The 57671-nt window shown below is 33.3% G+C and carries 61 protein-coding genes and 2 pseudogenes (2 of these 63 cut by a window edge); 45 read left to right on the top strand and 18 right to left on the bottom strand.

Annotated elements, in window-relative coordinates; translation table 11 throughout:
• The 3 genes from LY01_RS06920 to LY01_RS06930 form a co-directional block, all read left to right on the top strand.
• Window positions 1-444 carry the 3' portion of a hypothetical protein gene (locus LY01_RS06920; RefSeq protein WP_104515095.1) on the top strand. 51 nt of this gene lie to the left of the window's left edge, so 444 of the gene's 495 nt are visible here — the last part of the coding sequence; the start codon falls outside the window, past its left edge; its stop codon occupies window positions 442-444.
• A gap of 4 nt (window positions 445-448) precedes the next feature.
• Complete coding sequence (locus tag LY01_RS06925; protein ID WP_104515096.1) at window positions 449-1030, top strand: toll/interleukin-1 receptor domain-containing protein; 582 nt, start codon at window positions 449-451, stop codon at window positions 1028-1030.
• 173 nt (window positions 1031-1203) lie between these two features.
• A complete protein-coding gene (locus tag LY01_RS06930; protein WP_104515097.1) occupies window positions 1204-1749 on the top strand; it encodes a hypothetical protein in 546 nt (181 codons plus the stop codon).
• 34 nt (window positions 1750-1783) lie between these two features.
• Here the strand turns inward: LY01_RS06930 and LY01_RS15260 are convergent.
• Window positions 1784-2090 (bottom strand): annotated as a pseudogene (locus tag LY01_RS15260) (transposase); the annotation flags it as partial.
• A 156-nt stretch (window positions 2091-2246) separates the two neighbouring features.
• Between LY01_RS15260 and LY01_RS06940 the strand changes: the two are divergent.
• Entirely contained in the window at window positions 2247-2804 is a 558-nt protein-coding gene (locus LY01_RS06940) for a hypothetical protein (protein WP_104515098.1), read from the top strand.
• A gap of 44 nt (window positions 2805-2848) precedes the next feature.
• Here LY01_RS06940 and LY01_RS06945 read toward each other — a convergent pair.
• Window positions 2849-3819: pseudogene (locus LY01_RS06945) on the bottom strand (IS110 family transposase).
• 849 nt (window positions 3820-4668) lie between these two features.
• Between LY01_RS06945 and LY01_RS06955 the strand changes: the two are divergent.
• From LY01_RS06955 to LY01_RS06985, 6 genes are all read left to right on the top strand, one after another.
• A complete protein-coding gene (locus LY01_RS06955; protein ID WP_104515100.1) occupies window positions 4669-5412 on the top strand; it encodes a hypothetical protein in 744 nt (247 codons plus the stop codon).
• Between the two features lie 407 nt (window positions 5413-5819).
• Window positions 5820-6176 carry a hypothetical protein gene (locus LY01_RS06960; RefSeq protein WP_104515101.1) on the top strand — a complete coding sequence of 119 codons (357 nt, stop codon included), beginning with the start codon at window positions 5820-5822 and terminating at the stop codon, window positions 6174-6176.
• A 403-nt stretch (window positions 6177-6579) separates the two neighbouring features.
• The gene (locus tag LY01_RS06965; RefSeq protein ID WP_104515102.1) at window positions 6580-7293 is read left to right on the top strand and encodes a pentapeptide repeat-containing protein; all 714 of its coding nucleotides are present in this window, start codon (window positions 6580-6582) and stop codon (window positions 7291-7293) included.
• A gap of 253 nt (window positions 7294-7546) precedes the next feature.
• Window positions 7547-7798, top strand: a complete 252-nt coding sequence (locus LY01_RS06970; protein WP_104515103.1) for a hypothetical protein — start codon at window positions 7547-7549, stop codon at window positions 7796-7798.
• Window positions 7799-8113: 315 nt separating this feature from the next.
• Entirely contained in the window at window positions 8114-8497 is a 384-nt protein-coding gene (locus tag LY01_RS06980; protein ID WP_104515105.1) for a VOC family protein, read from the top strand.
• A gap of 137 nt (window positions 8498-8634) precedes the next feature.
• The gene (locus LY01_RS06985; protein ID WP_104515106.1) at window positions 8635-8880 is read left to right on the top strand and encodes a hypothetical protein; all 246 of its coding nucleotides are present in this window, start codon (window positions 8635-8637) and stop codon (window positions 8878-8880) included.
• Window positions 8881-9138: 258 nt separating this feature from the next.
• Here the strand turns inward: LY01_RS06985 and LY01_RS06990 are convergent, their stop codons facing one another.
• Entirely contained in the window at window positions 9139-10671 is a 1533-nt protein-coding gene (locus tag LY01_RS06990; protein ID WP_104515107.1) for a succinate CoA transferase, read from the bottom strand.
• A 175-nt stretch (window positions 10672-10846) separates the two neighbouring features.
• On the opposite strand from LY01_RS06990, the gene LY01_RS06995 reads away from it, so the two are divergent.
• From LY01_RS06995 to LY01_RS07055, 13 genes are all read left to right on the top strand, one after another.
• Window positions 10847-11647 carry an AraC family transcriptional regulator gene (locus LY01_RS06995; protein ID WP_104515108.1) on the top strand — a complete coding sequence of 267 codons (801 nt, stop codon included), beginning with the start codon at window positions 10847-10849 and terminating at the stop codon, window positions 11645-11647.
• A gap of 196 nt (window positions 11648-11843) precedes the next feature.
• The gene (locus LY01_RS07000; RefSeq protein WP_146080381.1) at window positions 11844-12782 is read left to right on the top strand and encodes a hypothetical protein; all 939 of its coding nucleotides are present in this window, start codon (window positions 11844-11846) and stop codon (window positions 12780-12782) included.
• A 540-nt stretch (window positions 12783-13322) separates the two neighbouring features.
• Window positions 13323-14033 carry a cupin domain-containing protein gene (locus LY01_RS07005; RefSeq protein ID WP_104515110.1) on the top strand — a complete coding sequence of 237 codons (711 nt, stop codon included), beginning with the start codon at window positions 13323-13325 and terminating at the stop codon, window positions 14031-14033.
• Window positions 14034-14054: 21 nt separating this feature from the next.
• On the top strand, window positions 14055-14648 hold the full coding sequence (locus LY01_RS07010; RefSeq protein ID WP_104515111.1) for a hypothetical protein: 594 nt from the start codon (window positions 14055-14057) through the stop codon (window positions 14646-14648).
• A gap of 330 nt (window positions 14649-14978) precedes the next feature.
• Window positions 14979-15542: a TetR/AcrR family transcriptional regulator gene (locus LY01_RS07015; RefSeq protein ID WP_104515112.1), complete on the top strand. Its 564-nt coding sequence runs from the start codon at window positions 14979-14981 to the stop codon at window positions 15540-15542.
• 70 nt (window positions 15543-15612) lie between these two features.
• The gene (locus tag LY01_RS07020; RefSeq protein ID WP_104515113.1) at window positions 15613-16161 is read left to right on the top strand and encodes a carboxymuconolactone decarboxylase family protein; all 549 of its coding nucleotides are present in this window, start codon (window positions 15613-15615) and stop codon (window positions 16159-16161) included.
• Window positions 16162-16265: 104 nt separating this feature from the next.
• Window positions 16266-16997: an SDR family oxidoreductase gene (locus LY01_RS07025; RefSeq protein ID WP_104515114.1), complete on the top strand. Its 732-nt coding sequence runs from the start codon at window positions 16266-16268 to the stop codon at window positions 16995-16997.
• Window positions 16998-17023: 26 nt separating this feature from the next.
• Window positions 17024-17338: an EthD family reductase gene (locus tag LY01_RS07030; RefSeq protein ID WP_104515115.1), complete on the top strand. Its 315-nt coding sequence runs from the start codon at window positions 17024-17026 to the stop codon at window positions 17336-17338.
• Window positions 17339-17340: 2 nt separating this feature from the next.
• Window positions 17341-17988 carry a DsbA family oxidoreductase gene (locus LY01_RS07035; RefSeq protein ID WP_104515116.1) on the top strand — a complete coding sequence of 216 codons (648 nt, stop codon included), beginning with the start codon at window positions 17341-17343 and terminating at the stop codon, window positions 17986-17988.
• A gap of 127 nt (window positions 17989-18115) precedes the next feature.
• The gene (locus LY01_RS07040; RefSeq protein ID WP_104515117.1) at window positions 18116-18940 is read left to right on the top strand and encodes a hypothetical protein; all 825 of its coding nucleotides are present in this window, start codon (window positions 18116-18118) and stop codon (window positions 18938-18940) included.
• Window positions 18941-19019: 79 nt separating this feature from the next.
• The gene (locus LY01_RS07045) at window positions 19020-19709 is read left to right on the top strand and encodes a haloacid dehalogenase type II (RefSeq protein ID WP_104515118.1); all 690 of its coding nucleotides are present in this window, start codon (window positions 19020-19022) and stop codon (window positions 19707-19709) included.
• Window positions 19710-19810: 101 nt separating this feature from the next.
• Complete coding sequence (locus tag LY01_RS07050) at window positions 19811-20173, top strand: DUF1304 domain-containing protein (RefSeq protein WP_104515119.1); 363 nt, start codon at window positions 19811-19813, stop codon at window positions 20171-20173.
• Between the two features lie 11 nt (window positions 20174-20184).
• Complete coding sequence (locus LY01_RS07055) at window positions 20185-20787, top strand: transglycosylase domain-containing protein (protein ID WP_104515120.1); 603 nt, start codon at window positions 20185-20187, stop codon at window positions 20785-20787.
• A gap of 82 nt (window positions 20788-20869) precedes the next feature.
• Here the strand turns inward: LY01_RS07055 and LY01_RS07060 are convergent, their stop codons facing one another.
• Window positions 20870-21121, bottom strand: coding sequence for a type B 50S ribosomal protein L31 (locus LY01_RS07060; RefSeq protein WP_104515121.1), 252 nt, complete (start codon window positions 21119-21121; stop codon window positions 20870-20872).
• Between the two features lie 150 nt (window positions 21122-21271).
• Between LY01_RS07060 and LY01_RS07065 the strand changes: the two genes are divergently transcribed.
• The 12 genes from LY01_RS07065 to LY01_RS07120 all read left to right on the top strand — a co-directional run bounded on the left by LY01_RS07065 (window position 21272) and on the right by LY01_RS07120 (window position 33291).
• A complete protein-coding gene (locus LY01_RS07065; protein WP_170034547.1) occupies window positions 21272-21769 on the top strand; it encodes a DUF4199 family protein in 498 nt (165 codons plus the stop codon).
• Window positions 21770-21813: 44 nt separating this feature from the next.
• Window positions 21814-22374: a DUF4199 domain-containing protein gene (locus LY01_RS07070; protein WP_104515123.1), complete on the top strand. Its 561-nt coding sequence runs from the start codon at window positions 21814-21816 to the stop codon at window positions 22372-22374.
• 1 nt (window position 22375) lies between these two features.
• Window positions 22376-23344 (top strand): glycosyltransferase family 2 protein, encoded by a 969-nt coding sequence (locus LY01_RS07075; RefSeq protein ID WP_104515124.1) that lies wholly within the window; start codon window positions 22376-22378, stop codon window positions 23342-23344.
• A 189-nt stretch (window positions 23345-23533) separates the two neighbouring features.
• Window positions 23534-25246 (top strand): phospho-sugar mutase, encoded by a 1713-nt coding sequence (locus LY01_RS07080; protein ID WP_104515125.1) that lies wholly within the window; start codon window positions 23534-23536, stop codon window positions 25244-25246.
• A 3-nt stretch (window positions 25247-25249) separates the two neighbouring features.
• The gene (locus tag LY01_RS07085; RefSeq protein ID WP_104515126.1) at window positions 25250-27070 is read left to right on the top strand and encodes an ABC transporter ATP-binding protein; all 1821 of its coding nucleotides are present in this window, start codon (window positions 25250-25252) and stop codon (window positions 27068-27070) included.
• A 15-nt stretch (window positions 27071-27085) separates the two neighbouring features.
• Window positions 27086-27598 (top strand): thioredoxin family protein, encoded by a 513-nt coding sequence (locus LY01_RS07090; protein WP_104515127.1) that lies wholly within the window; start codon window positions 27086-27088, stop codon window positions 27596-27598.
• Between the two features lie 28 nt (window positions 27599-27626).
• Window positions 27627-29303, top strand: a complete 1677-nt coding sequence (locus LY01_RS07095) for an RluA family pseudouridine synthase (RefSeq protein ID WP_104515128.1) — start codon at window positions 27627-27629, stop codon at window positions 29301-29303.
• Between the two features lie 87 nt (window positions 29304-29390).
• The gene (gene rmuC, locus LY01_RS07100) at window positions 29391-30848 is read left to right on the top strand and encodes a DNA recombination protein RmuC (protein ID WP_104515129.1); all 1458 of its coding nucleotides are present in this window, start codon (window positions 29391-29393) and stop codon (window positions 30846-30848) included.
• 150 nt (window positions 30849-30998) lie between these two features.
• A complete protein-coding gene (locus LY01_RS07105; protein ID WP_104515130.1) occupies window positions 30999-31619 on the top strand; it encodes a winged helix-turn-helix transcriptional regulator in 621 nt (206 codons plus the stop codon).
• Complete coding sequence (locus tag LY01_RS07110; protein WP_104515131.1) at window positions 31603-32310, top strand: DUF3307 domain-containing protein; 708 nt, start codon at window positions 31603-31605, stop codon at window positions 32308-32310. Before LY01_RS07105 ends, LY01_RS07110 begins: the two co-directional genes overlap by 17 nt.
• On the top strand, window positions 32307-32675 hold the full coding sequence (locus LY01_RS07115; protein ID WP_104515132.1) for a 6-phosphogluconate dehydrogenase: 369 nt from the start codon (window positions 32307-32309) through the stop codon (window positions 32673-32675). The genes LY01_RS07110 and LY01_RS07115 overlap by 4 nt, the downstream gene beginning before the upstream one ends.
• Window positions 32676-32745: 70 nt before the next feature.
• Window positions 32746-33291, top strand: coding sequence for an acyl-CoA thioesterase (locus LY01_RS07120; RefSeq protein ID WP_104515133.1), 546 nt, complete (start codon window positions 32746-32748; stop codon window positions 33289-33291).
• Window positions 33292-33325: 34 nt separating this feature from the next.
• Here LY01_RS07120 and LY01_RS07125 read toward each other — a convergent pair whose 3' ends face one another.
• Complete coding sequence (locus LY01_RS07125) at window positions 33326-34663, bottom strand: aspartate kinase (protein ID WP_104515134.1); 1338 nt, start codon at window positions 34661-34663, stop codon at window positions 33326-33328.
• A gap of 100 nt (window positions 34664-34763) precedes the next feature.
• Between LY01_RS07125 and LY01_RS07130 the strand changes: the two genes are divergently transcribed.
• Window positions 34764-35417: a hypothetical protein gene (locus LY01_RS07130; protein WP_104515135.1), complete on the top strand. Its 654-nt coding sequence runs from the start codon at window positions 34764-34766 to the stop codon at window positions 35415-35417.
• A gap of 100 nt (window positions 35418-35517) precedes the next feature.
• Here LY01_RS07130 and LY01_RS07135 read toward each other — a convergent pair whose 3' ends face one another.
• Entirely contained in the window at window positions 35518-37044 is a 1527-nt protein-coding gene (locus tag LY01_RS07135) for a serine hydrolase (RefSeq protein ID WP_104515136.1), read from the bottom strand.
• Between the two features lie 343 nt (window positions 37045-37387).
• Here LY01_RS07135 and LY01_RS07140 point away from each other — a divergent pair, with 343 nt between their 5' ends.
• The 4 genes from LY01_RS07140 to LY01_RS07155 all read left to right on the top strand — a co-directional run bounded on the left by LY01_RS07140 (window position 37388) and on the right by LY01_RS07155 (window position 40146).
• Complete coding sequence (locus LY01_RS07140) at window positions 37388-37867, top strand: hypothetical protein (RefSeq protein ID WP_104515137.1); 480 nt, start codon at window positions 37388-37390, stop codon at window positions 37865-37867.
• A gap of 3 nt (window positions 37868-37870) precedes the next feature.
• Entirely contained in the window at window positions 37871-38704 is an 834-nt protein-coding gene (locus LY01_RS07145; protein WP_104515138.1) for a HEAT repeat domain-containing protein, read from the top strand.
• Between the two features lie 127 nt (window positions 38705-38831).
• Window positions 38832-39371 (top strand): hypothetical protein, encoded by a 540-nt coding sequence (locus tag LY01_RS07150; protein ID WP_146080382.1) that lies wholly within the window; start codon window positions 38832-38834, stop codon window positions 39369-39371.
• 103 nt (window positions 39372-39474) lie between these two features.
• Window positions 39475-40146: a hypothetical protein gene (locus LY01_RS07155; protein WP_146080383.1), complete on the top strand. Its 672-nt coding sequence runs from the start codon at window positions 39475-39477 to the stop codon at window positions 40144-40146.
• Window positions 40147-40161: 15 nt separating this feature from the next.
• On the opposite strand, the gene LY01_RS07160 is transcribed toward LY01_RS07155, so the two are convergent.
• The 3 genes from LY01_RS07160 to rpmH all read right to left on the bottom strand — a co-directional run bounded on the left by LY01_RS07160 (window position 40162) and on the right by rpmH (window position 43998).
• A complete protein-coding gene (locus tag LY01_RS07160; RefSeq protein WP_104515141.1) occupies window positions 40162-40518 on the bottom strand; it encodes a hypothetical protein in 357 nt (118 codons plus the stop codon).
• A gap of 358 nt (window positions 40519-40876) precedes the next feature.
• On the bottom strand, window positions 40877-43729 hold the full coding sequence (gene carB, locus LY01_RS07165; RefSeq protein WP_104515142.1) for a carbamoyl-phosphate synthase large subunit: 2853 nt from the start codon (window positions 43727-43729) through the stop codon (window positions 40877-40879).
• Between the two features lie 104 nt (window positions 43730-43833).
• Entirely contained in the window at window positions 43834-43998 is a 165-nt protein-coding gene (rpmH, locus tag LY01_RS07170; RefSeq protein WP_082438615.1) for a 50S ribosomal protein L34, read from the bottom strand.
• A gap of 514 nt (window positions 43999-44512) precedes the next feature.
• Between rpmH and LY01_RS07175 the strand changes: the two genes are divergently transcribed.
• Window positions 44513-45028 carry a tetratricopeptide repeat protein gene (locus tag LY01_RS07175; RefSeq protein WP_104515143.1) on the top strand — a complete coding sequence of 172 codons (516 nt, stop codon included), beginning with the start codon at window positions 44513-44515 and terminating at the stop codon, window positions 45026-45028.
• 63 nt (window positions 45029-45091) lie between these two features.
• On the opposite strand, the gene LY01_RS07180 is transcribed toward LY01_RS07175, so the two are convergent.
• The 6 genes from LY01_RS07180 to rpsA all read right to left on the bottom strand — a co-directional run bounded on the left by LY01_RS07180 (window position 45092) and on the right by rpsA (window position 50718).
• Window positions 45092-45721, bottom strand: a complete 630-nt coding sequence (locus LY01_RS07180; protein ID WP_104515144.1) for a hypothetical protein — start codon at window positions 45719-45721, stop codon at window positions 45092-45094.
• Between the two features lie 12 nt (window positions 45722-45733).
• A complete protein-coding gene (locus LY01_RS07185; protein ID WP_104515145.1) occupies window positions 45734-46654 on the bottom strand; it encodes a ribonuclease Z in 921 nt (306 codons plus the stop codon).
• A 75-nt stretch (window positions 46655-46729) separates the two neighbouring features.
• The gene (locus tag LY01_RS07190) at window positions 46730-47062 is read right to left on the bottom strand and encodes a ribonuclease Z (RefSeq protein ID WP_104515146.1); all 333 of its coding nucleotides are present in this window, start codon (window positions 47060-47062) and stop codon (window positions 46730-46732) included.
• Entirely contained in the window at window positions 47055-47990 is a 936-nt protein-coding gene (locus LY01_RS07195; RefSeq protein WP_104515147.1) for an aspartate carbamoyltransferase catalytic subunit, read from the bottom strand. The genes LY01_RS07190 and LY01_RS07195 overlap by 8 nt, the downstream gene beginning before the upstream one ends.
• On the bottom strand, window positions 47990-48535 hold the full coding sequence (gene pyrR, locus LY01_RS07200; protein ID WP_104515148.1) for a bifunctional pyr operon transcriptional regulator/uracil phosphoribosyltransferase PyrR: 546 nt from the start codon (window positions 48533-48535) through the stop codon (window positions 47990-47992). The genes LY01_RS07195 and pyrR overlap by 1 nt, the downstream gene beginning before the upstream one ends.
• A gap of 338 nt (window positions 48536-48873) precedes the next feature.
• Window positions 48874-50718: a 30S ribosomal protein S1 gene (gene rpsA / locus LY01_RS07205; RefSeq protein ID WP_104515149.1), complete on the bottom strand. Its 1845-nt coding sequence runs from the start codon at window positions 50716-50718 to the stop codon at window positions 48874-48876.
• Window positions 50719-51043: 325 nt separating this feature from the next.
• Here rpsA and LY01_RS07210 point away from each other — a divergent pair, with 325 nt between their 5' ends.
• From LY01_RS07210 to LY01_RS07225, 4 genes are all read left to right on the top strand, one after another.
• Window positions 51044-53173, top strand: a complete 2130-nt coding sequence (locus LY01_RS07210) for a vWA domain-containing protein (RefSeq protein WP_104515150.1) — start codon at window positions 51044-51046, stop codon at window positions 53171-53173.
• A 96-nt stretch (window positions 53174-53269) separates the two neighbouring features.
• Complete coding sequence (locus LY01_RS07215) at window positions 53270-53914, top strand: carboxypeptidase-like regulatory domain-containing protein (RefSeq protein WP_170034549.1); 645 nt, start codon at window positions 53270-53272, stop codon at window positions 53912-53914.
• Window positions 53915-53949: 35 nt separating this feature from the next.
• Window positions 53950-54408, top strand: coding sequence for a DUF1801 domain-containing protein (locus LY01_RS07220; RefSeq protein ID WP_104515152.1), 459 nt, complete (start codon window positions 53950-53952; stop codon window positions 54406-54408).
• A gap of 2 nt (window positions 54409-54410) precedes the next feature.
• Window positions 54411-54863 carry a hypothetical protein gene (locus LY01_RS07225; RefSeq protein ID WP_104515153.1) on the top strand — a complete coding sequence of 151 codons (453 nt, stop codon included), beginning with the start codon at window positions 54411-54413 and terminating at the stop codon, window positions 54861-54863.
• A 103-nt stretch (window positions 54864-54966) separates the two neighbouring features.
• On the opposite strand, the gene cmk is transcribed toward LY01_RS07225, so the two are convergent.
• From cmk to mtaB, 3 genes are all read right to left on the bottom strand, one after another.
• Window positions 54967-55662, bottom strand: coding sequence for a (d)CMP kinase (gene cmk / locus LY01_RS07230; protein WP_104515154.1), 696 nt, complete (start codon window positions 55660-55662; stop codon window positions 54967-54969).
• Window positions 55663-56676, bottom strand: coding sequence for a type IX secretion system protein PorQ (porQ, locus tag LY01_RS07235; protein ID WP_104515155.1), 1014 nt, complete (start codon window positions 56674-56676; stop codon window positions 55663-55665). It abuts the gene before it with no gap.
• Between the two features lie 79 nt (window positions 56677-56755).
• Window positions 56756-57671, bottom strand: the 3' portion of a protein-coding gene (gene mtaB / locus LY01_RS07240; RefSeq protein ID WP_104515156.1) for a tRNA (N(6)-L-threonylcarbamoyladenosine(37)-C(2))-methylthiotransferase MtaB. Its footprint extends 413 nt past the window's final position; 916 of the gene's 1329 nt are visible here — the last part of the coding sequence; its start codon lies off the right edge, out of view; the stop codon is at window positions 56756-56758.

Below are 57671 nucleotides of genomic sequence, written 5' to 3' on the forward strand. Positions count from 1 at the left end.
AATTTTCTATCATTGATCAATCTTGAATTAGATAAGCATGAGTTAAACCCAACCAATCTAGGGAAAAATAATTGGAATTTTCAAAGTCCATTAAAACCGATTAAAGAAATAATGGATACTTGTAAAGCAGCTATAGTAATTGGTTTAGAAAGACATCATAGTTTTATTGGTTATGAAAAGGAGTTTTCTGAAGACTCTAAAGAATTTATTCATAAATATAGTTCCTCTCCTTGGATTCAAATAGAGGCAGGAATGGCTTATCAAGCAGATTTACCTATTTTAATATTGAAAGAAAGTAAAGTTTATGGTGAAGGAATATTAGACCCTCAAACAAGTGGTTCCTTCGTTTTTGAATTTGATTTAAAAAAATTACAAAAAGAACTAACTCCAGAATTGCAAGAATTAATTCTAAGTTGGGTTAAGCATATTAAAAATTTAAAATAGAATTATGCCTTTATACACAAGTCGATATTTAAAAAATTTATCTGAAAGAAAGACTGTGCTTTTCAGTAGACAGGTTCTGAATGAAAGTAAAAAAATCCACACAAGTTTTGATATATTTCTTTCTCATAGCTTTCTTGATAAAAATGAAGTAGAAGGACTGTATATTGAATTAACTAACCAAGGCTATTCTGTTTATGTAGATTGGATAATTGATCCTCATTTAGATAGAACAAATGTGACGAAATCGTCTGCAAAATTAATTCAGAATAGATTGAAAATTTCCAAAACATTATTACTTGCAATTTCAACTAATGCAACTGTTTCAAAATGGATGCCATGGGAATTAGGATATGTTGATGGAAACACAAACAAATGTGCAATTATACCTATATCTAAAAGTGAGTATGCTCCAGACTCATATGTTGGTCTGGAATACCTATCAATTTATCCTTTTATTAAAAAAGTTCCAACAAAAGGTTCAGGAGAAAAACTATTTGTAATTGAAGAAGCATTGAAATATATAATTTTTGATAATTGGTTAAAACTTGGAGAAAAACCAAAATTACAAACAATAAATATTTTCTAAGTATAATAAGTAATAAAGCACGAAACGCTAACGCCGTATATAATTTATTGCTAGTTCTAGCGTACTTACGAAAATTCTCGCGGATTTTCTATTCGGTTTTTATTTGCTAAATTAGGTGTTTAAACCACGCAACAAACCATATACAATCACGTTATGTACAAGCTGAGAACTAAATGAAAAATAGAATTACATTAGAAAATTTAGATACTTTTTCCGTTCCTTTATCAAGTCATCCACTTAATTGGAAATTTAAATCTGAAAATCTAACCAAAGAGCATAAGGATCAAATAATTGCTTTGAATTCTAAAGCATCTCGCTTTTTAAGGGAATTCAAACAAACTCAAAAGTATTTACGGTCTACTAGCGCCATTGAAAAGTATTTTGAGCAAGTTGAGGAATTACCTTTAAATAATATTGACTTCAAAAAAATGAAAAAATGGCTATACAACAGAGGTATACCCTTTGATCAAAAAGTTTTTCTACTTAGTGAATCTAATTGGGGATTTATATTAACTTGGAAAATGCTAATCAAACTTTCTGAAAGTATATTTTATAGTTCTGATGACTTTATTTGGGATAAAACTCTAAATTGGTGTATGATTTTTGACCATGAAGATGTCTTTGTTTTTGGTAAAAATCGGAATTACAATGTTGAAACACATAGCCGAGAGCTTGAAGAGATTCAAAGAATGATTAATACAAATAATGCCAGTACATAACAAAGAACTGTGGTAAAAAACAAGCGAATTTCACTTAATTTCTAACCAGTACACTTCTATATCCGTCATCATATATTAAATCCTGATTTTGCTATAGCAAAAGCCTGTTTTAAGAGCTTATTACAGACAGCTATTAAAGCTAGTTTTTTACTCTTTCCTTTCGCTACTATCCGATCGTAAATTGCCTTGCATGCTTTGTTGTATTTACAAGCATTAAAACTGCACATAAACAGTAGGTTTCTTAATTTCTGGTTACCTATTTTACTTATTCATGCTCTTCCATTTATGCTCGTTCCGCTTTGCCTTATTATAGGTGTTAATCCAGCATAACTGCATAGCTCATCACTTACATCGTGCATAATTAATTGCTGGCTTCTCGCCCACTTACGAAAATCCTCGCGGACTTTCTATCTGTGATTTATTTGCTAACTTTAGTGCTTAAACACGCAACTAATCTTATACAAACACGTTGTAGGTAATTAAAACAAAAATCACGAATGAAACTAACATTTACTTTTTTAACATTAATAATTTGTCTTCCATTATTCTCACAAACCGAAGGTCAAAGTTTCTGCTCTGAATTTAAAAATGAAGACTATTTTCCCTTGACTGTAGAAAAAAAGAAAATACTATGGCTTGATTCTTATTATTTTGAAGAAATCGTCGGAACAAAAAAAATTAAGAATAAAGAGTACATTGAATATGCTCAAAATTGGAAAGCTGGTAACACAGAAAGTCTTCTTTTAAGAGAAGAAAACGGAGTGATTTATCAGTATGAAAAATGTTGTGATTCTGAAACCATTAGATTTGACTCTAAATTTGAAAAAGGAAAATCTTGGCAAACTGCTGACAAAAAGAGCAAATATACTATAGAGTCTTTTAAAGGGAAGTTGAAAACGCCATATTGTGATTATAAAGACCTTTTAGTTATTAAAGGAGAGTTCACTAACATAACATATATGTTTTACTACAAAAAGGGTTATGGATATATTGGAACTACTGACGATAAAAACAATCTGATTTCCTGTGTTTCGCCTGAATGGAATAAAAAATAACTACCTACAACAAAGAACTGTGGTAAAAAACAAGCGAATTTCACTTAATTTCTAACAAGTACACTTCTATATCCGTCATCGTATATTAATCCTGATTTTGCTATGGCAAAAGCCTGTTTTAAGAGCTTATTACAGACAGCTATTAAAGCTAGTTTTTCACTCTTTCCTTTGGCTACTATTCGATCGTAAATTGCCTTGCATGCTTTGTTGTATTTACAAGCATTAAAACTGCACATAAACAGTAGGTTTCTTAACTTCTGGTTACCTATTTTACTTATTCGTGCTCTTCCATTTATACTCGTTCCGCTTTGCCTTATAATAGGTGTTAATCCAGCATAACTGCATAGCTCACTTCCACTTTTAAAACGCTCAAATCCATCGGTTAAAACAACTAACATTAAAGCAGTCTTGTCTCCTATCCTTGGAATGCTTTTTAAACGAGTTAAGACATCATGATGTACCTGTTTTACTAAGGCTAGTAACTTAACCTCTATTAATTTTATTTCCTTCTGTACTTGTTTTAAACTGCGTTTTATTAAACTTACAACTACTTTACTTGGGTTTCCTAAAACGGCCTCTCCATGTAGTTTATTTTTATACATAGTGCTTTGTTTAGTCAGCATGGACAGTAGTCTAGTCATTTGAAGGCATTCTATTTGATGTTTTGAATTACCTTGCCACAGCTTTAATTCTACCTGTTTTGCATAAGCACAAATCAATTTAGAATCACTTTTGTCTGTCTTTATTTTAGACAGTTTCATCTGTATAAATCGCTTTACAGATAAAGGATTCTCTACCGACACTTTCTTACCTGATTCTAATAGATAATAAGCCAGTTGGTAATGATAATATCCGGTAGCTTCCATCACACAATGACTGTTATCATCTAACAACTTTACCAACTTTTTAAAGCCTGATACGTTATTCTTAAACTGATAGTATTTACCATCAGAATCGGTAACATCAAATACAAATGACTGATGTCTATTCCGAAATATTTAATATCTTTATTCATTATAATATGTTTTTGGAAAGGACAACCTACGCGAGTTTCAACAACTTAAAATCGAGGTCTTAAAAGCCTCATAGAACTGTACGAAATCTGTGTAGAAAAGAGAGGGGATTTTCAATGTTGACGAGATCTGAAGTCTCTACGTATATAATAACCTTATTCCTCTCTTTTGTTCTTTCTATTTATTAAGTCTTTAATTTAGTGATTTCAAACTTAAGCTGTATATAGCAAATTGGGCGTTCAGTGTTTTACATAAGTTCAGTCCTATTTACCAACTCCGCCAAATCGTTGATTTGGCTTTTAAGAATGAATAAATTAAAAACAAAATACAACGATTTGGCTCGGTGCAAACTTGAAAGTTTATCGCTTTCTACTGCCCTACTTGCCATATACTAAACGTTGTAGCACATTTGAAAACACTATATAGATTGAAGAATTGGTTACTAAAACAATTAAGTATATGAAGAATTGGAATATTTCATTATCTATTTGCATATTCATTTTTATTTCTTGTACTAATACAATCTCAACTAAAAAGTTGAATTTAAAGACTGTTGAAAATGAAGAAATTAAAATTGAGCATTATACTGTGAGTGAATTTTCTAATAGCTACACACATATTGACTTGACGAATAAAAGATGGAACAAAACAGAATTAATCTTGAGAGCGAATAGTGAAGTAATAGACAGTGTCTATATAAAACAAGATTCAATCATAATAATGTCGAAATATGAAAATTCGAAGTCTTTAATTTACGATTTGACGGCAATAAAATATGGATACAATATTTTATTAAAAATAAAGGAAGACATGTAAAAGGCAGTTAGAAATATACTGAATAATTCAAGAAAATGAAGCTATTAATTTGGACATTATTACTATTTACCAACGTTGCGATTGCTCAATCGAATGAAAAATTCTTGACTGATTTTATGTTTGAAAGTGGACTAAAACCTGAAAATGTTTTAGACAATTACAATGGTTTTGACTTTTCCGAAATTTGGACTCAAACGGAAAATTACAATATTTTAGGAATTATTGGAAAAGAACATCAGCGAATAAAAATTAAACTGATTTCAATAAAAAAAGACCAAACAAATCCGAATGAATATTTTGTATTTGGAAAGTCTTGTGTTAAAGGAACAATCTGTGATTTTAACGGAAAAATAACTCTGACTGAAATAAAAGAAGTTAAAGAATTACACTATGGAGTTGACGATGAATATTTCGAAAAAGGAATTAAATCTCAAGGAGTTCTAATTGCGAGTTATGAATTTGCAGAAAATAAAGAACAAAAGCATAGTGGAATTTTCAAAGGTCAATTATATACAAAATGGTATTTGACTTCCGACAAAAAAATTGAATACGACAATATCGAATCCATAGCAGATGGATATACAAATAATGCGTTTATCGGAATTTGGAAAAGCTATTCGACTGGAAAGGAAAAAGTATGTAATTGGGCAGACTTTAGAGTACCAAATGCCAATCGAGATTTTGACATTGGTGCTGGAGAATTTTCACCAAGCGAAAAATATTTTGACAAAGGTTGGGCAAACTATAAACCATTAGAAATAGACGAGTGGTGGAAATAAAAACTACTTACAACAAAGAACTGTGGTAAAAAACAAGCGAATTTCACTTAATTTCTAACCAGTACACTTCTATATCCGTCATCATATATTAATCCTGATTTTACCATGGCAAAAGCCTGTTTTAAGACTCCAAAATTACAAATCGGCCTGAACGGGCAAAGGTGTAAAACGCCTTGTCTTAAATCCGGTGCATACTTGCTTTTGTCATGCTGCCACAAATAACTGGCGTGAACAAAGCATAAAGCGTATCAGGCGTTTTAAACGCTACCTGTGAGGCTGTATAATTCATAATTAGTCTATCTTTAAAATCCTAAATTAACATCTCTAACATTGGGATACAAAGCAAAACGCCTCACACGCTTTATGCTTTGCCCGTTATGTGCAATTTGAGAAACCAAATCTAAAAAATGATTATATTCGAAGTTATTGGCGAAATATTTGTTGAAGTTATATTCAATGAAATTTTAATCAAAGTTTGGAAATTCATTGGAAAAGTGTTTAATAAGATTGGAGATTTATTTTCTGGAACTAAAAAAGTAATTGACCCAATTAAAGTATTGGAGAAAAAGTATCTCTACAAAAAAATTGAACTGACTGACAATCTGAATGAAGTATTAAAATCTGGAGTGAAAGGTTCGATTTTGGAAATTATAGACAGAAACAAACTGTTTGCGAAATTTTATGACGGAAATGGAAATCAAATTGAATGGAATAATAAATTAGTTTTTGAAATAAAAATGAATCAATTCAAACTGAAAAAATAAAAACTGTAAACAACAAAGAACTGTGGTAAAAAACAAGCGAATTTCACTTAATTTCTAACCAGTACACTTCTATATCCGTCATCGTATATTAATCCTGATTTTGCTATAGCAAAAGCCTGTTTTAAGACTCCAAAATTACTAATCGGCCTGAACGGGCAAAGGTGTAAAACGCCTTGTCTTAAATCCGGTGCATACTTGCTTTTGTCATGCTGCCACAAATAACTGGCGTGAACAAAGCATAAAGCGTATCAGGCGTTTTAAACGCTACCTGTGAGGCTGTATAATTCATAATTAGTCTATCTTTAAAATCCTAAATTAACATCTCTAACATTGGGATTCAAAGTAAAACGCCTCACACGCCTTATACCTTTGCCCGTTACCTGCCAGCTGAAAAAAACCGAGATTGAAAACAAAAAACAAAATATTAGAACATTATCAAAAAGGACAAAGATTCTACCGAAACGTGGATTTTGACAATGGAGAAACCTATCTCGAATGCAATTTTCAAGATGCAATGTTTGAAAACTGTTATTTTGGAGTAGATTTTTCAAATTCAAATTTTAGAAACGCAAGATTTTCCGATTGTAATCTTAAATCGACAAATTTCAATAATTGTGATTTAATAAAAACTGAATTCATAAATTGCCTTGTAGATGGAATTGAATTTGGAAAATCGGATACTTCGAGTTTGATTTTTGAAGATAATACATGCTTTGGAACTGAAGTTAAAATAAATACGGAATTAAATAAATTGGAGGCCTATATGCATCCATTAGTTGCGGAATTATATAAAAATGTACCTGATTTTGATAGAATAAGTGACCATCTTTCTGACGACTTACATTATTCCGTCTATGGAGATTTAAGCTTAAGAATTTCGGAGCAGATTACGGAATTAGAAAAACCGAATAAACTGATTACAGACTCGTTTACTTTCTTCAATCATTTGGGAAACAAGAACGATGAAGAAATAGACAATTTATTAGTTGTTGGAATTTACGAAGGTCTTTATTGGAGTAAAAAATGTAATGATTTGAGCAGAGTATTGTTAAAAGGAAGAAACAAAGAAGTATACGAACATTGGATGATTAATGGAACTATTCAATCTGAATACTGAAAAAAAGCCTGCAGGTAACAAAGAACTGTGGTAAAAAACAAGTGAATTTCACTTCATTTCTAACAACTACACTTCTATCCATTATTATATAGTAACTTACTCCTGCTCTACCGTTCATGCTACCGGTAAGGCCTATAAATTCTAAATTTGTTTTGTACTTTCACATCTACAACCTAAACAAAATAACAGCATACCAATGAAATCTCTTGCTAGTAAAAATAGTGCTTTTGGTTGTTGTAGCTACATTTAAAAAATGACAAAAATAATTCTTATCATAATAGTATTAGTTCTCACAAGTAGTTGCAATCTGCATTTCGGAAAACCTAAAGATTTTGAAAAGAATTCAGAAGAAGCAAACCTAAGACTCAAAACGCAATTAAGGCTCGAAAATGAAGAAAGTATATCTGATTTAAACTATTTTATGGATGAAACTGGGATTGACCCATATTACGTTGCGTCTTTTAAAACAAACTATGAATTGATAAAAAAGTTGTACAACGGTTAAATATGACTATTGATACAACTGGGAAATACATATGGATACCTGAAGAATCACCATCTTGGTTTGCTCCTCCAATAGATTATAAAAATAATGAGTTTCCAACTTATATTTTAGAGAAACCAGGTAAAAAGGAATTTCTATATTTTAATCAAATAACAAAAATTTGTTACTATGGAAACCTTAGTTGGTAGAAAACAAAAATTAATGATAATGGAGCAAATGACTCTATTTTAAACAAATAGAAAAGAGACCATCAAAAATAAAAACACAGCATCTATAGTTCTTAGTTGTCTTTTAAACTAATCATAAAAATATATCATGCCCACTTTTTTCTTTAATCACATAGCTCTTTCTGTAACAGATGTGGATACATCTGTTGCGTTTTATCAAAAAGTACTTCAATTAGAAGAAATTAAGAATACTGCCTCTGACTCAAAAACGAGATGGTTGTCCCTTAATGAAGGCAGACAATTGCATTTGATTCCACGACCTGATTTTCAAATAAAAATTAATAAAGCCGTACATTTTGCTTTAACCACAACTGACCTAGACTCCTTTATAAATACCTTAAAAGAATTGGACGTGGAATACTCAGACTGGTTAAACACACCTAACAAAGATTACATACGCAAGGATGGAATAAGACAGGTTTACTTTCAAGACCCAGATGGGTACTGGATTGAAATTAGCGAGGCTATTTAATTTAGGCTTTTATTTCTATCCATGCTTTAATTAGAATAAAACACTGCTAGAAACTAGTATATTGCACTGCTCCTACTGCTATACTCGAGACGCGTGTATAAAATTCCTTAAAATGACAATATTCTCATAACGACCCAATGATCATAGAACAAGAAGAAAAATTTAAAGAAGTACATTCTAAAATAGAAGGAGAAATAACCGAACAGAGCTTCTTTAATATGTTCTTAAAGTTATATCCTGACGTGTGGAAAAAGCATAAAATTATGTTTTCTAAATTTAATAGGAGTAAACAATTCGGCCAGACTATTCCGTTACCCAAACCTGAAGTTTCGTTGAGAAAAGAAATTAGAACGTATTTATTAAAACTAAAAAAGCAGAGCTAATTCTGTTAAGACACTGATTGCATGGGATAGATAGAATTCTATTAAAACTATCGTATTAATTCTCAATTACAGGCTTTGCCCTACCTACTTAGTTCATTTATCATATAAATATTAAGATTATTCTTGTCTCGCTTTCGCGAAAGCGGAACTTAAATCATTCCCTTTACCACCCTATCTACATTCATGAAACTAATAAAACCCCATAAAAACCAGACGGTAGTTTTTATGGGGTTTCTGTAGAATTTATAAAGGAATCACTTATAACTCATATGCCATAACGATATTCTTCTCGTTCTTAACGGCTGTTTCTATTTTCATGGTTCCTTCCATTTTAAGTTGGGTATGCCAGCTCAATGCTTTGGACAGTATGTGCGGTGTGTGGCCGCCCAGTGCATAGGCTTCTTCAAAATAACTAAGAAGCTGTGTTCTATAATCTGGATGTACACAGTTTTTAATGATTAAAAGCGCTCTTTCTATAGGCGCGAGACCTCTTATGTCTGCCAGGCCTTGTTCTGTAACGAGTATATCTACATCGTGTTCTGTATGGTCTGTGTGCGATACCATAGGTACTATGTGAGATATTTTACCTTCTTTTGATATGGAAGGACAGGCAAAAATACTGAGGTAACCATTTCTAGCAAAATCACCAGAACCGCCTATTCCATTCATCATATTAGTACCTAGAATATGGGTAGAATTTACATTTCCATAGATGTCAAATTCTATGGCGGTGTTGATTCCTATAATTCCTAGACGGCTTATAACCTCTGCAGCGTTGCTTATATTTTGAGGTCTAAGTAGTAGTTTTTCTTTATAATCTTCAAAATTTGCAAAGATTTTATTAGAACATTCTTCGGTCACAGTTATGGAAGAGGCAGATGCAAACAAAAGTTTTCCTGAATCAAAAAGCTCAAAGGTGCTGTCTTGCAATACTTCTGAATACATGGTTAGGTTCTTGAACCTGCTGTTTGTAAAACCAGATAAAATAGCGTTAGCTGTTTTACCTATTCCGGCTTGTAATGGCAATAGAGATTCTGTTAACCTGCCCTCTTCTACTTCTTTATCTAGAAAATCTAGTATATGTTTTGATATAGCCTTAGTCTTATCATCTGGTGCAGAGATTACTGCTGGACTATCTGGTACTTGTGTATAAACTATAGCTACTACTTTATCGGTATCTATTTTAATGAATGGATCTCCTATTCTAGTGTCTGAATTTACTACTGGTATGACCTCTCTATTAGGTTGTTTTTTTAAGGTTTTCACATCGTGAATACCGATTAAACTTTCTGGAAAGGATGTGTTTACTTCTATAATTATTTTATCTGCATTATCTGTAAATGCTGGAGAGTTACCTACAGATGTGGTAGGTATAATGTAACCATCTTCTGTAATGGCGACAGCTTCTATAATAGCAACATCGATTTTAAAGGAGTCTATTTTCTGTAGCATGTCTGCCGTCTGTCCTAGATGTTGATCTACATACAGTACCTCGTGATTATTAATGCTTTTTCTAAGTGTTGGGTCTGCCTGAAAAGGCATTCTTTTATATAGTGCGCCGTTTTTTGCAAGGTCTGCATCGGTGTCATAACCTAATGATGCACCGCTTAAAACGGTTACTTTAATATCTTCGGTAAGTGCTCTTTTTGCCACCATAGGTAAAACAGACTTACTGTCACCGGCTTTTGTAAAACCACTTACTCCTAAAATATCTTTATCATTAATTAAAAAAGCGGCCTTTTCTGGTGTCTGAATTTTATCTAAATAAGGGGCATATTTTATTCTTTCCATAATATGATGATTTTATAATTTTAGGGTTAAATAATTCTGTATTTATATAAAATAAGACTGCAAAATGAGTTTTTAATAAAATACAATCGCAATTTATGTAAGATATTCAATGTCTTTTTATTGATTAAAGACAATGTTTTATTAATTTAGTGCATTCAAGTAAAAAAGTCATTTTATGGATAACAAGTATTATTTAACCGAGGTAGATAAAGTTTCTAAAAGTATATTTTGTTATCACAATCCTATGGACTCTATTTTAATAGAACACCATAGTCATAAAAAAGGACAATTTTTATATACAGAAGGTGGTGTGGTACATGTAAAAACAGATACCAGAATGTATTATTTACCTGCTAGACATTATATGTGGATACCTGCAGGTGTGCGACATTCTATCTACCCTAGTTCTCCTAAGGTGATTATGAGAAATTTATACTTTCCTATTAAGAAAAGTGCTAATGAGTTTTATAAAAAAGAAGGCATCTATCACATTAATAACCTTTTAATGGAACTGTTGCTTTATACTAAAAACTGGAATGGCGATATAAGAAAATCTCAAAAAAATAAATACCCTATAGTAAATGCGTTTAAAACCTTGCTAGAACAAAGTGTTTCTAATTCATTACATCTAGAACTACCACACCCTACTGACACTAAATTAATAGGTATTACCACTTACCTATCTGATAAGATAGACGAAGAACATTTGTTACCTAGCCTGGCATCAAAATTTAGCATGACAGATAAGTCTCTCTATCGTCTTTTTAAGAAAGATCTAGGCATGTCGTTTATTAAGTACTACACGCAGTTGAGAATATTCAAATCTCTAGAATATCTAGTAAACTCTGATTATAATATATCACAAATAGCAAATATGGTAGGTTATAGCAGCTTGCCTACTTTTAGTAACACCTTCAGTAAAGTTATGGGTAAGCGCCCGTCAGAATACAGAAGGTCTAATGAGATTTATATGTAGTTTTAACTTACCAGTTGTGAAACTTATCATTTTCAAGTTGAAACGTTATAAAACTGCCAAAATATGATGCTTGTATTATTTCTGTGATAGTTTGTTTCTATTTTTCGCTTTAAGCACTATAAATCAACAATATACTGTATATAGTATACAACCTTTTTTGATATAAAGTGTTTATATAATGTACAAAAATGAAATTATGAGTCCTACAATTAAAGCGATAAGCATCTTAAGTATCTATTTATTCCTAGCCTGTAAAACCGATAAGGAAACTGCGATAGAAACCAAAACAGAAACGAAGGTTACTGCAACAACTGGTAAGAATGATGTCGTTACTGATAAAGAATTTAACGATTACTGGTATTCTGGCACTGCAGAGTTGAATAGTTATGACCTGAAGCAATCACGTTATGGAGATATACGCGAGGGCGAGGTAGTTCTAGTTTTTGTAACAGAACCTTTTTCTTTAAATAAGCAGGTAAAGTTAGATCACCCACAAGAGGCTGGTGATGATAATGTGTCTGTTATGAAGCTTAACCATGTTAGAAAATTTACTACCGGTGTTTATGATTATTCTATTGTTAGTTCTAGTTTCACACCAGTAAACACAGCAAAATATCCACATACTTTAAAATTAAACACGAGTATACAAGAATGGTGTGGGCATACTTTTACTCAATTAAATCTAGAAGAGGACTCTTATAAATTTAAGCAATTTTCTTATTTTGAAGCAGACGGTGATACAGAGAAAAATATTCCTGCTGCGATGTTAGAAGAAGAATTAATGACACGTTTAAGATTAAATAAAGGACAGTTACCTACTGGAGATATTGATTTAATCTTCTCTACCATTTACAGTCGTTTTGCATACAAGAAATTGCAACCTGCAAAAGCTAAAATAAGTAAAACTGAAACTGCTGGTCTATCTAAATATACTATCGAATATGTAAATTATGATAGAAAAATAACGATAGATGTACAAAAAGAATTCCCTTATAAGATCATGTCATGGACAGAAGATGATGGTGATGGACTGGTTACTGAAGCTACATTAAAGAAAAGTATCAATGAGCCCTACTGGGAACAAAAAAAACTATCTGATGAATCTAAAAGAGAAGAATTACAACTTAAGAATTAGATAAATATATACTTTTAATATATTTATTTTAATCTCTAGTAATCTTATAATAAGAATACTAGAGATTTTTATATAAAAATGTTAATCTATTGATTAAACCTTTAAACATTTTCACAGTCTAAACCTGAATCGAATAAATTGCTTTATGAGCATATAGGATTTATGCATCAATTTTGATGAAAAATATCTTTACTGTTCAAATGCGATTCTCACTTTTCATAAAGAAGAGCAAGCAGTAATAACATTTACTAAAGCAATCGATTACCCAATAAGGACTAGTTATAATAGTATCTCAGCCCAGATAATATTATAAGTAGACAGCCTTTCTTTTCCCTATCCAAAACTAAGTTGTTTACTCTAGCCCATAGTTTCATTTTATGAAACTATGGGCTTTTGATGTGTCCGTTATGAATAAATCCACTGTTAAAGTAACTACAAAGAGACTAATGGAACTATAAAAATGTGGTAATTATGACCTTTGAAAGATTCAAAAAGTGAATTAAAACTATCCTTAACCATCAATTTTAACCCAAAACGACTATGAAAAAGCTCATTTTATTAACCGCAGTATGTACCACGATACTATTTACTAGTTGTAAGAATAAACCTGATGAAACTACGGTTACAACGGCTCAAAAAGAAGTGACCACAGCATCTGTTCAAGAAGAAAAGAACGAATTAAAATTTACCAATAAACAATTTTATGATGCCGATGGAAATTTTCTAGAAGAAAAAGCAAAGGATGCACTAATAGAAATGCTAGAATATCATGATTACCCTATATTTGATGGATTGAGAGAAAAGATATGGTTAACAGATTATAATAAAGGTAACTATCTAGAACTAGGACTAGCGTCTGTCATGTTTGTGAATAATGAAACTGATCAATACATGTTAATGGACATCTTTTTATTACCTGGACAGATGTTAGGAGAACACATGCATTATGCTGCAAAGGGTAATCCAGCAAAAATGGAAGGCTGGTTAATAAGACATGGAAAAAGCTATATAGTAGGTGTAGGAGAAGATAACAGCGATCAATTCCCACAAGTGATAGTACCTAATTCACATTGGGATGGAAAAACGACTACTCATCATATTATAGAAGCCTTTGAAGGTGATTTTGCAAAATTAGCTGAAGTAGAATCGGCACATTGGCAAATGGCTGGACCAGATGGTGCAGTAATTACCGAGGTGGGAAATGTACATACTAATGAAGGAGTGCGTAGGTCTGATCCTGCGATGAATTAATAAAACAAAAAACTAGAATAAATGAACATCCAGAAACAATTGATAACCTTACTTTTTATAACAGTAAGTAGTATTGCGCTAGCTCAAGAAACTAAAAACCAGATTCAGGCAGATTTTACAAATTACCTGAATTCTATCGTGAATATGGAGCTAGAAAAATCTCTAGATTATATGCCTACAGAGTTTTTTGACATTATCCCTAAAGCAAAAATGCTGGAAGTAATGAAGCAAACTTTCAATAATCCAGATATGGAGATAGATATAAAGAACCCTACTATTTTAAAAATAGACGATGCTCAAAAAATAGAAAACAAGTATTATTCCCTTCTCACCTATTCTAGCCAGATGGACATGAAAATTAATGGTGAAGAACATGAAACTGAAGAAGATAAAAAACTACGTATAAGCATGACCAAAACTGCTTTTCAACAAAGCTTTGGAGCAGAAAACGTAGTTTATAATGATACCACTGGATTTTTTGAAATTCAATCTCAAAAAGATGTTTATGGAATATCTGATAATGGTAAAACCGGATGGAAATTCTTAGTATTAGAAAAGAATCAAAAAGTTATTTTAGAAAAATTACTTCCTGCACAGTTAATTCAGGATCTATAATATTGATGATTTATAAAATTTTAAGACCTACAGTCTCTATAACTAGAAGCTGTAGGTTTTTATTTTTAAGGAGCTATACGTTATGAATTTAAAAAACTCACCTAGTGTAGAGCTAAGTAAATTTAGTTTATGAATGGATTTTATTTTTTATGATCCTTGTTTCCATATAAATAAATGTAGACTCAAATAAATTAAATCATCGATAACAAACTCATTATTATACTTATAACTATTTTTATTCCGCTTTCGCGAAAGCGAGATCACTAAAATATTGTTAAACACTTTATAATAACTAAACGATAGGTTAGTTTTGTACCGTAGTTAGAACTAATGGCTAGAAAAAAAGAATATAACGAGAGTGAAGTAGTTGAAAAGGCGATGAACCTATTTTGGCGCAATGGCTATGAAACCACTTCTATGCAGATGCTTGAAAAAGAAATGGGCATCAATAAATTTTCTATATATTCTAGTTTTGGAAGTAAGCATGGATTGTTCTTGGAGAGTTTAAATTGTTACAAAACAAAGGTAAACGAGATTCTAGAGAAGTTTAAAAATGCTGATAATGGTATAGAAGATGTGAAGCAGTTTTTCTATGATTCGGTTGATATTAATTATAAAGGACAGCATCAAAAAGGCTGTCTTGTAACTAATACGTACAATGAATTTTCTGAAAGCGAAGATGAATTAATTAAAGAACAAATGGGTTCTTTTATGGAACATCTCAAATCTTTAATCATTGAAAAGTTAAAAACAGATACTTCTAAAAGTGAAGAACTGGTGCTTAAACAAGCTAACTATCTATTGCTCGCAAAGCATGGCCTAGCTGCCGCTTCTAGAGTAAATAGCAAACAAGAAATTGAAGATTACATAGAAATGACTTTCTATAATTTATAACTATTTTTTTACACTATAACTAAATGATTGTTTAGTTATAATTAACATAAACAACATAAAAATTAAAATTATGACAACTTTAAAAGTTCACAACATCGAGAGTGCTCCAGAGGAGAGTAAACCATTATTAGAAGGATCACAGAAATCGTTTGGAATGATACCAGGTTTACACGGTGTTCTTGCCGCGTCTCCACAATTACTTAAGGCGTATCAGCAACTTCATGAATTATTCATGAATTCATCTTTCAACACAGATGAGTTAACGGTGGTATGGCAAACGATAAATGTAGAGCATGGATGTCATTACTGTGTACCAGCACATACAGGAATCGCAAAAATGATGAAAGTAGATGACGCTATCACAGAAGCATTACGTAATGAAACACCACTAGCAGATTCTAAACTAGAGGCACTACGTACATTTACATTATCTCTAGTACGCAATCGTGGTAACGTTTCTCAAGAAGATCTAGACACATTTTATGCTGCAGGTTATGGAGAGCAACAAGTACTGGATATTATCTTAGGATTATCGCAAAAAGTAATTAGCAATTATACAAATCACATCGCAAACACACCTGTAGATGCTGCATTTGAAAAATTTGCTTGGAAAAAATAAAATGTAAATCCCCTTAAATACATTTTTAAACGGTAGACCTTCCTTGAGCAATTTAGGAAGGTTTGCTATTTAATAGATTTAGTAAACTTAAAAAAAACAAAATTATGAGTATTTCCATCGAGAATAAAGTAGCTTTAGTAACTGGTGCAAATCGAGGAATAGGTAAAGCAATAGTGGAGTCGTTTTTAAAACACGGTGCAAAAAAAGTTTATCTAGCTGTACGAGATATTAATTCTACTAAGGAACTAGAAGATGCTTATGGCGACCAAGTAGTTACCGTACAAGCAGATGTATCTAGTACAGAATCTATTAATGCACTTGCTCAACAAACTAGTGATGTAGAAATAGTAGTGAATAACGCAGGTATAGGAAACCCACAAGGTACTCTAGGTGAAGATGTAGAAAAAGATTTTGAAAATCAACTGCAGGTAAATGCATTTGGTTTACTACGTGTTGCAAATGCTTTTGCTCAAACACTAGAAGATAAAAAAGGCGCATTAGTACAATTAAATTCTATCGCTTCTATGAAGAATTTTTCTCAACTCTCTACCTATTCTGCTTCAAAAGCGGCTTCTTATTCTTTAACACAAGGTTTAAGAACAGAATTAGGTCCTAAAGGTGTGAGCATATTAAGTGTACATCCTGGACCTATAGATACGGACATGGCAGAAACAGCTGGTTTTGAAAATGCATCATCAACAACTGATGTTTCTGAAGGTATCATGAAAGCGTTAGAAGCTGGCGATTTTCACTTATTTCCAGACGAAATGGCAAAACAAGTAGAGAGCGCTTATGAAGGGTTTTCTGAAAATGTAGTCTTAGCAGACTTCTCTTAATATTAATAATCTCAAAAAATAAAATAATGATCAAGGTATCTGTAATGTATCCGAACAGCAAAGATGTTAAGTTTGATACAGAGTATTATAAAAATAACCACTTACCTATGGTTGCTAACAAATTAGGTGACGCATTAAAAGGTCTAGAACTAGATCTAGGAATAGCAAGTAAAAACCCTGGAGAGTTAGCACCGTATGTAGCGATTGCTCATTTAAAATTTGATGATGTAGCTTCGTTTCAAGCGGCATTTGGTCCACACGCGGCAGTTTTTGCAGCAGATGTAGAGAATTACAGTAATGTACAAGCCGATCTACAGATAAGCGAACTGGTAACTTTTTAAAGATGAAAGAAAAATTAAAAATTGACATTGTTTCTGACGTAGTATGCCCATGGTGTACCATAGGTTATAAACGATTAGAAAAAGCTATAAATGAGCTAGGAATTCAAGATCAAGTTACTATAGAATGGCAACCTTTTGAATTAAATCCTAACATGCCTGTTACTGGTCAAGATTTAACAGAGCATATTGCTGAAAAGTACGGTTCTACTCTACAACAACAAAAAGATTCACGACAGCATATGTCTGACGCTGGAGAAGAACTAGGATTTACTTTTGATTATTTTGATGGTATGAGAATGGTAAACACCTTTGACGCTCATATTCTTCTAGAATATGCAAAAGAATTTGATAAACAAACTGAACTAAAAATGCGATTTACAACAGCATTTTTTAGTGAACGTAAAGATGTATCAAAAAGAGATGTACTTAAAGAAGCTCTATCAGATGTAGGTCTAAATGCTGAAGAAGGACTGGCAAGACTAGAAAGTGACGAAGCTCGTAACGAGGTTAGAACCGCTCAAAGCTACTGGCAAAATCTAGGAGTAACATCTGTTCCTACTATAGTTTTTGACAGAAAAAGTGCCGTTACTGGAGCACAACCTGTAGATACTTTTAAACAAGTTCTTAATGAATTAATGAAAGAAGATTAACACACCATGTATCTTCAAACATCTAATCATTTATAAATTAAAAATAGATCTAATTCATTTAAAATGGATTAGATCTATTATAATACTATATCAACTCATTCATAACTCCATAAAAACTATTACCACTATGAAACTTAACTTACTTACTTTATCATTATGCTTTTTACTACTAGCTTGTAATGATAATAAACATGCAACAACAGCTCAAGAAATAGAGCCTGAACCAACTCAAGAATTCCAGAATAAAGGCCATGAACTGGTGTATCAAATGGTTCAAAAAGTAGGTGATTATCAAAAGTTACTGGATAAAAAAGATGTCTCTTACACTTTAACTTACCGCACAGCAGACGGAAAACTTGATGTCACCAACGAGAAATATATTTTTGATGGAGAACTTTCTTATGGATATTACCATAAACATGAAAGAACTCTTCCTGATCTAGACGGTATTATTGAGCAAGGATTTGACGGTAATGATTACTGGTTAAAAAATAATGAAGAGCAAATAATTGAGCAAAAGTATCTGGACAAAGTAAAATTTAACAGACCTACTAATTTCTATTGGTTTGCCATGATGCCTAAATTACTAGATGACAACCTTGTATATGAATATGTAGAATCAAAAACCATAAACGGTAAAGGATATGATGTAGTTAAGATTTCTTTTAACCTAGCCGAAAAGAAAGCTACTGATATTTATCAGGTTTATATCAACAAAGAAACCGGTCTAGTAGATCAGTTTCTATTTACTGTCGCAGATTACAATGTCATAGAGACTCCAGCTTTAATGCAAGTTGAATATGAAAATATAAATGGAGTATTATTACCTACCACTAGAAAATATAAAAAGTCTTCATGGGATGCTATCGTGACAGACGCTCCATGGGTACAAGTAAACTGGACTGATATTAAATTTAATAACGGTCTTACTTTAAGCGATTTTCAATTATAATTTGACAAAAGTCTAACAGTATTATTTAAGAGGTTTAATTAAATTTAAACCTCTTTCTTATTTAAAAAAAACAAGATTTATGCAACCTTTGACAAGACCCAAAGTATTATTCTTTGATGTAAATGAAACTTTATTAGATATAAGCCCTTTAAAAGTTGAAATAGGTAAAACTTTAAATGGCAGAGAAGATCTGCTATCATTATGGTTTACCACTATGTTACAATATTCATTAGTTGCATCAGCAGGTGATCAATATGAGCATTTTAGTTCCATAGGTGCAGCAACGTTACAAATGGTTGCCGCAAATAACGATATAGAGTTATCTCAAGAAGATGCTAGAGATGTAGTAGTAAAGTCATTAAGAAGTTTATCTGCACATCCTGAAGTTAAAGGAGCACTGTCTCAATTAAAGGAAAATGGGTACAAATTAGTTTCATACACTAATTCCTCAAACGAAGGAGTAAAAAAACAGTTTGAACATGCTGGTCTCACTTCGTACTTTGATGAAATGCTTAGTATAGAAGATGCAGGTAAATTCAAGCCATTTAAACAGGCTTATAATTGGGCAGCAAATAAAATGAACGTCTCACCAGAAGAATGTATGCTAGTCGCAGCACATGGTTGGGATGTTGCAGGCGCCATGTGGGCCGGTTGGAGAGCTGCTTTTATAGCCAGACCTGGACAACAACAGTTTCCCCTTGCTGGTAAAACTGAAATACATGCAACCGATTTACAAAAAGCAACCGATATCATAGTAACCTACAAATAGATATTAAGATCTAAAAAACAGTTGTCACCTTAACCTTAATGATCATGAATAGATAAATTAAAGTTTCCACTACCTTTACTTATCTTAATATACCATAAATCATGAATACATTTATTTCTATTTTAATAGGTTTTATAGCTTTTTTACACCTTTACATCATGTATTTTGAGATGTTTGCTTGGGAAACTAAAGGTCGTAAAGTATTTAGTGATTTTCCTAAAGAATTATTCGGACAGACTACTGCGATGGCAGCTAATCAAGGACTGTACAATGGTTTTCTAGCAGCTGGTTTAATATGGACATTCTTCATAGAAAATGAAATATGGAAAGATAACGTGAGTTTGTTCTTTCTAGCTTGTATCGCTATAGCAGGTATTTACGGAGCCCTTACAGTCAGTAAGAAAATTATATTTGTACAAACCGTTCCTGCTGCACTAACTATTATTTTAATTTTAATATTCTAAAAGTATCGTTATTGATTAAAAAGGTTATTAATTTCACTGCAAAAGTTATTCTAGTAAGCTCCATACTTATTAGTCTTCTGTTTTTTTTTTGCGGTTATAAATATGTAGAATACCACCTGAAAAAATCTCTAAGCACACCTTTACATCACATAGAATCAGATATTCATAAAACAAAACCCTTACCAGATAATATTCTCGACACATTTAATGAAATGTATAAAACAAAACATGTAATCAGTTACATTAATGAGTCATTATTTGAAAATCGTAGTGGTAAATATATGAGTGAAGAGACATCACAACTAATAATAGTTCATTATTCTAGTGGGCAAAATAGATATGGATTTCCTAAACTAGTTCTAGCGCATCAATTAGAACAGCAGTTTTCAGATGATCAGCTCCTCGTATTTTACGCAAGTAATTTTGACTTTTTAAATAACAATACAGGCTTTTACAGCGCATCGTTACACTATTTTGATAAGAAGTTAGAAGACTTAAATAAAAGAGAGGCTGCCACATTAATTTTAATGCTGGACAACCCTAGAATGTATCATCCACATAGAGCATCTGCTCTAGAACGACTTAACCAGCGGTTAGAACTATTAGGTTATTAGAAAGATCCTTATGTAAAAATTATATAAACTAAAAACGCCTCGCAAATTGCGAGGCGTTTTGTATAAATAAAAATCGAGAAGATTACTTCTTGAATTTTGCGTATTTGTTTTTGAACTTGTCGATACGTCCTGCAGTATCAATAAGTTTGCTCTCCCCAGTATAGAATGGGTGAGAAGTACGAGAAATTTCCAATTTGATTAATGGATATTCAGTTCCTTCAAACTCAATTGTTTCACTAGTGTTAGCAGTAGACTTAGTTATGAATACGTCTTCGTTAGACATGTCCTTAAATGCTACTAATCTATAATTCTCTGGGTGTATTCCTTTTTGCATGACTTAAATTCTTATTCTTTTGCGGCTGCAAATTTAACTGTTTTTATTTAAATAACAACCTTTTAATCCTAAATTAATTTAAAGCAAATGTAACTCATAAAACCATAGTTCCTAGCTTTATATTTGCAAACTCAATTAAAAATCTTTTTAGTGGACAAAACGATCAAAAGAAATTCCTTTATTTTAGGAACCGTAGGCGCATTAATCACTCTAGCAATTTACATATACATGTGGCAAGCACAGGATTATTTAAATCCTTTGTTAAACACTTCCATATACCTTTACCCTATTCTTATAGGTGTCCTCGCACAAGTATGGGGTAGACTCGCTTTAAAAGGTAATGTTTCTTTTAAACAAGTCGTTCTAGCCTACTTCATTTGTATTCTCATGATTTTTATAACCGAGTCTGTTACATATTACATTTTACTTAATCATGTAGACACAAATGCAAAACAAATATTACTAGACGCATGGCGTGGAATTACCGAAAAAGGACAAAACAGCCTTGCAAAAAGTGATGTATTTAAAGCCCCTACTTATTCTCTATCAGAATTTGCATTAGGTTTTGCTACTAAAACACTCATGTTTACAGTACCAGGTTTAATCACAGGTTTAATAATCAGTAAAATACCACAAACTGGTAAGTAATTATTTGATCGTTATATTTGAAACATACAACATGACACTTTTAAATGAATAATTTAATAAAAGAAATACCGGTTAAGTATGACCTTATAGGTTTTACCTTAATTATCGTCGCTTACTTTGCTATGTGGCAAATAGATCTAGGACTGTTCTTAAATCCATTAATCACTTATCCTATATCTATTATTGTTTTCATATTAGGTGTGGTGTCACAAACACAAGCAAAAAAGCAGCTAGAAGGTTACCTAAGTTTTGGAACTGCCCTACTCTATTTCATATTCACCATTGCCATTGCCCTTTTAGGTTATGTTATTGCTGGTTTATTAATCTTTAACATCATCGATCCTGGTGCAAAAGAAGAACTGGTAGAATTAAGCATAAAAGCAGCCATGGAAATGAGTAGTACCATATTAAGTTGGTTCGGTATGGAAGACATTTCAGGTCAGGTATCAGAAGAGCAAATACGCCAGCAAATGAAATTTAGCCCTACACCATTTGGTTATGCCAGTCTTATAATAGGCTACATAGGTAATATTATTATGTTTACCGTAGGTGGCCTAATTTCTAGTCTTATCATTAAAAAAGAAAAACCTTACGAGTTTGAATAAAATGGACCTTTCCATAGTCATCCCATTACTCAATGAGGCAGACTCCATCCCAGAATTACAATCCTGGATAAACCGTGTAATGCAAACCACGGACTTATCTTATGAAGTAATTTATATAGATGACGGTAGTACAGATAGCAGTTGGAGTATAATAAGTACGCTTTCGCGAAAGCGAGAACAAAACAACTCTCCTAACCCAATAAAAGGTATTAAATTCCAGGCCAATTACGGAAAATCACAAGCCTTACACGCTGGTTTTAAGATGACACAAGGTAACGTAGTCATTACTATGGATGCAGATTTACAGGATTCTCCAGACGAGATTCCTGAACTTTACAAGATGATTACCGTAGGAAATCACGACCTAGTAAGCGGCTGGAAAAAGAAACGCTATGATAGTGTTATTTCAAAAAATCTACCTAGCAAATTATTCAATTGGGCAGCGCGTAAAACTAGCGGTGTACAACTTAATGATTTTAACTGCGGTCTTAAAGCATATAAAAGTGCGGTCGTAAAAAATATCGATGTACATGGTGAGATGCACCGTTACATACCTGTGCTTTCTAAAAACGCTGGTTTTACAGACATTACAGAAAAAGAAGTCATTCATCAGGCACGTAAATATGGTACTACTAAGTTTGGTTATGAGCGATTCATAAACGGTTTTCTAGACCTTATAACTATAGCTTTTATATCTAAATACGGTAAACGACCTATGCACCTTTTTGGCACTCTAGGTGTTATCACGTTTATGATAGGTTTTATAACAGCAGGATATGTAGGTGTTTCAAAATTGTATCGCATGGCTACAGACCTTCCTTATATTCTAGTTACTGATAATCCATGGTTCTTTATTGCACTCACCACTATGGTTTTAGGTACGCTTTTCTTTATAGCTGGTTTTTTAGGCGAGTTAATTTTGAGAAATGGTAATCAAGGCGATCGCTATAAAATTGCTGAAGAAATTTAACACCACCTGTTTACTTAGAACATCGAGATTAAATTTTAAAAGCCTTCTCTATTTAATATGGAGAAGGCTTTTTACTATTCATTTAAATAATAATAAAGCCACAATAGCAGACTATGCAACAACTTAAAACAACAACGAAGACTGCTCAGTAATTCTTATCTTTGTATTTAGAATACAAGCCAACAACACATGAATAAAGAACAGATCTTAAAAACCGCACAATCTTGGACTCAAGCACCTTTTGATGAGTCTACTGTAACACGTACTCTAGCATTAATCACTGCAAATAATGACGAGTTTCAAGAATCTTTCTATAAAGATCTAGAATTTGGTACAGGTGGTATGCGTGGTGTCATGGGTGTTGGGACTAATCGTATCAATAAATATACACTTGGTAAAAACACACAAGGTCTTTCTCAATACTTAAATAAGCAGTTTCCTGACGAGCAAGTAAAAGTAGCTATAGCCTATGATTGCCGTCATAATTCTAAAGAACTGGCACAAGTAGTTGCAAACGTTTTTAGTGCAAACGGCATTCACGTTTATCTGTTTCCAGACTTGCGCCCTACTCCATTGCTTTCTTATACGGTAAAAGCAAAGGACTGTCATGCAGGTATTGTATTAACGGCTAGTCACAATCCGCCAGAGTATAATGGCTATAAAGTGTACTGGCAAGATGGCGGACAACTCGTACCACCACAAGACAAAGAAATATTAGATTTAATCGGTTCATTAGAATTTGCCGATGTGAATTTTAATGGTGATGATCAGTTAATAGAATTACTAACTGATGCAGACGATAATGTATTTATAGACGACAGTATCAAAGCAGGTAAAATAGCAGGAGATGTAGATCGCTCACAATTAAAAATAGTTTTTACTAGTCTACATGGTACTAGTATTACTCTAATTCCAGAAACATTAAAACGTGCTGGATACACAAATGTGCATATCGTAGAAGAACAAGCCGTACCTAATGGTGATTTCCCTACGGTAAAATCTCCTAATCCAGAAGAGCCAGAAGCACTTAAAATGGCAGTAGATCTTGCAAATGAGATCGATGCTGACATGGTCATAGGTACAGATCCAGATTCTGACAGACTAGGTATTGCTGTGCGCGATACAGATGGTAACATGAAATTACTTAACGGTAATCAGACCATGGTTGCCATGACCGATTTTTTATTAAAGCAAAGCGATATAAAAGCGATGAAAGATCCGTTTATAGGATCTACTATCGTTTCTACACCTATGATGCACGATCTAGCGCATGCATATGACGTAGAATGTAAAGAAGGTCTTACTGGTTTTAAGTGGATTGCAAAAATGATTAAAGACCATCCACAACAGCACTTTATAGGTGGTGGCGAGGAAAGCTTTGGTTACATGGTAGGTGATTTTGTACGTGATAAAGATGCTGTTACTGCATGTTTACTAGCTTGTGAGATGTATGCTTTTGCAAAATCAAATTCATCAACCGTTTATCAAGAGTTGATAAAACTATATCTTAAATACGGTGTGTATCAAGAGAAATTAGTCTCTCTAGTTAAGAAAGGAATCTCTGGAGCTGCAGAGATTAAACAAATGATGATAGACCTAAGAGAAAACCCACCTAAACAAATAGGCGGACAAGATGTCATTATAGTAGAAGATTATGCTGCGAGCACTAGAGAAAACAAGCATTTGAATAAAACTGAAACTCTTGATATTCCTAAATCTAATGTTTTAATCTTTTATCTAGCAGATGGCTCAAAGATTGCAGCACGACCTAGCGGTACAGAACCTAAAATAAAGTTCTATATCTCTGTAAAAACAGCGCTGGACAAAGTGGAAAATTACACCCTAATCCAGACACAATTAGAAGATAAAATTAAAGGCATTCTTGCCAGTTTTGATATTTAATAAATGAATTATTTTAAAGAGATTTTACAGTATGCTAAGCCTTATAAGCGTTATGGTATACTGAATATTATTTGTAATATATTTTATGCACTTTTTAGCACATTAACTTTTATAGCGTTAATGCCAGTGATGAAAGTATTATTTCAAAACACAGAACGTGTTGATGAAAAACCAGAATGGCTAGGTTTACTAGATGTAAAAGACTATCTAGAGAATTATGTAAACTGGTATGCCACTACAGTCGTTGATCAAGATCAAGAAAAAGCATTGATAGCAATGATTATTGTTATTGTAGTTCTTGCATTGCTTAAAAATGTTTTTGGATATCTAGGAATGTATTTTATTACATTCTTGAGAAATGGAGTGTTGAGAGATATAAGAAATGAACTTTATGAAAAGATCATGCATTTACCGATCTCCTTCTTTTCAGAAAAGAGAAAAGGTGATGTAATTGTTAGAACCAGCAGTGATGTAGAAAAAATTCAAAATAGTTTTTTATCTATACTAGAATTAATAGTTAAAGAACCACTTAATGTAATCTTTACTCTGGGCGCCATGTTACTTATAAGTCCTGGACTTACAATATTTGTATTGATCTTTATACCTATTTCTGGATTCATAATTTCTAGAATTGGTAAAAAATTAAAAAGTCAATCGACCGATGTGCAAAAAGAACAAGGTTATTTTACATCGTTATTAGAAGAAACATTGAGCGGACTAAAAGTCATTAAAGGCTTTAATGCTGAAGACAGATTAAACAATACATTTCAAAAAAGCACCCAGCGTTTTTACAAATTCTCAAATGTATTACAGTTTAGAAGAAGTATGGCAGGACCTACTAGCGAGTTTTTAGGAATATGTGTCATTTCTGGATTATTTTGGTTTGGTGGAAAAATGGTTTTTGGTGGAGATTTAAATGGTGAGTATTTTGTATCTTATATGGCTTTAGCATACGGAATATTAACACCTGCCAAAGCTATTGCAAAAGCTAGTTATGGTGTTAAAGAAGGTAATGCGAGTGCAGAGCGTGTTCTAGAAATACTGCATACTAAAAATGAGATTGAAGATAAAGAAGGAGCTGTTTCTATTCCCGCTTTCGCGAAAGCGGTAAACGTAAACAACATCACGTTTTCTTATCAAGATGAACCTGTTCTAAAGAATTTCTCGCTTAATATACCTAAAGGAACTAGTGTTGCTCTAGTAGGACAAAGTGGTTCTGGAAAGAGTACGATTGCAAATCTATTGACCAGATTTTACGATGTAGAAAATGGTACTATTACTATAGATGGGCAAAATATTAAGGACGTAACTCTTAAGAGTTTGCGTGATCAAATGGCTATCGTTACTCAAGATTCTATCTTATTTAATGACACTATCGCAACTAATGTAGCACTAAGTGATAAAAATGCTACTGAAGAACAGATTACCGATGCTTTAAAAATTGCCAATGCATGGGAATTTGTCAAAGACTTGCCAGAAGGTATTCATACCAACATAGGTGACAGCGGTAATAAATTAAGTGGTGGACAGAAACAACGACTTTCTATAGCGCGTGCAGTACTTAAAAATGCACCAATCCTAATTCTAGATGAGGCAACCAGCGCACTAGATACAGAGAGTGAACGACTGGTTCAAGATGCTCTTGAAAAAGTTATGAAAAATAGAACTTCTATCGTTATTGCTCACAGACTGTCTACCATTCAAAATGCAGACCATATAGTAGTGATGAAAAAAGGAGAAATAGTAGAACAAGGTACGCACAGTGATTTATTATCTAAAGAAGGTCTATACCATGGTCTTGTAGGTATGCAAAGTCTTGTTTAATTAAAAATTAAAAACATGAAAAATTTAATTCTTTTAGTAACATTTCTAGTTGTCACTATTAATGTAACAACGGCTCAAGAATCTGTAGCATCTTTAATGGACAAAGCTCTTAGTGAAGCAGTAGAATCTGATAAGCATGTGATGGTAAAATTTGAGGCATCTTGGTGTGGCTGGTGTCATCGCATGACTAAGCAGTTAAAAGACCCTGCCATCGCTTCTTATATAGAAGAAAATTATGTATTGCTACCTATTGTTGTTTTTGAAAATGGGGATAACATAAAACTAGAAAACCCTGGATCTAGAGAATTAATTACTAGTTATAAAGGCGCTAGTGCTGGTTTGCCTTTTTGGGTGATACTAGACGCGAGTGGTACAATAATAACGACTTCTTTTAATGAAAAAGGAGATAACCTAGGCTGTCCAGCATCTAAGGACGAAGTGGCTAGTTTTATTAAAAAATTAAAAGCTACATCTAATTTAACTGCTGATAATGAAGCCTTAATAACTAAGATCTTTACAAAGAGTTAATTAACTGATTTTTAAAACATACTCTTTAATGAGTTCTATTTTACGCCGATTTAATTCTGAAGAAGAAAGGATAGATGCACCTCAAAAATTCACATTCCCTTTTCTTTATGAACCACATCCACTTGCTTTAAAAGCAGCGACACAACTAAGAAATTTTTTAGATGGTCTAGATAATTGGTTTTTTGATTTAAATCTAGGTCCAGAAGATTATCAGCATCCCTTAGGGAAAATGTTTGGGGTACTTGTGGTTAGAGATAAAGAAGGTAAATTAGGACATTTATGGGCACATTCTGGGGTTATAAACGGAGAACAAAAAGAGACTGAATTTGCTCCTTTAGTTTTTAATATGTTTCAGGAAGATGGTCTTTATGCCAAAGAAAATGGTATTTTAAGTACGCTCACTTCTACCTTAGAATCACTAGAGAACGACACAGACTACCTTGCAAATAAGAAAAGGCTAGAAAAACTAAAGGTTGAAAATGAACTTTTAATTTATAATCAGCGTAAAAAACATTCAAATCTCAAAGCAGAACGTAAGAAAATAAAGGAAGAAGCAAAATCTATACTAAGTAAAGCAGATTTTCAAAAATTAATAGACAGCCATCAAACAGCTGGTATGCATGCAAAATTCTTACTTAAAGAGTATAAGGTATATCTAGATTCAAAAGTCGTCCCTCTAGAAAAGGCTATTGCTACTGTTCAAAATGAAATAGACCAAATTAAGTTAGATCGTAAAAACCTGTCTAATAAACTGCAGACTTGGATTTTTGAAAATTATAATTTTTTAAATGCAAACGGTGAGCGTAAAAATGCTATTGAGCTTTTTAAAAACATACCTCCTTACTTACCACCATCTGGAACTGGAGATTGTGCCGCGCCTAAATTATTACAATATGCTTATTTAAATGATTTACAGCCGCTCGCCATGGCAGAATTCTGGTACGGTGAGTCTTTAAAATCACAAATACGTAAACATGGTCACTTCTACCCATCTTGCCGTTCTAAATGTGAACCAGTTTTAGGACATATGCTACAAGGTCTAGACGTAGACGATAATCCTATGCTAGAAAACCCTGCTATAGGTAAAGAACTATCCCTTATTTATGAAGACGATTACCTTATGGCTGTTAATAAGCCCGAAGAGTTTCTCTCAGTACGAGGTAAAGTCATAGACGACTCTGTAGAATCTAGAATGAAACAACGTTTTCCAGATGCCACAGGACCATTAATTGTACACAGATTAGACATGAGTACATCAGGAGTTTTATTACTTACTAAGTCCCTAGATATTCATAAAAAGGTCCAAGATCAATTTGAAAGACGTACGGTTAAAAAACGATATGTTGCTTTATTAGACGGTATGGTAAAAGAAGATAGTGGTTATATATCTCTAGCTTTAAGAGTAGATCTGGATAATAGACCTTTTCAAATGGTCGACCCTGAATACGGTAAAAACGCTCGTACAAGATATGAAGTTATAGAACGTAAAGATGGTAAAACTAGAGTGCACTTCTACCCTATTACAGGACGCACCCACCAGTTGCGTGTACATGCATCCCATCCATTAGGATTAAACTGTCCTATTGTAGGTGATGATTTATATGGTTTTAAACAAGACCGCTTATACTTGCATGCCGAGCAGTTAGAATTTATACATCCTGTAACTTTACAGCCTGTCATTTTAAATGTTCCTTCACCATTTTAAATAATTATTCTTCTTGTGAATAACTAGCTGGCATTCCTATTTTAAGACCTATTTAGTCATCGTATTTTTACGGTAAATCTCTATTTTATGTCTCAAGAATTTAATTGGTTGTTATTTTTAATCATCGGTATGGTGATAGGTGCTGTAGTAGCGTGGTTTTTTGCAAAAACTCGCTTTGCCGGAACTCTCAATGTACTAGAGTCAGAAAAAGGGCAATTAAATAGCCAGCTATCTCAATTACAACCTGCGATACAAGAACGTGATCGTTTAAAACATGAGAACAGTCAGTACAGTGCACAATTAGCGCAAAAACTTGAGAGCCAGCAAGAATTAAGTTCGAGACTAGAAAAACTTGATAAAGAATATCGTGAGGTAGCTATCGAGAAGGAGAATCTTAATGTATTACTAGCTGAGCAACGTACCGCTTTTGCGAAAGCGGAAGAAAAACACACAGAAGCACAAGGAGAGATTGAGAAATTAAACGAGAAATTTACCAAGGAATTTGAGAACCTTGCTAACAAAATCTTAGACGAGAAAAGCACCAAATTTACCGATCAAAACAAGAAGAATATCGAACAAATTTTGAGTCCGTTACAGGAGAAGATTCAAAGTTTTGAAAAACGAGTGGAAGATACTCACAAAGACACTATCGATAGACAAAGTTCTTTAAGACAACAAATATTAGGTCTTAAAGAATTGAATCAACAAATGAGTAAAGAAACGAGCAACCTGACCAAAGCTTTAAAAGGAGATGCTAAAATGCGCGGTAACTGGGGAGAATTAGTCCTAGAACGTGTCTTAGAAAAATCTGGCTTAGAAAAAGGATCTGAGTATGAGGTACAACAAACTATTAAAACTGAAGATGGCAGGACCCTGTTTCCTGATGTAGTCGTAAATCTACCTGGCGGTAAGAAAATGGTTATCGATTCTAAGGTATCGCTCAATGCTTATGAACGCTTTATTAATGAAGAAGATGAAGATCTACAACAACGTTATTTAAAAGAACACGTTGCTTCTCTTAAAAAACACGTCGCAGATTTATCTGGAAAAAGCTATCATGATTACCACATCGATAGCCCAGACTTTGTACTTCTTTTTGTACCTATAGAACCAGCATTTGCCATGGCGTTAAATTATGATGGAAATCTATACAGTGAGGCATTTGATAAGAATATAGTTATAGTTACACCTACCACTCTATTAGCGACATTGCGTACTATAGACACGATGTGGCAAAATGAAAAACAGCAAAAAAACGCACTAGACATAGCAACAGCTGCTGGTGCTTTGTACGATAAATTTGTAGGTCTTACAGAAGATTTAATTAAAGTAGGTTCACAACTAGATACGGTTAAAAAATCTTATTCTGCTAGTATGAATAAACTTACTGAAGGTTCTGGAAACCTAGTAGGTCGTATAGAACGTTTAAAAAGATTAGGTGCCAAAGCCAATAAATCTCTGAATGAAAAACTGGTAAATCGTGCTATAGAAAGTGATCCAGATTTTCTAGAAGCTAGTGACGAAGAACAACGACTAAACTTATAATATTACACTATTACGTAATAAGAATCAAATATTACATAATAACGTAATAAAATACAATTATTACACTTTTATGTAATAAATACAAATATTACTTAATAATGTAATATATTTGAATTATTACACTTTTACGTAATAATTTAAAAGTAGTTTATGCAAGTAGTCTTAGCAGGTGATATAATAGGTTCTCAAAAGAACCAGCCAGATGATTATCTCAAGATCATAGAGCCTATTTTAAAAGTACATTCTAAAAATGGAATGTATCAAATATATCGTGGCGATAGTTTTCAAGTATGGATGGACAGTCCAGAGCAAGGTTTATTAACCTGTCTTAAATTAAAAACTGCGTTGAGAAAAACCGGTATGCTAGATGTAAGAATAGCAATAGGTGTAGGCGATGTACAAGTTATAGATAATGATATTGCAAAATCTTCTGGAAATGCTCTAACACAATCTGGAGAGTTATTAGATTCATTAAAGAATAAGGAGCAAAACATTATGGTAAGAAGTGGAAACCCACTGGATTATTATATGAATACTGCATTAAAAATTGCTCTTATTTATATGGATGATTGGACAGAGAATGCAGCTGCCATTTTATATGAAGTTTATAAAAACCCTACTATTACCCAACAAGAAATGGGTGATAAATTAGGTATTAAGCAAGCCACTGCTAGCCGCAGACTAGATCGTGCCCATTATAAAGAGACAGATGCACTTCTACATTTATTTAAACAATACTATAAAGACGTGAGCCATGGAAGTATTAATTAAGTTACTAATAGCACACTTTTTAGGTGATTTCATTCTACAGACCAATAATTTTACTAAACAAAAAGAAAAACACCAGCTACGCTCCTACCACCTCTATGTTCATGCGACAATTCATGCACTGTTGTCCTGGATTCTTCTTTGGGATTTAAAATACTGGTATGTGGCCCTTATCATTTTAGTAACACATTTTTTAATAGATGCAGGTAAACTATATTTCACCACTAAGAAAAACAGCCGCTGGTTATTTACCATAGATCAAATAGCTCATATTTTAATACTCGTAGTTCTAGCAACAAATACATCGGGAATTAACTTTATTATAAACGAACAGTTTTTACAAATACTATGGCCATTAATCTTATGTGTATTATTTCTTACTAGTCCTGTAGCCATCATGCTTAAAATATTTTTTACTAGATGGACTTTAACAGAAGACGACACCGGAATTTATGGACTTAAAAATGCTGGGAAATGGATAGGTATGTTAGAGCGATTGCTTATATTCTTATTTATTATAACAGACCATTTTAGCGCTGTAGGATTATTATTAACTGCAAAATCTGTTTTTAGATTTGGTGATTTAAGTAAGGCAAAAAATATGAAGCTCACAGAGTACGTATTAATAGGTACATTGCTTAGCTTTGGAATCGCAATTCTAACCGGATTGTTATTTAAAAATTACATGATATGAAAAAGATTTTAGGAGTCATACTTACCACAATATTACTACTAGCCGTTATATGGTATGCATTTATATATTTCGCTAGCTATTCTGATGGGTACCGTAGTGGAGAATTAATTAAGTTTACACATAAAGGTTTTGTCGTTAAAACCTGGGAAGGCGAGATCTCGCAAGGTATAAGCGGTGCACAAATTTTCTCTTTCTCTGTAATGGATAATCAACCAGAGATTATCGAAAAACTCAAGGAATATCAAGGTAAATATGTGAAGTTAAAGTATGAAGAGAAATTTGGAACTTTCTTCTTCTGGGGTGATACAAAATACTTTATTACCGAGGTTACTAAAGAAAATAGCCCACATTTTAATCGAGATTAATGATGGGAATTCCGCTTTCGCGAAAGCGGAACACTTATCCAATTAATTCTCTTAACAACAAGCACATTTTATGAAAGATACTTTTAAATCTCCAGAACAATCTAGAGTCATGTTATCCTTATTAATGTTACCATCTAATGCCAATTTTTCTGGTAAAATTCATGGAGGTTATGTTCTTTCTCTAATAGATCAAATTGCATTTGCTTGTGCGTCAAAACACAGTGGTGTCTACTGCGTTACAGCAAGTGTGGATGTTGTAGATTTTTTAGCTCCTATAGAAGTAGGCGAAATGTTAACCTTAAAAGCATCTGTAAACTATGTAGGTAAATCTTCTATGGTAGTAGGTATACGTGTAGATGCAGAGAACATACAAACTGGTGTGACAAAGCACTGTAATTCTTCTTTTTTAACTATGGTTGCCAAAGATGAAAATGGTAAAACCGTACCTGTTCCTGGACTTAAAATAAGTAACGAGACTCATGTACGCAGGTTTGCTAGAGCCATAAAAAGAAAACAAATTAAACAAAAAAGCGCCCAAGAAATCGCTGCTGCAAACTTCTCTGACGCTAGTTATAAGGAAGAATTAAAAAATTACAATGTAGAGATTGTTCTTTAAAAAAAACACCTACTTCTAACTCTGTTTATTATAATTAATAGGCAACAGCTTTTTCCTGTTGGGATTCAAATACATAACCTTGTAATTTTTGTAACGTATTTAATTTTTGATCTGTATTGATCAATAATGATATATTATTATTGCTACCACCATATGAGATCATGCGTACAGGTACATCTTGTAATACTTGAAATAAATGTGGTGTGTCTTCATGATAAATAATATTGTTACCTACCAGACACACGATACTCATACCTTGATCTACATCTACACTAGCTATCTTCTCTAGTTCTTCTACTATAGCATCCAGATGTAATGGATTATCTATGGTAAGAGAAACAGCTATTTCTGATGTGGTAATCATGTCTATAGAGGTCTCGTATTTTTCGAAAATTTCAAATACTTTTTTAAGAAAACCATGCGCTTGTAACATTCTTGCAGATTTTATCTTAATGGCATAGATGCCGTCTTTTGCCGCGATAGCCTTGATTCCTTCTCCATGAACATGATGTGTTATTAAAGTACCATAAGAATCTGGAGACATGGTATTTTTTAAACGTACAGGAATGTTAAGATCTTTTACAGGTATAACCGTTTGAGGATGTAAAATTTTGGCTCCGAAATAAGCAAGCTCTGCCGCTTCATCAAAAGATATGTTTGAAATAGCAGTCGTATTTTCTACAAAACGAGGGTCGTTATTGTGGAAACCATCGATGTCCGTCCATATTTGTACTTCGTCTGCCTCAATGGCTGCTCCTACTATAGAAGCTGTATAATCACTACCACCACGTTGTAAATTAGATACATTACCCTGAACATCTAGACATATAAAGCCTTGAGTAATGTAAATATCTGCCTCACTATTTTCATTTAAAATCCTATCTAGATTTTGTTTGATATAAAAAGAATCTGGCTCGTCATTATTATCAATACGCATAAAATCTAAAGCAGGTAATAATGCAGCGTTAATACCTTCTTGCTTTAAAAATCTACTGAATAGAAAGGTAGATAATAGTTCTCCTTGAGCAACTATTTGATTATAAATCAATGTAGTATGCTCTGAGCCTACAAGCTCTATTAAATTTGTAAAAACATTATTTACATATTCTTGAGATTCCTTAATAAGCACACTATCATTTAATAATTGCTCTATAGTAATTTGATAACTACTAGCCAGTTGTTGTATAAGAATAAGTGCAGATTCTTTTTCATTTAAGCGTATCTGTTCAGATATTTCTACCAAAGCATTTGTAGTACCAGACATAGCAGATAGTACCACCACTTTCTTAGTACCATCATTAATGATGTTTTTTACATGAGTCATGTTTTCTACAGAACCTACTGAAGTACCACCAAATTTTAAAACTAGCATTTTATTAATTTTTAGGTAAAAATACAGCCACTCTTATGGTAAAAGAAAAAATATAACAAAATTAGTTTAATTTTGCACAAGCTGTTAAATAGTTAACAATATGAAAACCATAGCAGATTGTGTTGAAGAGATTTTAGTTACTCAACCATTTCTAGAAGAAGCATTATCTAGACGCATCATTAATTTCTCTGCCCTAGCAGAAGAATTACAAGAGCCCATAAGTGGCATGCTTAGAAAACCTGTTAAAACTGGTGCCATTATGATGGCGTTGAGACGTTACAATCCGCCCAAAGATTTGAGACATTCTAATAACTTAAAATCTATTTTAAATAATCTAGGAGATATAACAGTACGATCTAACCTTATCGATTTTACCTTTAAAAATTCTAGTACCTTATTCTTAAGTCATAGTAAGATTCTAGAGTCCATAAACACAACTATTTTTTATGGATTTTCTAAAGGAATACATGAAAGTAACCTGGTTATATCCATGAGTGAGAAGGAAAAAATACAATCTCAATTTGCCGATGAGATCATGACGAGCACACAAGACAATTTAAGCGCCATAAGTATCGCTTTACCAGAAAATAACACTCAAGTCCCTGGTTTATATTATCAAATATTTAAACGTTTTGCATGGGAAGGCATCTCTTTGCATGAGGTTATTTCTACTACTAACGAGTTCAGTGTACTCGTGGAAAATGATACGGTAGACAAAGCATTTTCGGCTATTAAAAAGTTGGGATACACCTAGTACTTACCATTTAATAAATAAAATATTGACATACAAAAAATAAAAAAAAAGCCTGAATCAAATTGATTCAGGCTTTTTTTTGAGCGCTTTAAATCTACCTTTACTCTACTCTCGTTGCGTTCATTTCGTTGAAAAAGAAGTCATCATTAGGCACGTCAAAGGTGATACCAGTAACTTTACCATAAGCATCACTCTCAAATTTTACAGTTCCAAAACTAAACCATGCCTGCGGCTCGTCCCAATGGATTTCATAAGCATCATAATTAAAATGTGAGAGCGTACTATTTAATAATGGCGTGTGTTCCCATAGTAATTTAAGCTCACCATTCATTTCTTTTACTTCAAAGTTTCCATAAATATCGGCATGATACCTTCCTATAATTGCTGCTTTCTTTAAAGTAGGTTGCGTTCCCTTAACTTGTTTTGCTTTTCTGTCTGCTATTCTAGTATCGCCCGCTTTCCATTTATCATAACCGTCTAGCATTTCTTTACTCCAGTCTTTCTTATCCCGATTTAAGAAACGATCAAAGACGTAATAAGCAATAGCATTAGTCGGTGCTTTTACCCCATTAGTAAGTACTACAACACCTAGGTTCTCATCTGGTAGTATTTGTACCGTAGATATCATACCATCATAACCACCACCGTGACGTACTCTAAAGTTACCTTGATAATCTCCAAGAAACCATCCCAATCCATAACCAGCATATTGAGAACCGGTAGAATTGCGATTTACTTGATTTACCCCAAAGCTATTATGTAAATTCCACATGTTATTGCGATTCTGCTCAGAGAATAACGTGTCGTTTTTCTTAGTAACTCCATGATTCATATTAAGAATCATCCATTTACTCATGTCATGAACACTAGAAATAATACCACCTGTAGACTGCACGTTATCCCAACCTACCCAGGGAATCGTGTAATTCCTATTATTTGCATCCATAGCATGTGGAGTCGCTACATTCTTATTGCTGCCAAAATCTTTGACACTCACCACCGTATCATCCATCTCTAGAGGTTTTAAAATACGCTCTGTAACATTTTCTTTGAAACTCTTATCAGTTACTTTTTCAATTAACGCACCAGCAGTGATAAACATTAAATTAGAATATCCATAACCAGCTCTAAAATCATAAGCCTGCGGTACAAACTTGATGCGCTTTACTACTTCTTCTGTACTCAACTCTGACTTATACCAGATACCATCACCAGAAAACGTTCCTAACCCTACATTATGACTCAATAAATCTTCTACCGTAACCATTCTACTTATTGCAGGGTCGTATACCTCAAAATAAGGCAAGTGATCCTGTACTTTATCCTTCCAGTTCACCTTGCCTTCTTCTACCAGTTGCGCCATAATAGCCGCGGTAAACGCTTTTGTATTACTAGCGATGGCATATAAGGTATGTTCATCTGGTTTTTCATTACCATTCACATCCATCTTTCCATAACCTTTCTCAAAAACGATTTTACCGTCCTTTACAATGGCAACACTTAATCCAGGAATGTTCCAGTTTTGTTGCGTTTGAGAAATGTATTGATCTAGCTTTTTGTAATTGACCTTTTGAGCAAATACCGCTGTAGAAACAAATAGAATAGATAGAAAGAGAATCTTTTTCATGAGTTGAATTTATGGTATGAAGATAAGGGTTGTTTCGCTTTCGCGAAAGCGTGTAAGTTTGAATAATCGTTCAAAGAATTAACAGTAAAGGCAAAATACAATTGGTTAAGTTATCTTTATGAATCGAACGGTCAATTTTAATCTCGACATGAAAAAAGGATATCTTACTCGTTACCAAGGCTATGAAAAGCATCTAAGAAAATATTTAAAACGTAAATTTTGGAAAGGTGAGCGATTTGAAGAGAAGAAGGAGATCAAAAAACATGTCAATTGAGTGTAACAGAATGAAAAACTATTTAGCAAAATATCTATCTAAATCTACATTTTAAAAAAGCTTTTAATTTTGAAAAAAAAACTTTTAATACTAGCCTTAATATTTCAGGCAGGCATTTTAAACGCTCAGAAAACTCAATCTGAATTGATAATAGGAACTTGGAGGTTTGAAAAGAATTGTGATTTAAGAACAAGACAAGAAAAAGTTAAATATTCTGACATTCCCTATTGCCCTCGAGAGACAGATACCAATTCTGGAAATACAGACAGAGTCTTTAAATCAAATAATCAGTTTGAATTTTATGAAACTCAATTTGGTATTTATAAGATAAAAAATAATGTACTAATAATTGAACATAGAATTTTACAAGAACATGCAAATCTAAATCCAGATGCAATAAAACGTTATCTTAAAAGAAAATTAATTGAGAAAAAAGATGATGGATTTTATTATTACAAACCTCAAATGTTAAGTATAAAATCAATTTCAGATGATCAAATCGAATTTGGTTCTGATAAACAATATACTATATGGAAACGCATAGATTAAGTCGTGAATAAATTAACCGAATATCCCACCAATAAGATTTTTGACCGACTTATAGATAATAAGTCAACTAATAATTATTTGAACTATATCAGTGAGCTAAGAAAACGAAAAACTAAAGAAATTTACAAACGTTGCTTATTATTAATAGAAAAAGGCTCAGATAAAGAGAAAATCATAGGGATCGATGTTATATCTCAATTTGGTTTTAATCCAAGGCTGTTTCAAAAAAGAACTCTAAAGATTTATTTTGATCTATTAAAAACAGAGACCAACAAACGTGTTATAGAATCTACCCTATTTGGAATAAGCTGGAACAATGAAAATATAACAGATAAACAACTGTCTATTATTTGCTATTATGTTGAGCATAAAAGTGCATATGTGAGATATGCTTTGACATATGCACTTTGTAGAATAGAGAAAGATAAAGCAATAGATACATTGATTAAATTATCAACTGATCGAGATGTTGACATAAGGGATTACGCCACCTTTGGTTTGGGCAGTCAGAATGAACTAGACAACCATAAAATAAGAGCTGCATTATGGGAAAGAGTTAAAGATAAAGATCAAGGTGTTAGACTTGAAGCTATTTCTGGACTAGCCCAGAGAAAAGATAAAAATATTATTGAGATCCTTAAGAAGGAGTTCTCTAGCATTCCTTATCATAACCTTTCTCATGTATTAGAATGTATAGAACACCTGAATGACAAAAGTTTTATCCCTATTCTAGAAAACAAAAAATACGAAAACAAAGATCAAAGTATATCAGAGATCAAAAAAAAATGGGTTTTAGCAACTTTGGGTAAGTTGAAAAGTAATAAGAATAACATATGAAATACACACTTTTCGTTTTGACTTTTCTGTTCGTGATCATTAGTGTTCCGCAAAAATCAATTAGTAAAAAATCTATAACGATTCAAAAAAATAATACGTTATGATCTATTTTGGAAAACAAAAAATCATGAAATACATTTTTGTAATTCTATTATTAACCTTGACCAGTTCATGTAAACAGCAAGAAGACAACAAGTCTATAAATATTGAGTCAACTAAAAAGGAAGAAACGACACCTCTTAGAATATCAAAAGATTCTATAAACACTTCTTTTCCAATACAAATAGAGAATGAGAAAGGATTTATTAAAATATTTGGACAACGACAATTCAAAAACAATCAATTAATTTCCAGTAACTTCACTATATCTATTGCAGATATACCTAAATATCTTTTAGTACAAAATATAGAGAAAGAAAGTTTTAAAATTTCGGACACCGACTTAAAAAAAACGGATACAATTAATATGAATAACTTCGTTATTAAAAATATCAAATTTGAATTTGTGAGAGCAAACACTCTTTATTTCAACGCTGTTCTTCAAAATCCTTTGAACAAAAGAGAAATAGTTGGAAGATTTAATTTATTCTATCAAACCAATAAAAAAGGGAGAGTTTATGGATGGATTGTAGATGAAATAAGAGCGGCAACTATTACAAATAACTGATTATGTAACTCAAAGTGAAGGAAGCACTCTATAATTTAATTTTACAATTACGTAACCTTTACCATCTCGAAAACATTTAATTAATGAGTTTTAAGAAGTATTAATGAATAACAAACGACATATTTTACTTTTAATACTTTTGACTTTTAATTTGATTAATTCTCAAAATCAATTAGAAAATGATCAAAAAGAATTCAATCTTATAGCAGGTATCGCACCACTATCATTAATTGATGTTTTTGATGGTATATCAATTCGTCCAACAGTTGACATAAAACTTTATAAAAATTATGCGCTTGGATTAGAATACGGACATTATTTAGACATTGATGGCGAATTTAAACGCGGACAAACTGGTTACTTAATCAAATTAACCTTTAAGTATTACTTGAATAAAGAGCGTGTTTTTGGAAATTACATCGCCTTAGAGTATCAATATAAAAACGTCACCTTTGGTTTAGATGATCAAATTTCTTTTCCCGATCAAGAATCATTTGTAAAAAACTATTCATTGAATAGAAAATCAAATGTTTACACAATTAAATTTGGTGAAACAACATCTATAAGTAAACATTTAGTAATTGACTTCTATGTAGGTCTTGGAGTCCGTTTTCTAAACTCAACTGCAAGTGGAATTAGTCCAGAAGAACTTGATAATATTAGTACTACAGAAGATAATGAAGATACTTTAATAGAAGGCCTTTATATTGAACCTGGCAATTTTATAAGACCTAATTTAACTTTAGGTTTCAAGTTAGGATATAAAATATTTTAAACTATTAAATTAAGACTATATATCTTTAAACAGCAAATAATAAATCAAAACGATGATTAAGAAGAAGTAAACTCTATTATTAAAATATTTGTTCCAAGAAATGATTGGAAAAGAAAAACCTTTAGTACTACCTTTCAATTCATGTTCAAAACTTCTTGGTTGCATTAAAATATCCTTAGTAAGGTAAGAAAAGTCTTTATCCTGTCTTGGAGTATTTGATTCAACAAACTGTTCATAGGTTTGTTTTTTTACCTTAAAATAAACGTAAATTAGAAAAAAAGAAATAATCACTAATGTGCCAACTTCATATCTTTGAACTAATGTTGGGTCTAACGTTATACCGCTACTAAATGATCCATCGTATATCTTCATAGTTATTAAAAATTGAACATAAATATAGACAATTAATTAGTCTTTACTCAATAAATTAAACCATCAGGAACTGATTTAGACTATGCAAACACGAATAGTTGCCATGTCAATTCTTACTAACAATACGAAAATTAAAACTTTTTATAATCTCGTGATGATAATATTTATCGACTGTATTCGAACTAGTATATCTTTCGCGAAAGCGAAACCACAACTTAAAACAAAAAGCCCTAAAAGCTTCAAACTTTTAGGGCTTTGATTTATAATACTGTTGTCAGTCTGAGCTTGTCGAAGACGAGTTGAAATCCAAATATTAAATCAACTTCGACAAGCTCAGTTTGACACCTGCATAAGTAAATTACTTACTCAAATACATTCTACGTCTTGCGTACAAGTCATAAAAAGCATCGTCTTTAAGACTGTCTATAAATAAGATACTTTCTCCAGTAGATTTCATTTCTGGTCCTAGACGTTTATCTACGTTAGGAAACTTATTGAAAGAGAATACTGGTTGCTTGATCGCATAACCATCTAATTGTGGATTAAAATCAAAGTCAGTTACCTTATTATGACCTAACATAACCTTTGTAGCATAGTTTACATAAGGCTCTTTGTAGGCTTTGGCAATAAATGGAACTGTACGAGATGCTCTTGGATTTGCTTCAATGATGTATACTTTTTCATCCTTGATCGCAAACTGTATGTTAATCAACCCTACTGTATCTAGCGCAAGTGCTATCTTCTTAGTATGATCTTTAATTTGCTGCATTACCAGGTCACCTAGGTTAAATGGTGGTAACAACGCATTTGAATCTCCAGAATGGACACCACATGGCTCTATATGCTCCATTATACCAATAATGTAAACATTCTCTCCGTCACAAATTGCGTCTGCCTCTGCCTCTATCGCTCCATCCAGATAATGGTCTAATAAAAGTACATTGTTAGGTATCTTTTTTAAGATATCTACAACGTGCTCTTCTAACTCGTCTTTATTGATAACGATTTTCATCCCTTGACCACCTAATACATAAGAAGGTCTAACTAAGATAGGAAAATCTAATTTCTCAGCTACTTGAAGAGCCTCAGCTGGTGTAGTTGCTGTTGCAAATTCAGGGAAAGGAATGTTATTCTTAAGTAACATTTCAGAGAACAACCCACGATCTTCGGCAAGATCTAGAGCTTTATAACTAGTTCCTAAAATCTTAATACCGTAACGTTCTAGTTTTTCAGCTAGCTTTAAAGCCGTCTGTCCACCTAGTTGAACTATTACACCTTCTGGCTTTTCATGACGTATAATGTCATAAATATGTTCCCAAAATACAGGTTCAAAATATAATTTATCTGCCGTATCAAAATCGGTTGAAACCGTTTCTGGATTACAGTTAATCATGATCGTTTCATAACCACATTCTTGAGCTGCATAAACTCCATGCACACAACAGTAGTCAAATTCTATTCCCTGTCCGATACGGTTAGGACCAGAACCTAGAACAATTACTTTCTTTTTGTCAGATACCACGCTTTCATTTTGCACGTAGCGCTCTCCATCTGCAGTTTCTATATCTGCCTCAAATGTGGAGTAATAATATGGTGTATCTGCTTTAAATTCTGCCGCACAAGTATCAACGAGTTTATAAACTCTATTGATTTTCATTTCCTCACGTAAATTATATACCTCTGACTCGAGACATCCTAACATATGCGCGATCTGGCGGTCTGCAAATCCTTTTTGTTTTGCTTCTAGTAGTAGCTTTCGCGAAAGCGTGCCCACATCATACTTCCCTATTTCTTTTTCTAATAAGAAGAGTTCTTCAAACTGCTTTAAGTACCACATGTCTATTTTAGTAATCTCAAAGATTCTATCTAATGAGATTCCCATAGCTACGGCATCATATAGTGCAAAAACACGATCCCAACTTGCGTTAGTTAGTTTTTCAATCACCTGATTATAATCCGTATAACCTTTACCGTCTGCTCCTAAACCATTACGTTTAATTTCTAGTGACTGTGTCGCTTTATGAAGTGCTTCTTGGAAAGAACGACCTATTCCCATTACCTCTCCTACGGCTTTCATCTGAAGACCTAGAGTACGATCAGATCCTTCAAACTTATCAAAGTTCCAACGTGGGATTTTTACAATTACATAATCTAAAGTAGGCTCAAACAATGCCGATGTATTACCGGTAATTTGATTATTTAACTCGTCTAGTGTGTAACCTAGCGCTAGTTTAGTAGCAATTTTTGCAATAGGGTAACCTGTCGCTTTACTTGCTAGTGCAGAAGATCTAGATACACGAGGGTTGATCTCGATAGCGATAATCTCTTCTTTCTCATCTGGACTTACTGCAAACTGTACGTTACATCCACCTTCAAATTCACCTATACTACGCATCATGTGGATAGCCATGTCACGCATTTTCTGGAAAGTGCGGTCTGATAGCGTCATGGCAGGAGCTACTGTAATAGAATCTCCTGTATGGATTCCCATAGGATCCATATTTTCAATAGTACATATAATAACTACGTTATCGTTTTTATCGCGTAGTAATTCTAATTCATATTCTTTCCAGCCCAGTAAGGCTTTATCGATCATTACCTCGTGAATAGGAGAAACCTCTAAACCTACGGTTAATAATTCGTCATAATCTTCTTCATTATGGACAATAGCTGCACCAGCACCGCCTAGAGTAAAAGAAGAACGTATACATAAAGGAAAACCAAATTCTTGAGCAATTTCCTTTCCTTTTAAGAAAGAAGTAGCAGTGGCTTGTGGCGCCATACCTACTCCTATTTCACCCATCAACAATCTGAATTTCTCTCTGTCCTCAGTAATGTTAATTGCATCGATATCTACACCGATCATATCTACGTTATGATCTTCCCAAATACCTTTTTCCTGCGCCTCAATACAAAGATTTAACGCTGTCTGTCCACCCATAGTAGGAAGTACAGCATCAATTTGTGGGTGCTCTTTAAGGATTTGTTTAAGTGAAGTAGTTGTTAATGGTAAAAGGTACACATGATCTGCCATAGAAGGGTCAGTCATGATAGTTGCCGGATTTGAATTAATTAAAATGGTCTCTATTCCTTCTTCTCTTAGAGATCTTAAAGATTGAGAACCTGCATAATCAAACTCACACGCTTGACCTATGATTATAGGCCCGCTACCTATTAATAAAATGGATTTGAGGTCTTTTCTTTTTGGCATTATAAAGTGATTTTATGGGACTTAGGTAATTTGGTAATAGGGTACAAAAAAAGGCGTCAATTCTAATGAATTAACGCCTAAAGTATAATTAAAGATAAATCATATTATCTTTTGTGTCTTCTTTCAGTAGAAACAGATAATTTTTTACGTCCTTTAGCTCGGCGACGAGCAAGAACTTTACGACCGTTTGCAGAAGCCATGCGCTCTCTGAAACCGTGCTTGTTTCTTCTTTTCCTTTTACTTGGTTGGTATGTTCTTTTCTGTGCCATAGCTTGAAATCTGTATCTATATAATAAAAAGGCTTTAAACCTTAGATTTTAATCGGCTGCAAATATAACAACTCTTATTTTACTTACAACAGGAAATTCACTTTTTTTGAAAATATTTTTCTACTAATTCCTAATCAGTTTCATTTTCAGCTTTAAAGATAATGATAAGATCAATACCTATCTAATAGCTAAGTAATAAAATTTTAAAACTACCAGTTCAGTTCTTATCTAGCGACAGCTTTGTATCTATTCCTTGTCTAGACTATTATACTTAAGACTCTTTACTATAGTTTACTATTCTGTCTATCCAATCTTATTGTATATAGTTTAAAACATAATATTACTTCTACCCTTCAAAAACGGTAATTTATATTTGAATTTGCAGTAACCGACAAAAGACTTTAATCACTTTACTTTTAAAGGTTATATCCATTTACAGAATAAAACACTACCCTTTCCTGAAAACAAAAACTCCTTAAATCCTTATCTTTGCAAACTTCAAAACACACCTATAATGTTTAACAAAAACATCAAACTGGTTATCACTGCTATTATTGTAGCATATGCCATATATCAATTTACTAGAAACGAGATCCTTACAGGGATTTTCTTAATCTTATTTTCAGGAATCTTCATATTTCTTTACTTTAAAAACGAGATGATCTTACTTGCATTTAATCGTTTAAGAAAGCAAGATTTTCCAGGTGCAAAAAAATGGTTAGATAAAATAACAGATCCAGAAGCTGCTCTAGTACAAAAGCAACAAGGTTATTATAACTATTTACACGGTCTTATGATTTCTCAAGAAAACATGACCAAAGCTGAGAAATACTTTAAAAAAGCTATCGCATTAGGTCTTAACATGGATCAAGATCTTGCGGTTGCCAAATTAAACCTAGCAGGTATCTCTATGATGAAGCGTCGCAAACGTGAAGCTACTGCCCTACTTAGTGAAGCAAAGAAACTAGATAAACAAGGAATGCTAGCCGATCAGATAAAAATGATGAAGCAGCAAATGAAGAAGATTTAATTCTAGATTTAAGAAACTGGATAAAATAATAAAGCCCGATCTCGCGATCGGGCTTTATTCGTTTTAAAATCTCAGATCACTTGTGTCGAAATAGTCAACACCTAACTCTAATTGCAATTGATAATCATAATACCCCCCTAATACTCCTATTGCTATAAAAAAATTTATATTGGGATTTCTCAAATCTGACCTGTTCAACTCAGTTAAAATATAGTATTCACTAAGCCACCAGTTAATATCTAAAAAACCTGATTCATCAAGCTCTTTTTCCATAGTTTTCACAATTTTCAAATCATTATTCAAATTTGATAAATATGAAGCAAATTTTGTTTCTGGCGAAATACAAGGTGATTGATAATCTTGATTTACTGCGTATAAAGTCGACCTACACTCACTCCAAATAACATTTGGGTGTTTAGAAATAAAATCACCAACTTTATCAGAAACAGTATCATCAAACATCTCAAATAAAACACACATATCTCCATCGATATCTCTTAAAACACCACGATAACAACTTAAATCATTTTGACTTTCACAAACTCTAGAATTAAACAGCTCCACGAGCGTTTGTATATCTGCTAATTCTTCTTGATTGTAGATAGATTTCATTTCCTGACTGGGAATGAATTTTTGTTCCTTTTTTGAACAACTTACTAAGAGAATTAAAAAAAGTAAAACAATAAATCTCATGTTTTTTAGATTTTACAATTTTGGATTACTAAACTCAAACACTTTTCCATCCATCGCTAGCTCACTGTTCTCAAAGACTTCTCTGGCCTCTGACCTGAAGAGCTCATAATCACCATAACGTGATGAATAATGACCTAATATAAGTGTCCCAACCTTTGCCTTTAAAGCGATAGTTGCAGCCTGCTCTGCCGTGCTGTGTTTTGTTCTGTCACAAAGATTTTCATGTGCTTTTAAAAAGGTGCTTTCATGATACAAAGCTGTAACTCCTGTAATTTGCGGTACAATGTCTTCTTTATAAACCGTATCGCTACAAAATGCATAACTTTTAGGCTTATCACCATCCATAGTCAACTCTTCATTTGCGATGACTTCACCGTTATCTAAAGTAACATCATGACCTTGTTTTACTTTACGATAATAGGCCTGATCTACTCCATATTCTTCACAAGCGACTATATCCAGACGCCTGTCACCTGGCTTTTCTTGAAATAAGAAACCGTGTGTAAATACGCGATGCTCCAGTGGTATAGTTGTTACTGTTAGAGAATCATCTTCTAGTAGAAGTTGTGGGATGTTTTCTACGCTTTCGCGAAAGCGTAAATCAAAAGCTGTATATACCTTTGCTAACTTTAATTGAATAAGAATTAACTCTTTAATCCCTTTAGGACCATAAATAGTTAACTCAGAATCACGACTTAATAAACAAAATGTAGAAATTAAACCTATCAATCCATATACATGATCGCCATGTAAATGTGAAATAAAAATATGCTTGATACGAGCAAACTTAATACGATTTTTACGCAACGCCATTTGCGTACCTTCTCCACAATCTATGAGAAATAAATGACCTTTCATCTCTAGAATTTGAGCCGTAGGACGTGCGTTATCTCGAGGTGTTGCGCTGTGACAACCAAGTATTGTTAATTTCAAATTGTGTGTTTTAATACTATAAATAGCGTTTTAGAGCAAATAGAAGGTACCGCTGCAGCGTCATGGTAAATAGATCTAAAAGCCTAGATCGCGTTCAATCTCTTCCATCTCTATCACATCTTGTGCTTCTTGAATAGTAGGCACAATCATTAACTCTTCTGGAATCTCATCTATAGAAATGGCAGTATTTACCATTACAAAAGATTGCTTAGAAGCCCTGTGATTATTACTCAATTCTAAAAAGGAAATTAAATCCATTAAAGATGCTTTATCATACTGTAGTAGATCAACGACTACATTCTTACCAGTAAATTGGTCATTTATTCGGTTTAAAAATGAAGCGAAATCTTTAATATCATCTCGCTCATCTTTTAGTACTATATACTTATCGTGTTCTTCACTAATCATTTCTTCTAATTTTTGCAGCTACTAAATATAAAACTGCCATTCTAATAGCGACACCATTTTCTACCTGATTCAAAATAATAGCTTGATCAGAGTCTGCGACGTCACTTGTAATTTCTACACCTCTATTAATAGGTCCAGGGTGCATGATTACAATATCTTTTTTAAGACTGTCTAACAATTCTCGATTTACACCGTATTGCTGCACATATTCTCTAACACTTGGGAAATAAGAAATATCCATACGCTCGTTTTGAACGCGTAGCATATTTGCTACATCACACCATTCTAGAGCTTTTTTGAGATTAAGCTCTACTTTCACCCCTAGAGATTCAATATGTTTAGGTAAAAGAGTCGCAGGACCACAAACCATAACCTCGGCTCCTAGTTTCTTAAGACAGTAAATGTTTGATAACGCTACACGGCTGTGTAAAATATCTCCCACTATAACTACTTTCTTACCTTTAAGACTACCTAATTTTTCTCTTATGGAATAACTATCCAGTAACGCTTGAGTAGGATGCTCATGAGCGCCATCTCCTGCATTTACTATTCTAGCGTCTACATGCTTAGAAAGAAAGACTCCAGCACCAGGATGAGGATGCCTCATAACGACTAGATCTACCTTCATAGCTAGAATATTATTTACTGTATCAACTAAGGTCTCTCCTTTCTTAACTGAACTTTGTGCCGCACTGAAGTTAATCACATCTGCACTCAATCTTTTTTCAGCAAGTTCAAAAGACAGTTTTGTTCTTGTAGAGTTTTCAAAAAAGAGATTTGCTATGGTAATATCTCTTAAAGAAGGAACCTTTTTAATAGGCCTGTTGATCACTTCTTTAAACTGATCTGCAGTTTTGTGAATTAAATTGATATCCTCAACGGTAAGGTATTTAATCCCTAAAACATTATCAACACTCAACTCACTCATTAGTCTTCATTTTTTAAAAGGTAAACAGCATCTTCTCCTCCATTCTCTTTCCAGAGCACTTTTACTTTTTGATTATTTATTGCATCTACCTGTCTGCCATTATAATCTGGCTGTATAGGTAAATGTCTAGAAAATCTTCTATCGATAAGAGTTAACAACTCTATAGTATCTGGCCTACCAAAAGATTGCAAAGCTGTAAGTGCTGCGCGTATGCTTCTACCAGTATATAACACATCATCCACAATGACTACACGCTTATTTTCTACTAAAAAATTAATCTCTGTAGAATTTGCTTTTAATGGCTCATCATTTCTTCTGAAATCATCTCTATAGAAAGTAATATCTAACAAACCAGTTTTTAAGTTTTTAATCTTATAGTTGGTTTTTAAAATTTCAGCAAGTCTATTCAGTAAAAAACTACCTCTAGGCTGTAAACCTACAAGGGCCGTATTTTCAAATGTGTCGTGATTTTCAATTAATTGGCAAGCTAATCTGTGAAGTATAATATCCAGAGCTGCGGCGTCGAGAAGTAATTTTTGACTCATGAAACCAATTTAATTTCAAAATTATAGCAGTAAAATTACTGCCTATACTAGCAAAGATAAGTATTTTGAACTGTCCTTAAAGTCTGTATTTTATTTATTGAAATAAAAAAGGAAGTTTACATAAAAATGCCTCCTATTAACCACAAAACAAAAGCATAAATCTCGTTAAAAAACTTAGTATCTGTAAGGCCAACTATCAAATACGTGACCACATTTATATTTTAACTGTGTACTATCACACAACCAGCATCTTTATAATCGAATAAAAAAAAGACATAAAAAAAACCCTTATCAGAAAACTGATAAGGGTTTTAAGGTTTAGAATTTAAAAACTATTACTAGTTCTTACCTTCCATTCTATCTTTAAGTGCTTGTAACTTAGAGTTTGCATCACCTAATGTAGGCTTAGACTCTTCAGCAGACTTAGCAGCTGCTTGTTGTACATTCTTAGCTTCTTCTTCTTTATGAAGAATCATGTGAGAACCTACTACACGCTTAAATTCTTTGTTGAATTCAATGATCTGGATTTGCGCCTTCTCACCTTTCTTCAATTTAGAACCATCTTCTTTTTCTAAGTGACGTGTTGGAATAAACACAGAGATATCTTCATTAAAGTTAACTACAGCACCTTTGTCTACAGTTTCAGTAATTTCAATATCGTGAGTTGTTCCTACACCGAATTCACCTTCGTACTTATCCCATGGGTTAGGCATAGTTTGCTTATGACCTAGAGATAATTTACGTCCTTCTACGTCTAGTTCAAGAACCACTACTTCTAGTGTATCTCCTACTGCACAGAATTCAGATGGGTGCTTCACTTTCTTAGTCCAAGAAAGGTCAGAGATGTAAATTAATCCATCAACACCTTCTTCAAGTTCTACAAATACACCGAAGTTAGTAAAGTTTCTTACTGTACCAGAGTGCTTAGAACCTACAGGATACTTAGTAGTAATGTCAGTCCATGGATCTGGGTGAAGTTGCTTCATACCTAGAGACATCTTACGATCTTCTCTATCAATAGTAAGAACCTCAGCATCGATGATATCACCTACTTTTACGAAGTCACCAGCACTTCTTAAGTGCGTAGACCATGACATTTCAGAAACGTGAACAAGTCCTTCAACTCCTTCTTCTACTTCTACAAATGCACCGTAATCAGCAATAACAACTACTTTACCTTTTACTTTATCTCCAGTTTTGATCTTGTCAGAAAGAGCTTCCCATGGGTGAGCTTCTAATTGCTTAAGACCTAATTGGATACGAGATTTATCTTCGTCAAAGTCAAGGATTACCACGTTAAGTGTCTGATCTAGTTCTACAACCTCATTAGGGTGGTTGATACGTGACCAAGAAAGGTCAGTAATGTGAACAAGTCCATCAACACCACCTAGATCAACAAATACACCGTAAGAAGTAATGTTTTTAACAACACCTTCAAGTACCTGTCCTTTTTCTAGACGAGAGATAATTTCTTTCTTCTGCTCTTCGATATCTGCTTCGATAAGCGCTTTGTGAGATACTACAACGTTTTTGAATTCGTGGTTGATTTTCACAACTTTAAATTCCATTGTTTTATCTACGTACTGGTCATAATCACGGATAGGCTTCACATCAATTTGTGAACCTGGTAAGAATGCTTCGATACCGAATACATCTACGATCATACCACCTTTAGTACGACATTTAACGTAACCGTTTACGATTTCGCCAGTGTCATGTGCATTGTTAACGCGTTCCCAAGCCTTGATAAGACGTGCTTTACGGTGAGAAAGGATCAATTGTCCAGTCGCATCTTCACGTACATCTACAAGAACTTCAACCTTATCACCTTCTTTAAGGTTCTGGTTGTAACGGAATTCGTTAAGAGAAATAGCACCTTCAGACTTTGCGTTAATATCAATGATAGCATCACGATCAGTAATCTTGATAACTACACCTTCAATTACATCAGTATCGATAGTGTCAACAAAGTTGTCAGATACTAATTTTTCAAAAGCCTTTAATTGCTCCTCATCAACTTTTTCGATTCCTTCACTATAACGTTCCCAGTCAAAAGAGTCTAGAAATGCAGCAGGATCTTCTTGTTGTGGAGAAGTAATTACTGGAGTTTTTTTCTCAGTTTGAGCGTCTGCTACACCATCTTGTGAAGCGTCCCACTCTTTGTTTGTTTGATTTTCAGCCATAATAGGTTGCTGATTAAAATTTGTATTCTAAAAAAGTAGCGGAAACTTATAGAACCTTTTAAAGAAGAGTTATATAAATATTTGATTCCCAACCGGTTTCCTTATTCTCGATTTGGGTTTGCAAAAGTACATCCTTTTTTAATCATTAACAATACTTAAGTCTATGAAAATGTTGTTTTAATTACGCTTTCGCGAAAGCGTACCAAACATCCATTTATCTATATCTAGTATAGTTTTTACTCATTGAAAAGAGGCTTTCACTCATTCACTGTTTTTTAAAGCAACTCGGAAAGCTAATTTTAATCAACATTTAAAACCAAATCCCATGAAAAAACTACTACTTTTTACAGCAATTGTTATAACAGCGATGAGTTGTTATGCAAAAAACATAACCGGTAAGATAACCGATTCAGATGGCGGTCTTTTAGGTGCCACTATTTCCATCAAAGGTGGCAAAGCAAATACTACCAGCGATTTTGATGGTAACTATTCTATAGAAGCAAGTCCTGAAGATGTTATCGTATTTAGTTACACTGGTTACGATACTCAAGAAATTGTAGTAGGCAACCAGACTATTATTAATGTGGTGATGCAAACTAGTCTTGATGCTGTTGTAGTAGTGGGATATAGCAACCATATTAAAAGTAAGAATTATGCAGCATCTTCCACCATAACCGCCAGACCTAATGCAAGTGTTATACAACGCTTATCTGGTCAAGTAGCAGGAGTACATATTCAAAATTCGAATGGCCAACCAGGAGCAAACACTTCTATACGTGTACGTGGAATGGCTTCTAACAATTCAGCAAATCAGCCTCTTATTGTTATGAATGGCAGGATGATAACAGAAAAAGAATTAAACAGCTTAGATCCTACCGATATATCTAGTATTGAGGTTTTAAAAGATGCTTCTGCTACTGCCATTTATGGAAATCGCGGGACAAATGGAGTCATTCTTATCAATACGGAGAATGATGTAAAACTGAATGAAGCCGCTGTAGTGATACATCAACTAAGAGATCTATTTGCAAATGAATCCTATAAGAACATTGAAGAAAACGAATTTACTCGAGTAGGTAACGCTCCTCTTTCCACTTTTTCTATTGATGTTGATAAAGCTTCTTATAGTAATGTGCGCCGTATGATTAACAACGGACAGACCGTTACTCCTGATGCCGTAAAAATTGAAGAGATGATTAATTATTTTAACTATGATTATGATCAGCCTACGGGAGATCATCCATTTGCCGTTCATACTGCAGTATCAAAAACACCATGGAATAGAGAGACACAACTAGTGAAAATAGGTTTGCAAGGAAAGGACGTAAATAAAGATCAATTACCTGCATCACACTTGACATTTTTAATAGATGTTTCTGGTTCTATGTCAGATCAAAACAAATTGCCTTTATTGAAATCTGCTTTTAAAATATTAGTGCAACAATTAAGAGAAAAAGACAAAGTCTCGATAGTTGTGTATGCAGGTGCTGCAGGAATTGTATTAAAACCTACTTCTGGCGCTGACAAGGAAACGATTATTAACTCACTAGAAAACCTCAATGCAGGTGGCTCTACCGCTGGCGGACAAGGAATAGAACTTGCTTATAAAGTAGCGCAAGAAAACTTTATTAAAGACGGAAACAATCGAGTGATTCTAGCTACAGATGGAGATTTTAACGTAGGAGCATCCAGCGACAAAGCGATGGAAAAACTTATCGAAGAAAAAAGAAAGAGCGGTGTGTTCTTATCGGTTCTAGGAATGGGTTATGGCAATTATCAAGATTCTAAACTAGAAACATTAGCCGATAAAGGAAATGGAAATCACGCTTACATTGATAACATTCAGGAAGCACGTAAGGTTTTCGGCAAAGAGTTTAACGGAAGTTTATACACCATTGCCAAAGATGTAAAACTACAAGTAGAATTCAATCCTAAGAATGTGCTAGCATATAGATTGATAGGATATGAAAACAGATTGCTAGCAACCGAAGATTTTATAGATGACACTAAAGATGCTGGCGAACTAGGAATAGGTCATACAGTAACCTCGTTATATGAAATCATCCCTACAGGAAAAGACAGCAAACATCTAAAAGAACTGACCGATTTAAAATATACTGACACCTCTTTTTCTAAGGATTTTAATAAGGAATTATTTACAGTAAAACTGCGCTATAAAAAACCAGCTCGAGAAAAAAGCACACTTATGGAATTTATTCAAAAAAACAAAACAACTAGAGCAGATGACAACATGCAGTTTGCAGCAGCAGTTGCCATGTTTGGCATGCAATTGAGGCATTCTAAGTATTATAATGAAACTACTCTGGAAGATGTGATCCAACTTGCTAAAAAAGGTAAAGGTAAAGATGAAGACGGTTATCGTGCCGAATTTATAAGGCTTGTAGAAGCATACCAAGCTTATAGGAACGAAAGCCTCTCTTACTCTGGTAATTAAATAATTCAACCTCGCAGATCAAATAAAAAGAACAGCTTAAAAGCCAGAAGTATGTTCTTGATCTGTGAGGTTATTTATATATTTAAAATACTTATTATGAAATCAATCTCTTTCTTATTTATTATCATATCATTATTCTCTTACAGTCAGCAAAAAATTAGTGGAACTGTACATGATAATAATGGCAGCTTACTTGGAGCAACCATATCAATTCATAAAACAAATAAAACAACATCAACAGATTTTGATGGAAATTACAACATACTAGCTGCCACAGGAGACACATTAAATTTTAAATATGACGGACATTTTTCAAATCAAGTTGTAGTAGAAAATGATACTATCATAAAAACAAAGATGAAAATGATAGCACCATACACCTACATAGGATATCAAGGTGTTTATATGAAATGTTTTGGCGCTTTCACTATACCGATTAATTACTTACCATTAAGAGATTTGTTAATGGCAAGAAAGAACATGGAAAACTCAATTACACCACAATTAATTGATGGTAGATTAATCTCTCTAGATGGTATTTTCATAAATAAAAAAGAATTCAACAATATTCCACCGTTAGAGATCAAGTCTGTTACTCTTTTGAAAAACTCAAAAGAAAATATTGGACATATGAGAACTACTCCTCATTTGATAATAACTACAAAAGAAGAGAATTTCAAAAATTTATTTGAATTCATAAAACGCTTTAGAGATATTATTCCAGCTGATTTAAGGAAATGAAAAGTAATTTTATTTTTAAATTCTAATTTACAACTATGACTTCAAAAGCAACCACAGCTCAAGAGTACTTAAAAAACCTTCCAGAAGATCGTTTGCAACCTATAAGTGATTTACGTGATGTTGTTCTTAAAAACTTACCTGCAGGATTTGAAGAAGGAATGCTTTATGGTATGCTGGGCTATTATGTTCCTAAAGAAGTTTATGAACCAGGTTACCACGTAGGTAAAGAATGGACGCCATTACCATTTATAAATATCGCTTCTCAAAAGAATTTTATCGCTTTATATCACTCTGGTATTTATGCAAATCCAGAATTGATGGAATGGTTTAAGGCAGAATACTCCAAACATTCTAAGTACAAACTGGACATGGGGAAAAGCTGTATTCGTTTTAAGAAGGTAGATAATATCCCACTAGATCTTATTGCAGAATTATGTCAAAAAATGACACCGCAGGAATGGGTGCAGATTTATGAAAGTGTGATTAAGAAATAGTCATGAAGAAACCAGAGTTTTTATACCTATTGCTTGGAGCTAGTTTTGTTTCATATCGTTTTGCAAAAAGATTTGTAAAGGATAAATTAAAATCAGATTTTAGATATGATATTATTTTAAATTATTCAAATGATGATCCTGCTATGGAACAGTTTGATTTTTATCCAGAGGATAATGATAAAAGATTTTTCAACCTTAATGAGAACGAAGTTGTCGATATATTATGTAGAAAAAACAAAGTTCCCGTATGGATAGATATTTCAGTATGTAAAGTAGATCGAAAATTTACAACATTCAATTTATTATGCGCAGGACGATACTCTGATAATCCTGATGAATATTATTATAAGAAAAATGGTTCAGGCCCATTCGGTATTAAAAGCCCAAATTTCCCACCTGGACATAATAAAGATGAAAAATTTAAACTCAAGAATTCTAATCAATTAAAGTTTTAAGAATAATAACTTTCTAACCAAGGGGAAATAGGTTAACCTAGAGACAAAAAAGGCAACACCAAAGGAGCAATTCAAATGGCTTGATGCGATTATAGAAAAAGAACTAAGCTTTTTCAACAGCAATCTCAGCCCAAGAGACTAACAATTCAAATTGTTCTTCTCTCGTCATTTTTGAAGTATCTAATAATTTTGCTTCTGGTAATTGAATAAGTGGACTATCTTCTCTTGTAGAATCTATATGATCTCTTCCTATTACATTTTCTAGCACTTCTTCTAGGGAGACGTCATCACCTCTTTCTAGCAACTCTGCATAACGTCTTTGTGCACGTACTTCTGGTGCTGCGGTCATAAATACTTTAAGCTCTGCATCTGGAAAAACAACACTTCCTATGTCACGACCATCCATAACGATACCTTTCTCCTCACCCATTGCTTTTTGTTGTTCTACCAGCTTTGCACGCACTTCAGATATTTCTGCTACTTTACTTACTATACCACTTACTTCCAGCGTGCGTATTTGCTTTTCTATATTCTCACCATTTAAATACACATCTGCACGATCTGTGTCTTTATTGTATTTAAAACTGATGTGAATATCTGGTAAAGATTCAACTAGCTTTTCAATATCTAAAGAACCTTTTGCGAGCAAGTTTTCGCGTAAAGCGTAAAAAGAAACCGCTCTATACATCGCACCAGTATCTACATAGACATATTGCAATTTTACAGCAAGTTGTTTTGCTGCTGTACTTTTACCAGTACTAGAATGTCCATCTATAGCGATTGTAATTTTCTTACTCATTTATTGCAAATTTATATTAACCCCAAAAAGGCTCGTATGTGACGCTAGTGTATACCTAGCATGTGTGTAACTAAATCTTAAATTATTCATTTTTAAAGAAAAACCAGCACTCACACCAGAAAAAGCTCTCGTGTTCTCTATGCGCAATTCTTCGGCTCTTCTAAAACTGTATCCTAAACGTACTTCAAAAACTTGTTCTGGAAAAATCTCTAATCCTAATACAGTATGTCTCAAAGCATTGTTAATAAATCCAGGTTTCTCATCTGTCACATTACCATCTAGATCTGTTTGCGCGTTTGCCTCATTAACAAAGGCTATATTCCATTGTTGTAAATTCTCTAGAGTGACGTGCAGTCTTAAAGGAAGGTACTTCATGTTATTAGAAAAACCAGCCGATATCTCCAAAGGAAGATCTTCATAAATCTCATTATAAGGTGTAAATTGTGTCCCTAGATTACGTACAACTACCGCTGCACGTATAGCCTTATCTTCATTATAATATAAGAAACCTATATCTACCGCTCCACCAAAGGATGTGTAGATATCTAATTTTGAAGAAATGAATTTCAAGTTAGCCCCTACATAAAAGTCAGACCACGGTATATTATAAGCATAACCCATAGAGACGGCCACCTCACTACCACCGAATTCTCCGGTAGAGTTACCTTGCTCGTCAAAACCATCAAATTTCCCGTAATTTAAGTAAGTAACACCGGCATGAAAGGTTTGCACGTGTCTATCCCAGGTATAAGCATAACTAGCAGTACCATAATTTACATCTCCTAAATAATTGACATAATTGACCTGTAACTGATTATCCATTTTAGGATTAATAGTTGCCGGATTCAGGATTCCCGACGTAGGATCATAATCTACAGCAGTAAGTACCCTACCACCTAGAGCTGCTTGCTTTGTTCCAGATACCAAGTTTAAGAACTGGTATGTAGATTTTCCTCCTATTTGCGCTTTCGCGAAAGCGGAACATAACAAAATAACAAGAAACAAGTGACGCATCAATGGTTTTTCAATAACTGCAAATGAATAACGCTTGCAAGTTTAATTTATTTTTATGTGAAGTAAGGTATTTTAAAGTTTAATCTATTGCCTCTATGCGTACTATTCCATCTTCTTCTATGGATAATAGTTTCACATTGTGCAATTGGTTTACAAATTCTGGATTCCAGTAAGTTTTTACTTTTACATAATTCTCTGTAAATCCATGAATAAAGCCCTCTTTATTCTCTGCTTCCCATAATACTGTTTTAGTCTTCCCTAACTGACTTTCATAAAAAGAACGACGTTTCTTTACAGACAGACCACGTAGCATTTTAGATCTTTTTTTACGTACGTTAATAGGTACAGCACCTTCCATAGTAGCGGCTGGTGTGTTTTCTCTTTCTGAATACGTGAATACATGTAGATATGAGAGATCTAGTTCACTTAAATAATTATAAGTATCTAGAAAATGGTCGTCTGTCTCTCCTGGAAATCCTACTATCACATCTACACCTATACAACAGTCTGGCATCACTTCTTTAATCTTACTGACACGATCTGTATATAACTCTCGATTATAGCGACGCTTCATCTTACCTAACAACTCGTTATTACCGACTTGTAATGGTATATGGAAATGAGGCACAAAGGCATTTGCTCCAGAGACAAATTCTATAGTCTCATTCTTCAATAAGTTAGGTTCTATAGAAGAAATACGTAAACGCTCTATTCCTTTTACTGTATCTAGTGCGTGAACTAGATCTAGAAAAGTATGCTCATGACGTTTATTACCGTGCTCGCCTTTTCCATAATCACCTATATTAACACCTGTAAGGACTATTTCTTTAATCCCTTGCTCGCTTATCTGTCTTGCATTATCCATTACATTTTGTAAAGTATCACTACGCGAGATTCCACGAGCTAGCGGTATGGTGCAGTATGTACATTTATAATCACAACCGTCTTGCACTTTTAGAAAAGCCCTAGTTCTATCACCTATAGAGTAAGATCCT

It is taken from the genome of Nonlabens xylanidelens (assembly GCF_002934445.1).
Taxonomy (GTDB): domain Bacteria; phylum Bacteroidota; class Bacteroidia; order Flavobacteriales; family Flavobacteriaceae; genus Nonlabens; species Nonlabens xylanidelens.

Bases quoted from the DNA above. Each gene is read 5' to 3' on its own strand.
- LY01_RS06925 (WP_104515096.1), top strand. From the start codon at position 449: ATGCCTTTATACACAAGTCGATATTTAAAAAATTTATCTGAAAGAAAG.
- LY01_RS06930 (WP_104515097.1), top strand. From the start codon at position 1,204: ATGAAAAATAGAATTACATTAGAAAATTTAGATACTTTTTCCGTTCCT.
- LY01_RS06940 (WP_104515098.1), top strand. From the start codon at position 2,247: ATGAAACTAACATTTACTTTTTTAACATTAATAATTTGTCTTCCATTA.
- LY01_RS06955 (WP_104515100.1), top strand. From the start codon at position 4,669: ATGAAGCTATTAATTTGGACATTATTACTATTTACCAACGTTGCGATT.
- LY01_RS06960 (WP_104515101.1), top strand. From the start codon at position 5,820: ATGATTATATTCGAAGTTATTGGCGAAATATTTGTTGAAGTTATATTC.
- LY01_RS06970 (WP_104515103.1), top strand. From the start codon at position 7,547: ATGACAAAAATAATTCTTATCATAATAGTATTAGTTCTCACAAGTAGT.
- LY01_RS06980 (WP_104515105.1), top strand. From the start codon at position 8,114: ATGCCCACTTTTTTCTTTAATCACATAGCTCTTTCTGTAACAGATGTG.
- LY01_RS06985 (WP_104515106.1), top strand. From the start codon at position 8,635: ATGATCATAGAACAAGAAGAAAAATTTAAAGAAGTACATTCTAAAATA.
- LY01_RS06990 (WP_104515107.1), bottom strand. From the start codon at position 10,671: ATGGAAAGAATAAAATATGCCCCTTATTTAGATAAAATTCAGACACCA.
- LY01_RS06995 (WP_104515108.1), top strand. From the start codon at position 10,847: ATGGATAACAAGTATTATTTAACCGAGGTAGATAAAGTTTCTAAAAGT.
- LY01_RS07000 (WP_146080381.1), top strand. From the start codon at position 11,844: ATGAGTCCTACAATTAAAGCGATAAGCATCTTAAGTATCTATTTATTC.
- LY01_RS07005 (WP_104515110.1), top strand. From the start codon at position 13,323: ATGAAAAAGCTCATTTTATTAACCGCAGTATGTACCACGATACTATTT.
- LY01_RS07010 (WP_104515111.1), top strand. From the start codon at position 14,055: ATGAACATCCAGAAACAATTGATAACCTTACTTTTTATAACAGTAAGT.
- LY01_RS07015 (WP_104515112.1), top strand. From the start codon at position 14,979: ATGGCTAGAAAAAAAGAATATAACGAGAGTGAAGTAGTTGAAAAGGCG.
- LY01_RS07020 (WP_104515113.1), top strand. From the start codon at position 15,613: ATGACAACTTTAAAAGTTCACAACATCGAGAGTGCTCCAGAGGAGAGT.
- LY01_RS07025 (WP_104515114.1), top strand. From the start codon at position 16,266: ATGAGTATTTCCATCGAGAATAAAGTAGCTTTAGTAACTGGTGCAAAT.
- LY01_RS07030 (WP_104515115.1), top strand. From the start codon at position 17,024: ATGATCAAGGTATCTGTAATGTATCCGAACAGCAAAGATGTTAAGTTT.
- LY01_RS07035 (WP_104515116.1), top strand. From the start codon at position 17,341: ATGAAAGAAAAATTAAAAATTGACATTGTTTCTGACGTAGTATGCCCA.
- LY01_RS07040 (WP_104515117.1), top strand. From the start codon at position 18,116: ATGAAACTTAACTTACTTACTTTATCATTATGCTTTTTACTACTAGCT.
- LY01_RS07045 (WP_104515118.1), top strand. From the start codon at position 19,020: ATGCAACCTTTGACAAGACCCAAAGTATTATTCTTTGATGTAAATGAA.
- LY01_RS07050 (WP_104515119.1), top strand. From the start codon at position 19,811: ATGAATACATTTATTTCTATTTTAATAGGTTTTATAGCTTTTTTACAC.
- LY01_RS07060 (WP_104515121.1), bottom strand. From the start codon at position 21,121: ATGCAAAAAGGAATACACCCAGAGAATTATAGATTAGTAGCATTTAAG.
- LY01_RS07070 (WP_104515123.1), top strand. From the start codon at position 21,814: ATGAATAATTTAATAAAAGAAATACCGGTTAAGTATGACCTTATAGGT.
- LY01_RS07075 (WP_104515124.1), top strand. From the start codon at position 22,376: ATGGACCTTTCCATAGTCATCCCATTACTCAATGAGGCAGACTCCATC.
- LY01_RS07080 (WP_104515125.1), top strand. From the start codon at position 23,534: ATGAATAAAGAACAGATCTTAAAAACCGCACAATCTTGGACTCAAGCA.
- LY01_RS07085 (WP_104515126.1), top strand. From the start codon at position 25,250: ATGAATTATTTTAAAGAGATTTTACAGTATGCTAAGCCTTATAAGCGT.
- LY01_RS07090 (WP_104515127.1), top strand. From the start codon at position 27,086: ATGAAAAATTTAATTCTTTTAGTAACATTTCTAGTTGTCACTATTAAT.
- LY01_RS07095 (WP_104515128.1), top strand. From the start codon at position 27,627: ATGAGTTCTATTTTACGCCGATTTAATTCTGAAGAAGAAAGGATAGAT.
- rmuC (WP_104515129.1), top strand. From the start codon at position 29,391: ATGTCTCAAGAATTTAATTGGTTGTTATTTTTAATCATCGGTATGGTG.
- LY01_RS07105 (WP_104515130.1), top strand. From the start codon at position 30,999: ATGCAAGTAGTCTTAGCAGGTGATATAATAGGTTCTCAAAAGAACCAG.
- LY01_RS07110 (WP_104515131.1), top strand. From the start codon at position 31,603: ATGGAAGTATTAATTAAGTTACTAATAGCACACTTTTTAGGTGATTTC.
- LY01_RS07115 (WP_104515132.1), top strand. From the start codon at position 32,307: ATGAAAAAGATTTTAGGAGTCATACTTACCACAATATTACTACTAGCC.
- LY01_RS07120 (WP_104515133.1), top strand. From the start codon at position 32,746: ATGAAAGATACTTTTAAATCTCCAGAACAATCTAGAGTCATGTTATCC.
- LY01_RS07125 (WP_104515134.1), bottom strand. From the start codon at position 34,663: ATGCTAGTTTTAAAATTTGGTGGTACTTCAGTAGGTTCTGTAGAAAAC.
- LY01_RS07130 (WP_104515135.1), top strand. From the start codon at position 34,764: ATGAAAACCATAGCAGATTGTGTTGAAGAGATTTTAGTTACTCAACCA.
- LY01_RS07135 (WP_104515136.1), bottom strand. From the start codon at position 37,044: ATGAAAAAGATTCTCTTTCTATCTATTCTATTTGTTTCTACAGCGGTA.
- LY01_RS07150 (WP_146080382.1), top strand. From the start codon at position 38,832: ATGAAATACATTTTTGTAATTCTATTATTAACCTTGACCAGTTCATGT.
- LY01_RS07155 (WP_146080383.1), top strand. From the start codon at position 39,475: ATGAATAACAAACGACATATTTTACTTTTAATACTTTTGACTTTTAAT.
- LY01_RS07160 (WP_104515141.1), bottom strand. From the start codon at position 40,518: ATGAAGATATACGATGGATCATTTAGTAGCGGTATAACGTTAGACCCA.
- carB (WP_104515142.1), bottom strand. From the start codon at position 43,729: ATGCCAAAAAGAAAAGACCTCAAATCCATTTTATTAATAGGTAGCGGG.
- rpmH (WP_082438615.1), bottom strand. From the start codon at position 43,998: ATGGCACAGAAAAGAACATACCAACCAAGTAAAAGGAAAAGAAGAAAC.
- LY01_RS07175 (WP_104515143.1), top strand. From the start codon at position 44,513: ATGTTTAACAAAAACATCAAACTGGTTATCACTGCTATTATTGTAGCA.
- LY01_RS07180 (WP_104515144.1), bottom strand. From the start codon at position 45,721: ATGAGATTTATTGTTTTACTTTTTTTAATTCTCTTAGTAAGTTGTTCA.
- LY01_RS07190 (WP_104515146.1), bottom strand. From the start codon at position 47,062: ATGATTAGTGAAGAACACGATAAGTATATAGTACTAAAAGATGAGCGA.
- LY01_RS07195 (WP_104515147.1), bottom strand. From the start codon at position 47,990: ATGAGTGAGTTGAGTGTTGATAATGTTTTAGGGATTAAATACCTTACC.
- pyrR (WP_104515148.1), bottom strand. From the start codon at position 48,535: ATGAGTCAAAAATTACTTCTCGACGCCGCAGCTCTGGATATTATACTT.
- rpsA (WP_104515149.1), bottom strand. From the start codon at position 50,718: ATGGCTGAAAATCAAACAAACAAAGAGTGGGACGCTTCACAAGATGGT.
- LY01_RS07210 (WP_104515150.1), top strand. From the start codon at position 51,044: ATGAAAAAACTACTACTTTTTACAGCAATTGTTATAACAGCGATGAGT.
- LY01_RS07215 (WP_170034549.1), top strand. From the start codon at position 53,270: ATGAAATCAATCTCTTTCTTATTTATTATCATATCATTATTCTCTTAC.
- LY01_RS07220 (WP_104515152.1), top strand. From the start codon at position 53,950: ATGACTTCAAAAGCAACCACAGCTCAAGAGTACTTAAAAAACCTTCCA.
- LY01_RS07225 (WP_104515153.1), top strand. From the start codon at position 54,411: ATGAAGAAACCAGAGTTTTTATACCTATTGCTTGGAGCTAGTTTTGTT.
- cmk (WP_104515154.1), bottom strand. From the start codon at position 55,662: ATGAGTAAGAAAATTACAATCGCTATAGATGGACATTCTAGTACTGGT.
- porQ (WP_104515155.1), bottom strand. From the start codon at position 56,676: ATGCGTCACTTGTTTCTTGTTATTTTGTTATGTTCCGCTTTCGCGAAA.